Source organism: Sinorhizobium sp. NG07B (assembly GCF_002532005.1).
Lineage (GTDB): Bacteria > Pseudomonadota > Alphaproteobacteria > Rhizobiales > Rhizobiaceae > Sinorhizobium > Sinorhizobium fredii_C.
Genome location: NZ_NWTD01000017.1, coordinates 1 through 57,671 on the forward strand (window position 1 = coordinate 1; position 57,671 = coordinate 57,671).

General features: G+C 58.7%; 46 protein-coding genes and 8 pseudogenes. 36 read left to right on the forward strand and 18 right to left on the reverse strand.

The features are described from left to right. The 6 genes and pseudogenes from CO664_RS27375 to CO664_RS27400 all read left to right on the forward strand — a co-directional run. Nucleotides 1–785, forward strand: a pseudogene (locus CO664_RS27375) (malate synthase G); the annotation flags it as partial. A gap of 64 nt (nucleotides 786–849) precedes the next feature. After that, nucleotides 850–1,281, forward strand: a complete 432-nt coding sequence (locus CO664_RS27380; RefSeq protein WP_097528069.1) for a heme-binding protein — start codon at nucleotides 850–852, stop codon at nucleotides 1,279–1,281. 157 nt (nucleotides 1,282–1,438) lie between these two features. After that, nucleotides 1,439–1,844: pseudogene (locus CO664_RS27385) on the forward strand (MFS transporter); the annotation flags it as partial. Beyond that, on the forward strand, nucleotides 1,844–2,152 hold the full coding sequence (locus CO664_RS31760; protein WP_097528068.1) for a UPF0262 family protein: 309 nt from the start codon (nucleotides 1,844–1,846) through the stop codon (nucleotides 2,150–2,152). The pseudogene CO664_RS27385 and the gene CO664_RS31760, both read left to right, overlap by 1 nt. 5 nt (nucleotides 2,153–2,157) lie before the next feature. Beyond that, nucleotides 2,158–3,798 (forward strand): MFS transporter, encoded by a 1,641-nt coding sequence (locus CO664_RS27395; RefSeq protein ID WP_097528067.1) that lies wholly within the window; start codon nucleotides 2,158–2,160, stop codon nucleotides 3,796–3,798. Between the two features lie 801 nt (nucleotides 3,799–4,599). Next, nucleotides 4,600–5,781 carry an aminotransferase class III-fold pyridoxal phosphate-dependent enzyme gene (locus CO664_RS27400; RefSeq protein ID WP_234819718.1) on the forward strand — a complete coding sequence of 394 codons (1,182 nt, stop codon included), beginning with the start codon at nucleotides 4,600–4,602 and terminating at the stop codon, nucleotides 5,779–5,781. A 160-nt stretch (nucleotides 5,782–5,941) separates the two neighbouring features. On the opposite strand, the gene CO664_RS27405 is transcribed toward CO664_RS27400, so the two are convergent. Beyond that, nucleotides 5,942–6,532: a GNAT family N-acetyltransferase gene (locus CO664_RS27405; RefSeq protein WP_097528065.1), complete on the reverse strand. Its 591-nt coding sequence runs from the start codon at nucleotides 6,530–6,532 to the stop codon at nucleotides 5,942–5,944. 821 nt (nucleotides 6,533–7,353) lie between these two features. Between CO664_RS27405 and CO664_RS31765 the strand changes: the two are divergent. The 7 genes and pseudogenes from CO664_RS31765 to CO664_RS27440 form a co-directional block, all read left to right on the forward strand. Further along, nucleotides 7,354–7,595: pseudogene (locus CO664_RS31765) on the forward strand (hypothetical protein); the annotation flags it as partial. Between the two features lie 464 nt (nucleotides 7,596–8,059). Further along, nucleotides 8,060–9,697: an MFS transporter gene (locus tag CO664_RS27415; RefSeq protein ID WP_097528064.1), complete on the forward strand. Its 1,638-nt coding sequence runs from the start codon at nucleotides 8,060–8,062 to the stop codon at nucleotides 9,695–9,697. Between the two features lie 476 nt (nucleotides 9,698–10,173). After that, entirely contained in the window at nucleotides 10,174–10,683 is a 510-nt protein-coding gene (locus CO664_RS27420; protein ID WP_028004303.1) for a UPF0262 family protein, read from the forward strand. Nucleotides 10,684–11,056: 373 nt separating this feature from the next. Further along, nucleotides 11,057–11,495, forward strand: a pseudogene (locus CO664_RS27425) (IS30 family transposase); the annotation flags it as partial. A gap of 404 nt (nucleotides 11,496–11,899) precedes the next feature. Beyond that, nucleotides 11,900–12,166 (forward strand): hypothetical protein, encoded by a 267-nt coding sequence (locus CO664_RS27430; protein WP_097528063.1) that lies wholly within the window; start codon nucleotides 11,900–11,902, stop codon nucleotides 12,164–12,166. 251 nt (nucleotides 12,167–12,417) lie between these two features. Continuing rightward, entirely contained in the window at nucleotides 12,418–13,350 is a 933-nt protein-coding gene (locus CO664_RS27435; RefSeq protein WP_097528062.1) for a hypothetical protein, read from the forward strand. Next, entirely contained in the window at nucleotides 13,350–13,853 is a 504-nt protein-coding gene (locus CO664_RS27440) for a hypothetical protein (protein ID WP_097528061.1), read from the forward strand. The genes CO664_RS27435 and CO664_RS27440 overlap by 1 nt, the downstream gene beginning before the upstream one ends. 116 nt (nucleotides 13,854–13,969) lie before the next feature. Here CO664_RS27440 and CO664_RS31460 read toward each other — a convergent pair. Further along, a pseudogene (locus CO664_RS31460) lies at nucleotides 13,970–14,162 on the reverse strand (D-amino acid dehydrogenase); the annotation flags it as partial. A gap of 145 nt (nucleotides 14,163–14,307) precedes the next feature. Further along, nucleotides 14,308–14,631, reverse strand: a complete 324-nt coding sequence (locus CO664_RS27445) for an EAL domain-containing protein (RefSeq protein ID WP_097528060.1) — start codon at nucleotides 14,629–14,631, stop codon at nucleotides 14,308–14,310. 873 nt (nucleotides 14,632–15,504) lie between these two features. Here CO664_RS27445 and CO664_RS27450 point away from each other — a divergent pair. Next, a pseudogene (locus CO664_RS27450) lies at nucleotides 15,505–16,161 on the forward strand (MFS transporter); the annotation flags it as partial. Between the two features lie 149 nt (nucleotides 16,162–16,310). On the opposite strand, the gene CO664_RS27455 reads toward CO664_RS27450, so the two are convergent. Next, nucleotides 16,311–16,559 carry a hypothetical protein gene (locus CO664_RS27455; RefSeq protein WP_097527843.1) on the reverse strand — a complete coding sequence of 83 codons (249 nt, stop codon included), beginning with the start codon at nucleotides 16,557–16,559 and terminating at the stop codon, nucleotides 16,311–16,313. Nucleotides 16,560–16,746: 187 nt separating this feature from the next. Here CO664_RS27455 and istA point away from each other — a divergent pair. Both istA and istB read left to right on the forward strand, forming a co-directional pair. Further along, nucleotides 16,747–18,266: pseudogene (istA, locus tag CO664_RS27460) on the forward strand (IS21 family transposase). A gap of 11 nt (nucleotides 18,267–18,277) precedes the next feature. Then, nucleotides 18,278–19,054, forward strand: coding sequence for an IS21-like element ISRsp2 family helper ATPase IstB (istB, locus tag CO664_RS27465; RefSeq protein ID WP_176536693.1), 777 nt, complete (start codon nucleotides 18,278–18,280; stop codon nucleotides 19,052–19,054). A gap of 105 nt (nucleotides 19,055–19,159) precedes the next feature. On the opposite strand, the pseudogene CO664_RS31770 reads toward istB, so the two are convergent. From CO664_RS31770 to CO664_RS30900, 6 genes and pseudogenes are all read right to left on the reverse strand, one after another. Then, nucleotides 19,160–19,914, reverse strand: a pseudogene (locus CO664_RS31770) (ATP-grasp domain-containing protein); the annotation flags it as partial. A gap of 610 nt (nucleotides 19,915–20,524) precedes the next feature. Beyond that, on the reverse strand, nucleotides 20,525–21,406 hold the full coding sequence (locus CO664_RS27475; protein ID WP_097527845.1) for a 50S ribosomal protein L11 methyltransferase: 882 nt from the start codon (nucleotides 21,404–21,406) through the stop codon (nucleotides 20,525–20,527). A gap of 214 nt (nucleotides 21,407–21,620) precedes the next feature. Beyond that, nucleotides 21,621–22,625 (reverse strand): cysteine synthase family protein, encoded by a 1,005-nt coding sequence (locus CO664_RS27480; protein WP_097527846.1) that lies wholly within the window; start codon nucleotides 22,623–22,625, stop codon nucleotides 21,621–21,623. Continuing rightward, nucleotides 22,612–23,982 (reverse strand): hypothetical protein, encoded by a 1,371-nt coding sequence (locus CO664_RS27485; protein ID WP_097527847.1) that lies wholly within the window; start codon nucleotides 23,980–23,982, stop codon nucleotides 22,612–22,614. Before CO664_RS27485 ends, CO664_RS27480 begins: the two co-directional genes overlap by 14 nt. A 10-nt stretch (nucleotides 23,983–23,992) precedes the next feature. Next, on the reverse strand, nucleotides 23,993–24,406 hold the full coding sequence (locus CO664_RS30455; RefSeq protein WP_158254902.1) for a ParB N-terminal domain-containing protein: 414 nt from the start codon (nucleotides 24,404–24,406) through the stop codon (nucleotides 23,993–23,995). Between the two features lie 91 nt (nucleotides 24,407–24,497). Next, the gene (locus CO664_RS30900; RefSeq protein WP_158254903.1) at nucleotides 24,498–24,881 is read right to left on the reverse strand and encodes a hypothetical protein; all 384 of its coding nucleotides are present in this window, start codon (nucleotides 24,879–24,881) and stop codon (nucleotides 24,498–24,500) included. Between the two features lie 805 nt (nucleotides 24,882–25,686). Here CO664_RS30900 and CO664_RS27495 point away from each other — a divergent pair. The 4 genes from CO664_RS27495 to CO664_RS27510 all read left to right on the forward strand — a co-directional run bounded on the left by CO664_RS27495 (nucleotide 25,687) and on the right by CO664_RS27510 (nucleotide 31,042). Then, a complete protein-coding gene (locus CO664_RS27495; protein ID WP_097527870.1) occupies nucleotides 25,687–26,700 on the forward strand; it encodes an ATP-grasp domain-containing protein in 1,014 nt (337 codons plus the stop codon). A 260-nt stretch (nucleotides 26,701–26,960) separates the two neighbouring features. After that, nucleotides 26,961–27,923, forward strand: a complete 963-nt coding sequence (locus CO664_RS27500; RefSeq protein WP_097527849.1) for a nitrate ABC transporter substrate-binding protein — start codon at nucleotides 26,961–26,963, stop codon at nucleotides 27,921–27,923. Between the two features lie 107 nt (nucleotides 27,924–28,030). Next, nucleotides 28,031–29,452 carry a CapA family protein gene (locus CO664_RS27505; protein ID WP_097527850.1) on the forward strand — a complete coding sequence of 474 codons (1,422 nt, stop codon included), beginning with the start codon at nucleotides 28,031–28,033 and terminating at the stop codon, nucleotides 29,450–29,452. A gap of 102 nt (nucleotides 29,453–29,554) precedes the next feature. Beyond that, nucleotides 29,555–31,042: an aldehyde dehydrogenase family protein gene (locus tag CO664_RS27510; protein WP_097527871.1), complete on the forward strand. Its 1,488-nt coding sequence runs from the start codon at nucleotides 29,555–29,557 to the stop codon at nucleotides 31,040–31,042. Nucleotides 31,043–31,202: 160 nt separating this feature from the next. Here the strand turns inward: CO664_RS27510 and CO664_RS27515 are convergent, their stop codons facing one another. Further along, on the reverse strand, nucleotides 31,203–32,528 hold the full coding sequence (locus CO664_RS27515) for a PLP-dependent aminotransferase family protein (protein WP_097527851.1): 1,326 nt from the start codon (nucleotides 32,526–32,528) through the stop codon (nucleotides 31,203–31,205). Between the two features lie 153 nt (nucleotides 32,529–32,681). Here CO664_RS27515 and CO664_RS27520 point away from each other — a divergent pair, with 153 nt between their 5' ends. From CO664_RS27520 to CO664_RS27575, 12 genes are all read left to right on the forward strand, one after another. Further along, the gene (locus CO664_RS27520; protein WP_097527852.1) at nucleotides 32,682–33,506 is read left to right on the forward strand and encodes a carbon-nitrogen hydrolase family protein; all 825 of its coding nucleotides are present in this window, start codon (nucleotides 32,682–32,684) and stop codon (nucleotides 33,504–33,506) included. A gap of 15 nt (nucleotides 33,507–33,521) precedes the next feature. Beyond that, nucleotides 33,522–34,193 (forward strand): 4-hydroxy-4-methyl-2-oxoglutarate aldolase, encoded by a 672-nt coding sequence (locus tag CO664_RS27525; RefSeq protein ID WP_097527853.1) that lies wholly within the window; start codon nucleotides 33,522–33,524, stop codon nucleotides 34,191–34,193. Next, nucleotides 34,193–35,494, forward strand: coding sequence for an FAD-binding oxidoreductase (locus tag CO664_RS27530; RefSeq protein WP_097527854.1), 1,302 nt, complete (start codon nucleotides 34,193–34,195; stop codon nucleotides 35,492–35,494). Before CO664_RS27525 ends, CO664_RS27530 begins: the two co-directional genes overlap by 1 nt. Before the next feature lies 1 nt (nucleotide 35,495). Further along, a complete protein-coding gene (locus CO664_RS27535; RefSeq protein WP_097527872.1) occupies nucleotides 35,496–36,305 on the forward strand; it encodes an ABC transporter ATP-binding protein in 810 nt (269 codons plus the stop codon). A 43-nt stretch (nucleotides 36,306–36,348) separates the two neighbouring features. After that, nucleotides 36,349–37,140, forward strand: coding sequence for a transporter substrate-binding domain-containing protein (locus CO664_RS27540; RefSeq protein WP_097527855.1), 792 nt, complete (start codon nucleotides 36,349–36,351; stop codon nucleotides 37,138–37,140). A gap of 9 nt (nucleotides 37,141–37,149) precedes the next feature. Continuing rightward, nucleotides 37,150–37,908, forward strand: coding sequence for an ABC transporter permease subunit (locus tag CO664_RS27545; protein WP_097527856.1), 759 nt, complete (start codon nucleotides 37,150–37,152; stop codon nucleotides 37,906–37,908). Continuing rightward, entirely contained in the window at nucleotides 37,908–38,693 is a 786-nt protein-coding gene (locus CO664_RS27550; RefSeq protein WP_097527857.1) for an ABC transporter permease subunit, read from the forward strand. Before CO664_RS27545 ends, CO664_RS27550 begins: the two co-directional genes overlap by 1 nt. Before the next feature lie 198 nt (nucleotides 38,694–38,891). Continuing rightward, on the forward strand, nucleotides 38,892–39,944 hold the full coding sequence (locus CO664_RS27555) for a succinylglutamate desuccinylase/aspartoacylase family protein (RefSeq protein WP_097527858.1): 1,053 nt from the start codon (nucleotides 38,892–38,894) through the stop codon (nucleotides 39,942–39,944). A 71-nt stretch (nucleotides 39,945–40,015) separates the two neighbouring features. Continuing rightward, the gene (locus CO664_RS27560) at nucleotides 40,016–41,089 is read left to right on the forward strand and encodes an ornithine cyclodeaminase (protein ID WP_097527859.1); all 1,074 of its coding nucleotides are present in this window, start codon (nucleotides 40,016–40,018) and stop codon (nucleotides 41,087–41,089) included. Continuing rightward, nucleotides 41,089–42,051 (forward strand): arginine deiminase-related protein, encoded by a 963-nt coding sequence (locus CO664_RS27565; protein WP_097527860.1) that lies wholly within the window; start codon nucleotides 41,089–41,091, stop codon nucleotides 42,049–42,051. Before CO664_RS27560 ends, CO664_RS27565 begins: the two co-directional genes overlap by 1 nt. A gap of 41 nt (nucleotides 42,052–42,092) precedes the next feature. Further along, nucleotides 42,093–42,896: an arginine deiminase family protein gene (locus CO664_RS27570; RefSeq protein ID WP_097527861.1), complete on the forward strand. Its 804-nt coding sequence runs from the start codon at nucleotides 42,093–42,095 to the stop codon at nucleotides 42,894–42,896. A gap of 522 nt (nucleotides 42,897–43,418) precedes the next feature. Next, on the forward strand, nucleotides 43,419–44,663 hold the full coding sequence (locus CO664_RS27575; RefSeq protein WP_097527862.1) for an acetyl-CoA carboxylase biotin carboxylase subunit family protein: 1,245 nt from the start codon (nucleotides 43,419–43,421) through the stop codon (nucleotides 44,661–44,663). 651 nt (nucleotides 44,664–45,314) lie between these two features. On the opposite strand, the gene CO664_RS27580 is transcribed toward CO664_RS27575, so the two are convergent. The 3 genes from CO664_RS27580 to CO664_RS30905 form a co-directional block, all read right to left on the reverse strand. Next, a complete protein-coding gene (locus CO664_RS27580; RefSeq protein ID WP_202859967.1) occupies nucleotides 45,315–46,457 on the reverse strand; it encodes a hypothetical protein in 1,143 nt (380 codons plus the stop codon). After that, nucleotides 46,454–47,725: a hypothetical protein gene (locus CO664_RS27585; protein ID WP_234819655.1), complete on the reverse strand. Its 1,272-nt coding sequence runs from the start codon at nucleotides 47,723–47,725 to the stop codon at nucleotides 46,454–46,456. Before CO664_RS27585 ends, CO664_RS27580 begins: the two co-directional genes overlap by 4 nt. Before the next feature lie 165 nt (nucleotides 47,726–47,890). Continuing rightward, on the reverse strand, nucleotides 47,891–48,076 hold the full coding sequence (locus CO664_RS30905) for a hypothetical protein (protein ID WP_158254904.1): 186 nt from the start codon (nucleotides 48,074–48,076) through the stop codon (nucleotides 47,891–47,893). Nucleotides 48,077–48,922: 846 nt separating this feature from the next. On the opposite strand from CO664_RS30905, the gene CO664_RS27595 reads away from it, so the two are divergent. Next, entirely contained in the window at nucleotides 48,923–49,219 is a 297-nt protein-coding gene (locus CO664_RS27595; RefSeq protein ID WP_097527864.1) for a hypothetical protein, read from the forward strand. 500 nt (nucleotides 49,220–49,719) lie between these two features. On the opposite strand, the gene CO664_RS27600 is transcribed toward CO664_RS27595, so the two are convergent. The 4 genes from CO664_RS27600 to CO664_RS27615 all read right to left on the reverse strand — a co-directional run bounded on the left by CO664_RS27600 (nucleotide 49,720) and on the right by CO664_RS27615 (nucleotide 51,762). Next, nucleotides 49,720–49,953 (reverse strand): flavodoxin domain-containing protein, encoded by a 234-nt coding sequence (locus CO664_RS27600; protein ID WP_097527865.1) that lies wholly within the window; start codon nucleotides 49,951–49,953, stop codon nucleotides 49,720–49,722. Between the two features lie 147 nt (nucleotides 49,954–50,100). Further along, complete coding sequence (locus CO664_RS27605; RefSeq protein WP_097527866.1) at nucleotides 50,101–50,541, reverse strand: cytochrome P450; 441 nt, start codon at nucleotides 50,539–50,541, stop codon at nucleotides 50,101–50,103. Between the two features lie 272 nt (nucleotides 50,542–50,813). After that, nucleotides 50,814–51,173, reverse strand: coding sequence for a hypothetical protein (locus tag CO664_RS27610; RefSeq protein WP_097527867.1), 360 nt, complete (start codon nucleotides 51,171–51,173; stop codon nucleotides 50,814–50,816). Between the two features lie 46 nt (nucleotides 51,174–51,219). Then, on the reverse strand, nucleotides 51,220–51,762 hold the full coding sequence (locus CO664_RS27615) for a hypothetical protein (RefSeq protein ID WP_097527868.1): 543 nt from the start codon (nucleotides 51,760–51,762) through the stop codon (nucleotides 51,220–51,222). 568 nt (nucleotides 51,763–52,330) lie between these two features. On the opposite strand from CO664_RS27615, the gene CO664_RS27620 reads away from it, so the two are divergent. The 3 genes from CO664_RS27620 to CO664_RS27635 all read left to right on the forward strand — a co-directional run bounded on the left by CO664_RS27620 (nucleotide 52,331) and on the right by CO664_RS27635 (nucleotide 57,620). Further along, nucleotides 52,331–53,440: an FAD-dependent monooxygenase gene (locus CO664_RS27620; protein WP_097527869.1), complete on the forward strand. Its 1,110-nt coding sequence runs from the start codon at nucleotides 52,331–52,333 to the stop codon at nucleotides 53,438–53,440. Between the two features lie 1,109 nt (nucleotides 53,441–54,549). Continuing rightward, nucleotides 54,550–55,749 (forward strand): MFS transporter, encoded by a 1,200-nt coding sequence (locus CO664_RS27625; protein WP_097540538.1) that lies wholly within the window; start codon nucleotides 54,550–54,552, stop codon nucleotides 55,747–55,749. A gap of 1,133 nt (nucleotides 55,750–56,882) precedes the next feature. Then, complete coding sequence (locus CO664_RS27635; protein ID WP_176536694.1) at nucleotides 56,883–57,620, forward strand: SDR family oxidoreductase; 738 nt, start codon at nucleotides 56,883–56,885, stop codon at nucleotides 57,618–57,620. Nucleotides 57,621–57,671: the final 51 nt, after the last annotated feature.

The window sequence follows — 57,671 nt, forward strand, 5'->3', positions numbered from 1 at the left end:
CGGGATTTCCGACATCATCCTCGAATCGGCGATCACCACGATCATGGATTGCGAGGATTCGGTCGCCGCCGTCGACGGCGATGACAAGGTCGTCGTCTATCGCAACTGGCTCGGGCTGATGAAGGGCGACCTTGCGGAAGAGGTCGCCAAGGGCGGCCGGACCTTCACCCGCAGGCTGAACCCCGACCGCGTCTTCACCAGGCCGGACGGCGCTACGCTGACGCTGCCCGGCCGCTCGCTGATGCTGGTGCGCAATGTCGGGCATCTGATGACCAACCCGGCGATCCTCGACCGGGAAGGCCGCGAGGTGCCCGAAGGTCTGATGGACGCCATGGTCACGGCGCTGATTTCGCTCCACGATATCGGCCCGAACGGTCGCAGGGCAAACTCGCGCTCGGGCTCGATGTATGTGGTCAAGCCGAAGATGCATGGGCCCGAGGAAGTGGCCTTTGCCTGCGAGATTTTTGCGCGCGTCGAGGCCGCACTTGGGCTTTCGGAAAACACCCTCAAGATGGGCATCATGGACGAGGAACGGCGCACGACCGTCAACCTCAAGGAATGCATTTTCATCAACACCGGCTTCCTCGACCGCACCGGCGACGAGATCCATACCTCGATGGAAGCCGGCCCGATGATCCGCAAGGGCGACATGAAGCAGGCCGCCTGGATCGGTGCCTACGAGAACTGGAACGTCGATATCGGCCTCGACTGCGGGCTTTCCGGGCATGCCCCAGATCGGCAAGGACATGTGGGCCATGCCCGACCTGATGGCGGCGATGCTCGAGCATGGCTACACCGAGCCGGTCCTAAACCGTCGTCGGCTCCAAGCGAAAACAAGAGGAGAGTGATATGAACAAACTCAATTTATCTTGCGCCAATGCGATAATCGAGAGGGCCCTCTCGGTAGCGCTGGAAAGAGGACTTAAACCGCTTAGCATTGCCGTACTCGATGGCGGCGGCCATCTGCTTGCGTTCCAGAAGCAGGATGGAGCATCAATGCTTCGGTTTGAGATCGCCTTCGGCAAAGCTTATGGCGCGCTCGCCGTGGGGGTTGGGTCGCGATGGCTTGATAATACCTCACGAGAGCGCCCGCATTTTGTCTCGGCGCTGACAGCAGTCTCCGGCGGGAAAATGATCCCCGTGCCTGGCGGTGTCCTAATACGCAATCATACCGGTGAAGTGATTGGCGCAGTCGGAATCACAGGAGACACGTCTGACAACGATGAAGCTGGAGCTGTTGTGGCAATCGAAGCGAATGGTCTGACAGCGCAAACTTGCTAAAGCATTAGGTTTGAGCGTCGCCCTCAGGGCCTGGGTCGCGAGCGATTAGTGCCGGTCTCCTGCGCCCGGAGGCTGCATAACGCCGAAAACTGTCGTGCGGTACCGGATACCCTGTTGCGTCGGAACAAGGGTTTGGGAGGCTTGAGAGTCACAGAACATGCTACGCGAAAATGCAGACCAGATCGCACCAACGACCCTCGCACCGCTGCGAAACGCAGCATTTCGTTCGATCTGGGCCGCCCAAGTAGCCAATCTTGGATGGCTCGCGCAGACGGTCGCGATCAGCTGGCTCATGGCCACGATTTCCGCTTCCGATCTGATGGTCGCGCTCGTGATTGCACTCGCTTCCATTGTGTTGGCGATTTCTGCCGCCTTTGGCTTTGTCAGTCCTTGGCTCATCCTCGGGCTGGTTTTCATTGCGGGTTGCGGTTTTGCGCTTAATGATCCTGCCTGGCACGCCGGTCGGCGACATTCTCGACAAGCGGCATATTCCAGCTGCGGTGACGCTCATGTCTGTCGGCTACAACATGACGCGCCGCATAGGGCCGGCGTTGGCCGGAGGGTGCGCGAGAGCTACACGAGGGCGGAAGCGCGTTTGACGCCCGAGCGGCTGGAAGCCATTAACATGGGACGTGGGGCGATTCACGACGAGGCTTCAGCGTTGTTGAGGGAGCGTCTCAGATCCAAGCTCGAGATCGATCAAGACACAGTGCGCCGGCTGTTCACACTGATCTCTCTGCTGGTCAACCGGAAATTTTCGATCGAGGCCCAGCACGTGAGGAACCATCCATCTGACGAATCCCTGCTTTGTCCTTATGGGCTGATGATGTCCGCGACAGCGGGCGGAAGTTGCACGTCCCCAAGAGATTGACCGCCATGCCTTGCAACGAAGAAAACGCATCTACAGGCTTGCTGGCGCCGTTGAAGAACCGGACCTTCCGTTCGATCTTCCTAGCATCCCAGCTTTCGAGTCTCGGCTGGCTGATGCAGACGGTGGCGCTCAGTTGGCTGATGGCCACCGTTTCCACATCGGACGTGATGGTTGCTCTGGTCCAGGCCTCATCGACCTTGCCGGCCTTCTTTCTGGCGGTCTTCGTTGGGGCGATTGCCGACAACTACGGCCGCCGCATGGTGATGATCGTTGGTCGAAGCCTCATGATGGCCGCGGCCGCGATGCTGACGATCCTCATCGCCTTCGGTATAACCGATCCGTGGATGATACTCGCGTTCAGCTTTCTCGACGGATGCGGCATCGCACTCAGCGATCCTGCCTGGCGTGCCTCGCTCGGCGACATGTTGGAGCGCCGCCACCTGCCGGCGGCCGTGACCCTGCTGAATGTTGGGTTCAATACGGTACGCAGTGTCGGTCCGGCCCTTGGTGGCCTAATCGTTGCCGCTTTCGGGCCCCTTGTCGCATTCGCACTCACCACGCTTGGGTTTGTCGCCCCTCTCACCGCTCTGTGTCGCAACAAATGGAAGGTTCAAACGTCGCCGCTTCCGCGCGAAGCACTCATGACTGCCATCTACGATGGTCTGCGCTTCACGGCGATTTCTTCAGAGATCAAGTCAACAATCGTGCGCGGGACGCTGTTCGGTTTTGCAGCCATCTCTACCCTGGCACTGCTACCGCTGATTGCTCGCGACATTTTGAAGGGCGGCCCGATCAGCTACGGCATTATGATGGGCGGCTTTGGCGCTGGTGCACTTCTCGCCGGACTCATGAATCCGACGCTCAGGCGAATGTTCACCCAGGAATGTGTGGTGGTACTTGCCTGCATCGCCTGTGCGATATGTCAGATCTCCCTTGCTCTTACCTCCCCCCTCGCCATCGCAACGTTCAGCCTAGCCGCCGGCGGCGCCGGCTGGGTTACGGCATGGTCGGGACTTGGCGTGAACGTACAATTGGCGAGCCCGCGCTGGATCGTTGGACGCACGATCTCGATTTACAGCGCCTTCACCTATGGCGGCATTGCCGCGGGCAGCTGGTTTTGGGGTGTCATCGTCCAAAATTACTCGCTTCCCATTGCGCTGGGCTGGTCCGGCACGGCAACGTTGGTCGTTGCCGCTCTCGGGTTCAAACTGCCGATTAGCAACCGTTCCGAATCTGAACTCGAACCCTCGGGTTTCTTCAGCGCGCCCGCGGTTGCACTCGATCTGAAGCCGAGAAGCGGTCCCATCCTCGTGATGACGGAATATACAATCCCTGAGGAAAACGCGGATCTTTTTCTGGATGTCATGCAAAAGCGCCGATACGCTCAAAGCCGCGTTGGTGCAAGGCAATGGACGCTCACGCGCGATGTTCAGGAACCTTCACGCTGGTTGGAAACATTCCGCACACCGACCTGGACAGACTTTCACCGGCTTCATCATCGCCTCACGGAGGCGGATGAGGAGCTAAATCAAGAACTTATTAGACTGAGTGATGGCACGAACCCTCCGCGAACGACCATTCTAGTCGAGCGCCCTACTGGCGCAGCGCGCAAGTCTTACCCGGTTCCTTATGTTTCGCAGAAGTAAGCCGCATCGGCAGCGCAGTTGGTCAAGCCAGGATGGCTGCCAGTTCGCATTGGTGGATCAGGAAGAGCCCGACCGTTTGACGTACATCCGTATTCCTGGGTTGTCCTACTCTCTTAGGAGCGACCCTTGGGGTTCACGGGTCTGTGGGGACACTACCCGGCGAGGGCACTGAGACGGCCAATTTGAGCGCAATTGTTATGCTTCGAACCACGAACATGACATGCAACGAAACAACGCAGGAACGTCAAACGATTGATTGCGAGCGAGCAGCTGGGACGCACACTCGCCTGCAGGCGGGCTTGGTACATTGCCCTGCAACTTGGGGGGTCGTTTTGATGTGCGTGGGGTCCGGCACTGGACCCGCTGCAACGAGGGCTTCGGTGCATGTGGAACGCCCCCGGTCCCCCCGACACCTCATTGCGCGCGGACTTCAAGCGCTTACCCTGATCCTAGCATCAGGTAAAGCCAAAAACCTTGATTATGAGCAGAATTATCAATAAGCGCGCAGGGATGAAATGGAAGGCGCATAAAGTGGGCCAGATTGAAGACATCTTGGTACCTGCCGATCATAGACTTCTCTGGTGCGATACAGTGGGCCGCGCGGCCACATCGCCTTCCCCTATGTGCGTTGATTGCGACGCGTAGAGTAGAGATCTTGAGATGTTGGCAGCCCAAGAATCGAACAGCAAACTTGAATCGAGCCTCATAGACGCGAGGAACCGCTTCGTCGCTAGAAATCCTAGAAGCGGCGAACTTCACGCCCAAGCCCGCGCAGTGATGCCAGGTGGGAACACTCGCTCCGTGCTATATTATAAGCCTTTTCCAATCGCGATGGACAAGGGCGAGGGAAGTACGCTTTGGGATATTGATGGCCATGAGTTTGTGAATCTTTGCGGTGAATATACCGCGGGCCTATTTGGCCACTCGGAGACTCGAATCCACACCGCGGTTCACCAAGCTATGACGCGGGGTCTAAACCTCGCCGCAGTGGGCAGGGCCGAATACGAGTTTGCAAATCTCATCTGTGCGCGGTTTCCGTCAATAGAACTTGTACGCTTCACCAACAGCGGCACGGAAGCCAGTCTAATGGCGCTGACGGCGGCCCGCGTGCATACCGGCCGAGACATGATCCTTGCATTTCGCGGCGGCTACCATGGCGGTGTTCTATTGTTTACCCCCCAGGGACCATCCCCGGTCACGGTTCCGTTCCCATTCCTTTTGGTCGACTACAACGATACGGACTCTGCCACCGCGATGATTGAGCAGTATCGAGATCGGCTCGCTGCGGTGATGGTCGAACCCATGCTCGGTAGTGGCGGCTGTATCCCTGCGGAGATCAGCTTCCTCAAAACATTGCGGGAGGCTACGCGGGAGGTGGGCGCACTGCTTATCTTCGATGAGGTCATGACATCGCGGATGTCGGATGGTGGGCTCCAAAAGCGCTTAGGTATTACTCCTGATCTGACGACTCTCGGCAAGTACATGGCCGGCGGGATGAGCTTTGGGGCGTTCGGCGGCCGGGCCGACGTGATGTCGCTCTTCGACGGGCGTCTGCCGCACGCAGGTACCTTCAATAACAACGTCCTGTCGATGGCCGCAGGACGAGTCGCGCTTGGAGAAATTTTCACAAAGGAAGTCGCGGAGGAGTTGTACCTACGCGGCGAGCGGCTACGTACTGCACTGAACGACCGGCTTATGAAGCTCGGCGGGGCGATGCACTTTTCTGGGGTGGGTTCGCTTGCCACCGCGCACTACCGCCCCCCCTTGATACGTTGCGCCTACACGCCGACGGCTCGAGAAGATGGTCTGCGGGAACTGTTCTTTCTCGACATGCTAAACGCGGGTTTTTATATCGCCCGACGTGGAATGATTGCGCTGAGCCTTCCGGTTCTGCAATCGGATATCGACCGATTCGTAGATGCGGTTGAGGAGTTCGCGCGCACACGGCAGGGACTGCTTGGATCAGCCGGCGCTGCGGCGTGAGGAATGCTTCAGATGTCGACGTGTAGAACTTGGAAACCATCGCGAATCTGATTGTTCGATGGCCGACCAATCACCTCGATGACGGATCGACCCCGCGACAGTCGTGCGGATCCGCTCCAAGAGCGGCGAACCTAGCGTGTGCTTAAACGCGGGTAATACCCTACCTTCCGCGAATCGTTGTTGGTAGCGGCATCGGCGCAAAGCGTGGATTTGCCGCGATGGCCCCTTCCAAGTCTTGCTGTGTTACCTCGAAGCAGCGCCACAGCCGGTCGCCAAAAGATCGATCTTCGATCTGCCGAAACCCCATCTTCCCCACGGAACGCAAGGAACGCTGGTTTTCAGGCCGAACAATGCACAGGACTCGGGGTGCTCCCACGGTCGTGAAGGCAAAATCAAGGATGGCGCAGCCCGCCTCTGGGGCATATTCATTGCCGGAAGCCGCTTGGTGAAAGAGTGCGCTGAGCTCCAGATCGTCGCTATCCGGCAGAAAACTCAGACCGCGTTGTCCAAGAAAACGACCTTTCCGGCCGGTGCCGTCGCGCGCGAACACGACGAAGGAACCGAAGCCATATATATCCCAATCGGCAAGTGACTTCTTGAACCGGGCACATGTGTCTGCAGAGGATGGTGGCTTTCCGTCATAGACGGCATTCACCACGAAAGGGTCATTGTGAAGTGCTTGATACCGCCGCAGGTCCGCTGGGGCTAGTGAGCGCAAGGATAGCCGCGCGGTTTCCAGAATTACCGGCATGGTCCGTACCCTCCCGCGCGGAACAAACTGCCAGCGCGCTGGTGTGCGTCTTTGATCAGAACCACCCACAGCAGAAAGACGGCCTCTTCGGTGAGAGTGAACATCGAGCGACTTCTCCTCGACCGGTGACGAAGACGCAATTGCGGATAACCTTGCATTCACCATGCCAATGCGAAATACGTTTAAGAGGGCTCTCCCCCCCCCCCCGATGCCGACGTCTCGTACTCCTCGAGTAACGCTGAACGCGACTGAACAACGGGTGGATTCCGCTCCCCCGCAGTTGAACCCAGCCCCGCATTCCTGTGAAAACGTCAAGCCTTTGTCGAGTTTGTAGGGTTCGCGACGGTAATGCTCCGTATACCCCCGCCGAACTCGCGACGGAAGATCAAGAGCTCGCCCTCCCATGTGTGGATACCCCTGACGATGCAAGGGTTACGCGCGAACTTCAACTCATAGTCAAGCTGTTAGCTCTTCCTAAAGTCGTCATCCGAGCAGCAGAACCATCAAAAAGCCGAAGGGATGAAATGGAAGCCGCACAAAGTGGGGCAGATTGAAGACATCTTGGTCCCTGCTAGTCTTAGAGTTCTCTGGTGCAAGACAGTAGGCCGCACGGCCACGTAGCCTTCCCCTGTGTGCGTGTGCGTCAATGGCGCGCTCAGAATAGAGATCTTGAGATGTTGGCAGCCCAGAACCGAACAGCACGCTTGAATCCAGCCTGGAACCGCTTCATCGCTAAGCATCCTAAAGAGCGGCGGACTTCACACCCAGTCCCGCACCGTGTTGCCCAGTGGGAACACCCGCTCCGTCCGGGCGACGACATAAAGATGGTCGAAAGTGTGGCGGCGGTCTTGCAAGAGGGCGGTCACGAGACGCTGCTGTGCGAAGGCGATAAGGGACTGCTCGCTACGCTCGAGCGGTTCATGCCACCCGATCCGCAAGCCGTCCCTCCGGAATCGTCTTAAATATGGCAAACGGAATTCAGGGCGAGTGCCGTCTCACCCACGTTCCGGCCATGCTCGAGATGGCGGGTATCTCGTACACCGGATCGAACCCGCTCGTGCATGGGGCTGGCGCTCGACAAGGGTGAAACTAGGAGCTGTTGAAACCGCCATTGCGCGTCCAGCATCAGATTGAGCTTCTTCGACCGGAGAAACATGCAGCCTATGGGGCGTCGTCTTTGTCTGAAGTCCCAGCCGACCAGGACGCCTTTTTAGATTGTTCAACTTCATTCTACGACCCCATGATGGGAGGGGCAAATGCCCGATCCCGAAGAGAAGCAAGGCTCCATGAACGACGTCAACCAACGGTGAAATCGGAAGGCTCGATAGCGCTTGACCTCAAGACACCGAATGGAGAAGTTCCATAAGCTATCTTATGCGATATGTTATAACATAACGCTCCGGATAACTCGCCTAACGCGCATCATCCGGCATCGGCTTAGGTGCATAACGGCGAATCCGTCCTTGGGTACCAGATATTCTGCTGCGTCGCAGCAACGCGTTAGGAGCTTGAGAAAGACAGGAAGAAATGCAGTGTGAAGATCAGCATTCTGCCGTATCGACCACCCTGGCTCCGCTCCGGAACCGGGCGTTTCGTTCGATCTGGACGGCGACGCAGATCTCCAGCCTCGGATGGCTCGTCCAGACGACGGCAATCAGTTGGCTGATGGCGATGACTTCGGCCTCCGACCTTATGGTTGCGCTCGTGCAGGCCTCCTCCACGCTGCCTGCATTCTTTCTATCCATTCTGGCAGGTGCTATTGCCGACAGTTTCAGCCGGCGCGGCGTGATGCTCGCCGGACACTTCCTGATCGCTCTGGCCTCGCTGACGCTGGCGATCTCCGTTGCACTCGGCCTCGTCAGTCCATGGCTGATCCTGGGATTGGGTTTTCTGGCCGGATGTGGTTTTGCCTTGAACGACCCGGCCTGGCACGCCTCTGTCGGGGATATTCTCGAAAAGCGTGATATCCCGGCGGCCGTCACGCTGATGTCAGTCGGGTACAACATCGTTCGAAGCACTGGTCCTGCGATTGGCGGCGCCATTCTGGCCTTCTTCGGTCCCCTTGCCGCTTTCGTCCTGGCGGCGCTGAGCGATCTGGCGCCGCTTGCCGCGATCTCGCGCTCGAAGTGGCACGTGCGCACGTCCTCGCTGCCACGCGAGCGCGTCACGACAGCCATTCAGGATGGGCTGCGCTTTACCGCGATGTCCTCGGAAATCAAGGCGGCAATCGTGCGCGGGACCTTCTTCGGCGTCGCGAGCATTTCGATCCTCGCGCTGCTGCCGCTGATCGTCCGGGATCATCTGGCGGGCGGGCCGATCGTCTACGGCGCGCTTCTGGCAGCTTTCGGCGCCGGTGCGTTTTCCGCCGGTCTCAGCAGCAGCTATCTGAGACGGATCGTCCCTCAGGACCGGCTGATCGCACTCGCCTCGGTCGCCTGTGGCGCATGCTGCTTTCTGCTTCCGCTGACGACGTCGATCCCCGTAGCGGCGCTTGCGCTGGCAATCGGGGGCGCCGGATGGCTGCTCACCTGGACCAGCGTTGACGTGGCGATCCAGCTGTCGAGCCCAAGGTGGGTCGTCGGCCGGACGCTATCGATCTACTACGCCCTCTCCTACGGCGGCATGGCTGCCGGTAGCTGGATCTGGGGCGCTGTCGCGCAGAGCCACTCCCTGACCATGGCCTTCGAGGGGGCCGCCGTGGTCCTGCTCCTCGTGGCCGCCGCAGCATTCGTGCTGCCGATAGAGCTATGGGAAGAATCCGAGAAAGAAGCTTCGGAGTTCGTTCCGCCGTCGCTCGCACTCGACTTGACGCCGAGAAGCGGACCTATCGTCGTCAAAGTCGAATACGCCATTGGCGAGCAGGACCTCGAGGATTTCCTCGAGTGCATGCGCGAGCGGCGGCGTATCCAAAGCCGGGCGGGGGCACGGAACTGGACGCTCCAGCGCAACCTGCTGGTCCCCTATCTGTGGACGGAGACGTTCCGAACGCCGACTTGGACGGACTATCTTCGCCTGAACCATCGGCTATCGCCCAGCGATAAAGAGCTCGGCGAGCGGCTTGCCGCCTTCCACGATGGAGCGCCTCAGACCGTGCTGGCGATCGAGCGAGGGACAACCCCGGCCCGCGCCCGGAGCCAGCCAATAACCCGCGTCTCTCGTCCCTGAGGAGCGTTTGAGATGCGGCAGAACAGCAAACATCGCCAGTATCTGCACCCAGCGCGCGCAAGCGGCGAGTTTGCTGAAACCTCGACGTTTGACCGGCGTCAGCGGCGATCTGAAGAAGTTCCCGACCTGCGAGCGCCATTTTCCCCGGCCTCGCAGGGTCACTTGGCTGCCGTCGAACAGGTCCCGACGGCAGCCGCTTCTTCTTCGGTTTGTGGTGCCATCGGCCTGCCGCCTGGCACGCTTGTGGCGCTTCGCCAAGATATTCCCCGCGACAGCGATGACCTTGGGAAGCGACTGCGCAGCAACAGAGACCGCCTCCGGTTTCCGCGCCGAATTCGCGGGACGAGTTTTTCTTTTTGCCCAGCCTCCCAGGGCAAAGTGGCTGTCGCTGGACCCGTTCCGGCGGCAGCCACGTCTTTTGACACTGCGAAGAAGCGCGATCGCGCGGTCGACACTCTTCGGGGAGGCCGCGCGCGATGACCTGCATGAGCACCACGCCATCCCGGTTTCGGCTTTCAGCGATCTCGCTGGAGCCGCCCTTCAACGGCCGGACGGATGCAGCACAGAAGCACGAGCAAGCCGTCGCCATTTTCGACCTCCTGGACAACAATCGGTTTGCGCCGGTCGCACATGGCGGTGGCCCCTATCGGCTGCATCTTGAACTGGTGGACAGGCGTCTGGTGCTTACCGTCACCACAGAGAGCGGCGCGCCCGTCCTGTGCCATCACCTCTCACTGACGTCATTCCGCCGACTGCTCAAGGACTACCGGCTTGTGTGCGAGAGCTTTGCCAACGGCGCGGCGCGGCTGCCGCCCGACCGACTCGAAGCCATCGACATGGGGCGCCGCGTGATCCACAATGAAGCCTCCGCCCTGCTCAGAGAGCGCCTCAAATCCAAGGTCGAGATCGATCAGGAGACGGCCCGCCGGCTGTTCACGCTGATCCATCTGCTTGTCTCGCAGGGGCTCCCTGCAGGAGTCAATTGACGTGAAGAAACAGCGCAGTGGAGGAGCAACCGGTATCGGTGTCCTTTGGGCTGCCGCAGGACACCGTCCGAACGGGCGCGACGATGAGCTCGGCATAATCAACTGGAAAGTTCTTCCGCAGAACACTCACGGGAGCACCATGCCGGAGCCGCCCATCATTCCCGGAGAAGCTAGAATGCAACACTGGCTACACAAGCTGACCGATCTCGCCACCATCCCTGGCGATGAAGGCGCTCGAGCAGGTCCCGACGGCAGCCACTTTCTATGAACTCTGGACGGACTAAAGCCACGGGGACCGCATCAACAACGTCTGTACGACGGCGAAATTACCGAGTTTCAATCTTCTGGATCATTGCCGATCGCTCACAGTTCGGGGCACTGGGAAGGCGACCTCCTGATCCTCGAGCGCGCTCTGGAGAACGCCAATGTCACCTCGCTGGTCGAGCGCAAGAGCGGCTACACGGTGTTGATTAAGAATGGCAACCGCCACTCGCAGCCGATTATCGGCAAGATCGGCGATACCTTCGCACCGCTGCCCGTCTTTGCCGACAGAGTTTCACCTTCGACCGCAGTATCTGGTTGCGCGGCTTCAGGGCTTTGGAAGACGGGATCGGTGCCAGGAGCTGGTTTTGCGATCCGAATTCACCGTGGCAAGAATGTCAACAAACGCATCGGCCGCTTCATGCGTGTCGACACCGATCTGTCTGGCGTCAGCCAGCCGCAAATGGATCGCCCTCGCCCACCATCTGAATGTGCGCTGCCGCGCAAGTGCCTCGGCTATTCGAACGCCGGCCGAAGGGTTTATAGTGCATTTTCGCGAATGCGGTAATCCTTCCTTCACTTGTGTTGCACTTGCATTAGATTCTTCAAGAAGGAAGGCATGCGACTAATGTTTCCAATGTAGAGACGGCCCCCAGCAATGCGTACGTTGTGCCGGCAGATGACTTGCCGCGTGGGTCATGCACGCGAAAATACCAGAAGATGCTAGCTTGTGCGGTGTTCATTTCAGGGAACACCGCATTTTGGAGCGGACATGAGGCTCCTGAATGGTACGTATCTAATATGTCGTAGCAACCAGAGATCGTTCGCACGTAAGTGCATCCGATGACTGTAGTCGACTACCGCGCGCGAATAAACTGCACGATAAAAGAGGGGGCCGTCATGGCAATGGAGGGGGCCGGGATGCATCGTCGCAAGCACGTCGGTCGCGGCGGAGATGATCGCCGGCATCCGCGTAAAGCTGGATCTGCAAGTTCCGATGCCGGTTCTGCTTCTGCAGCGCATGCTCGACCTATCGAGGCGCTTCGTCGCCGCGCGTCATGCGACACCGGAAGGCGGGCCGCCAACCAGTCCGCAAGCGCGGCGCTGCGAACATCGCGTCGAATGGACTTGCAATTCTCGTCCTCACGAGCCTTCAGCCGCTCGCCACCGGCCGGTCACCGCCGTCATATTCGAGCGCTACTTTTGGACCTCGCATCGCTGACACCGAATCTGCAGCACAGGTCAGCGGCGACAACCCGGCCCTAGTACTCCTTCAGACGTCAATAAACCGCTGGCGCTGAAACTGGATGGTTTCACGTTTGAGCCGGCCCAAAGTGTGCCGTGATGCCGCCTCGGCCAGAAGACTGTGGGACGAGTCCGGCAAGAAATTGATTATCGCAGTGAATGTGCGGGTGACCTATTGCAATATTCGCGCTGCAATTACCCCGTGCAAATCCGAACAGAGGCAAGGGGATGCAAAAGACAGCGCAATATAGACGGGCAATTTGGGGCGCAGACAATAGAGGTGTGGAACATTTTCTGAGGCAGGCACTGGGGCGGGCGCCCGAGGTGGCCGACACGAAGTTCTCCTATCGTGCGGGTGTCGATGCGCAGATAGTGCGGCGCTCGACCCAAGGGCGCGGACTTGGTGTCGTATTTGCGATGTTCTCCGAAGGATCGAGTGCAAGCGTTGTTGAGAACGGGGGCCCGCAGATTACCCGAACTCCCGCACCACGCGGCAGGGAATTTCTTAAGACCGAGGTGCATCTTGTAATCGAAGGCGACCATATGGCCTATCTTGCGAACGGCCAAACAAATGATGGCCAGATCACAAATTTGGTCTCCAAGTTTCTTGAGGAGCAAGGCGTAAACCGAGCGAACACCCAGTTTGCGTTTATGCCTCGTTCTAATCGGCGGGAGATCGAAAGACTGTTGCGTGTTGGCGTGAAGTCGATCGATCTGGGAATTTCATCTTTTCTGACGACAGTGGAGGACGTGAATAACCATCAGCGCGCGCATGCCCCACCGAGGGGGATGGATGGAATTAGGCAAATTGGAGATGGCCTGTCGCAAGTTATGCGCAACGCGTTCGGACGTCATCGCACGCCGGAGGAAATCCAGGCCGCCAGCGAAATTCAGGCAAGGATCCATCTGGGTTACGATGGTCGAGGAGCGGACGCAATTTTGCCGCAGCTCATGACTGATGTCGCGGAAAGAGTGGCCAATAGCGGCGAAGAGTTCTCAATAGTAACCAAGCACGACGTGGTCATCACCCGCGAAAAACTCGTAGTAAAACAGGATGTAAATATCGAGGGAGATGACATAACCTTGAATGCGGATAGCACCTTTGCCACTCTGCGTGACTGCCTTCGGCAATGGAGAAACGACGGTGTCCTGGACGAATAATGGCTGGTAGAGGCTACTACATTATTGTTTCACTGGCGGTCGCGATTCTTGTGGCTTACGCTGCAAGTGATGCACTCCGTGCGAGTGATTCGGCGCGCGGAGCAATGATTGACATCTTTTCAATACTGGCTGGCGTCTTAGTCGCTGTCATCTCCATCGTGGGCGACCCATCTATGCTATTGCCAGGGAATTGGAGGGTTGGCGCAGAGCACGCGCAGGAAATGCAGCGAAAAATATCAAATTTTTCGCATCTGTTCTTCTCATATATGGTGTCACTTATCTTAATAGTCATTGCAAACACCATGGTCGACAATAAAGTCAGTGGATTTAATTTCGTATTTTATGCGCTTACATTTTTTTCCACCTTCTCGTTTATGCTTTCGGTACCATTGCCATACAGCTTGATGGCCATCCAATCCGAGCGCATGAAGGAGGAGGTCAAATCGAGGAAGAGGCGCGCCACCCCAGATTCTGCCGATGACAGCGGCAGCCAGCGGCATTGATCCGCTCGGCCCCAAAATCATCCGGTTCGCGCACCAAGATTGGTCCCGAACGTGAGCCTACCCCTGTCCACCTCTGCACGTAACGGGCGATTCCGGCGTATCCGACCTGCGTGCGGAAGCATGCGGCTCTTGTTGATGCCATGCCGCCCCACGGTCCAGTTCGAGAGCATCTTTAGTGGCCACGGCAGCATGGCGGCATGGTCATCGACGTTTAGACGCGGAATCAGGGTCGCATGCTCCGCCAGGAATGCCTAGCGCCGCCCAGGTCGAGCAATTTCCGATGGAGATTCCGCCCGCAGCGCTCGCGAAGTGCCGCAGTTCGGCCACGGGGAAGGTGGACTGCTTATCTGCGGCGCAACCCACTCGCTGGTCAAGCGCACGAGTTGCTGCACTTTCATGATTAAGAACGGAAGCCGGTACCCACGGAACTTGTTGTCGTTCTCCACTGCACCTCTCAGCCGCCCTCGCCCATCATCTTCAACGTCGAAATGTTGCATCCGAGCGGCCCTGACGCCTTGTTGGACAACAGTTCGACTGCTAAGTTCAACATATGCCGATCCAAGTTAGGTGCATACCGCGATGCCTCCAGGGCAGGCATGAATTCGCTGGCCGTGACCACGGTGCCGTCGACCTTCACAAGTCTGGCCAGACATTCGGAATATAGAACTTCATGGTGTGCCTTGACGGAATTTACTTGCTGTACCGAAAAGCCAATCCGCCTCTGTTGCCCCGCCTGAAGGACGGTGCGAACGATATCGTCGAGTTCATCGCAGATCATCTCTTCATCCTTGTTTTACTCCGCTTTCCTAAACTTTGTATCCAGCAGATTGCGGCCCCCAGACCAACAGAACTACTTGCAGACATAGAAGCTCACATCAGCTCACAACGCTCACCGGTGAGAACCAGTCCCGCTTTGGCGAGACGGGGTCCTCCTGCCGCGGATCGTCGCCGGTCTTACCTGCAATGAAGACAGCAGCAACTCGTCACGTTTGGCGGCCATAATTGGATCGTTTGTCTGAAAATTCGATTTTTAGCCTTCACACTTTCTACAGGATCCGTTCAGCGCCCCCTTTTTGTGGTATTCTCTTGATCGATTTGCTGCAAAATGAAGGTGCGATACCGCGGAACGCTCCATTTATTGCCACTCAGACACGGCAATTCGAGCATCTTGGCATCACCGACGCAGCTCCCACCTCCGGAGATCTGCTGATCTTCCAGGCGACCGCCAAGAGAATGTGGCGTTGCCGCCACCGATGCCTGGCAGCCGTATGTCCCGGCTGCAGTAGCCCCCGAGATGGCGTGCCGGCGTTGTCCGCGCGTCTGGTGGCATATCAAGGAGGCTGCGGCGGCTGAGAGGATGGATCACCGACGTGTTATTGGCCACAACTTGTCAGTCTTTACATGCGCATCCGCGAGCGCCTTGACCTGCAGCGGATTGGCAATCACCACTCTTTGCACAAACGGTGAGAGCGCGCGGGACACCTAAGCATAGACTAGATACCGTTTAGAAGCGCTAGTCGCCGTTGGGGGCCTCGACTATCGGATCAGCCCAGCATCTGCGCCACGAAAACCCTGCCTTTCCGGATACTCCCATACTCCCCGGCAATGAAGGGCAGGACGCCTCGCCGTCACATTCTCGAGGCAAAGAACCATGTTGGTGCAACTCTCTCCTCAAAGCAGCGTAGTCGAGGAGCGGCCCGCCGCATGGGGCGCGGTATTCGCGATGTCGTTCTGCGTTTTCGCGCTCATCGCGGCGGAAATCATGCCCCTCAGCCTGCTGACCCCAATCGCCTCGGATTTGGCTATAACCGAAGGCCAGGCCGGTCAGGCGATATCCGTATCCGGCGCCTTTGCGGTTATGACAAGCCTCTTCATCTCGTCCGTGGTCGGCAGACTCGACCGCAAGATCCTGCTACTGGCGCTGACCGCCGTGATGATCGTCTCGGAGATGATGGTAGCGGTTGCTCCGAATTATATGACGTTCATGGTTGGGCGCGCGCTCATCGGGCTCGTTATCGGCGGATTTTGGTCGATCTCCGCCGCGACCGCCATGCGGCTTGTTCCGGACGATCAGGTGCCGCGGGCGCTGGCGATCTTCAACGGCGGGAATGCGCTGGCGACGGTCATTGCCGCCCCGCTGGGGAGCTTCCTCGGCAGCCTCATCGGCTGGCGCGGGGCGTTCTTCTGTGTCGTCCCGGTCGCAGTGATTGTTTTCGTGTGGCAGCTCCTCAGTCTTCTGTTCACCTATCTTCGGCCGTTCCTCGAAACGGCTATCCATGCCGATGTTTCAACGCTGTCGCTCTTGCTGCAGCGTCGCCAATCGAGAGCAGCAAGCAAACGTCGCACTGCATTTCGCCTGTGCCGACCTCGCCGTCATGCCTGCCGAATCCATTTAATCGGCAGAGTGACAGTCAGCAGTCCGCCAGGGACGGAAAAATCTGTGCGATCCTGGGCGAGTTAGACCTTGGGGAGGCCTGTTCCGAAATGCCGCAAGTGGGCGACATCGAGGATGCGATTGACCAAGCTCGAGAAGTTGTGTCCGGCGGTCGTCGCGGCCAGGCCATAAGAGGTGCGCACACCGATTCCCGGATCGGCGTTGATTTCCAAGACAAAGGGCTGGCCATTGCGATCGACCCGGACGTCGACGCGGGCGTAATCCCGGCACTCGCAGGTACGGAAGGCCACAACCGAAATATCTCTCAGCATGGTCGAAAGTGCGGGTTTCGGAAAAGTCCGGACAGGATTTCCGGTAATCTCCGGACAGAGTTTTCAGTAATTCCCGGACAGTGATTCCGCTAAATCCCGGACAGTTTCCGGCGGCGGTGTGACAGGTTGGTTCGCGGCTGCGCCGTCTTGGTTGTTAGGCCTCTCACGACAACGTTGAGAGGGGCCGATGCCGAGACGGAAGCAAGCAAGACGAACGACAGTGAGGGATATCCGGACGATTCTGCGCCTGACCCATGAAGAGGGTCTTTCGGTGCGCGAGATTGCCGAGCGGCTGAAGATCGGCAAGAGCTCGGTATCGACCTATTTGCTACGTGCTCGGGAAGCCGGGCTATCATGGCCCTTGCCGATTGGCCCGGACGAGGACGCAAAACTGGAGCGGCAACTGTTCGGCCGTGCCGGTCGTCCGCCGCGCGATCTCAGCGAGCCGGACTGGGGGCTGGTGGTTCGGGAGCTGAAGCGCAAAGGCGTGACGCTGACGCTTTTGTGGCAGGAATACCGTGCCAACCATCCCGATGGTTACGGCTTCACGTGGTTCTGCGAACAGGTTGCCGCCTTTCGGCAGCGTACGAGTGTAGCGTTTCGCAATCGGCACGCGGCAGGCGCCGTGATGCAGACCGACTATGCCGGGCCGACGGTGCCGGTGATCGATCCGGCGACCGGTGTCATCCATCCGGCCCAAATCTTTGTCGCGGTGCTGGGCGCCTCCAACCTGACCTTCGCCCATGCCAGCTTTAGCCAGCAGTTGACGGACTGGATCGACGGCCAGGTGCGTGCTCTGACCTTCTATGGTGGGGTCACCAAGGCAATCGTGTGCGACAACCTCAAATCAGGGGTGGCCAAGGCCCTTTGGTTCGAGCCGACGTTGACTGCGACGTTCGCCGCCATGGCGGAGCATTACGACACCACGATCCTGCCGACACGCAGCAGGAAACCGCGCGACAAAGGCCGGGTCGAAGGCGCGGTACTGATCGTGGAACGCTGGATTCTGGCCCGGCTGAGGAACCGCACCTTCTTCTCGCTTGCCGCCCTCAACACGGCGATTGCCGAATTGCTCGAGGAGCTGAACAATCGAACGATGCGCCACGTCGGCAAAAGCCGCCGCGAACTGTTCGAGGAGATCGAACGGGCAGCCTTGAAGCCCTTGCCGGCGGTGCCGTTCGAATTGACTATCATGTCGAGGTCGACAAGACCTTCTACTCGGTGCCGCATCGGCTGATCGGATGCACCCTCCAGGTGCGGCTCACCCACCGGGTGGTCGAGATCTTCCACGATCACCAGCGTGTCGCCAGCCATGTCCGCCGCTCCCAGCGTTCCGGCCACGTCACCATCAATGACCATATGCCCAAGGCGCATCAGCGCTATGCCAACACCACGCCGGCCAATCTAATCGGCCGTGCGACCCAGATCGGCCCCAATGCCGCTATCCTGGTCGAACGCATGATGCGCGACAGGCCGCATCCGGAACAGGGATATCGCTCGGCCATGGGCATTCTGTCGCTGGCGCCGCGCTATGGATCGCAGCGCCTCGATGCGGCCTGTGAACGGGCGCTCACCATCAATGCCGTCACCTATTCCTCCGTCGCCTCCATCCTCAAATCCGGCCTCGACCGGGAACGACCGCAGGCTGAACATGCGGCCCCCACGCCTGCGCATACCAATATCCGTGGCCGATCCTACTATCAGTGAAGGAGGCAACAATGCTGACAAACCCCACCCTTGACCAGATGCAGGCCCTCGGGCTGACGGGCATGGCCGCCGTCTGGCGCGAATTGACCGAGCAGTCCGGCACCAATGAGCTCAGCCGCGATGAGTGGCTCGGCCTGATGCTCGACCGCGAAGTCACCCTGCGTGCCGACAAGCGCATCCGTAACCGGCTCGCCTCCGCCAAGCTACGCTTCGCCCAGGCCTGTATCGAAGATATCGACTTCGCCGCCGCCCGCGGTCTCGACCGGCGCAACACCATGGCGCTGGCCCAGGGGCAATGGCTCACCGCCCATGAGGGCCTGATCATCACCGGCCACACCGGCACCGGAAAGTCATGGCTGGCCTGCGCCTTCGGCAGGCAAGCGGCAAGGCTCGGTCACTCCGTGCTCTACGTGCGCGTGCCGCGCATGTTCGAGGATCTCGCGCTTGCCCGCCTCGATGGCTCTTTCCCTCGCCTCATCGACAAGCTCACCCGCGTCCAGCTCCTCATCCTCGATGACTTTGGAACACATGCGCTCTCCGATCAGCAGCGCTTCCACCTCTTCGAAATCGTCGAGGAGCGCTATCAGAGAAAATCCACCCTGATCACCGCCCAGGTCCCCGTGGCTAGCTGGCACGACCTTATTGCCGACAGCACCGTCGCCGATGCCATACTCGACCGCATCGTGCACAATGCCCATCGCATCACTCTCCGCGGCGAGAGCATGCGAAAGCAAAAAAGCGCAACCCTCTTGACGGCTGCCGAAAACGGCGAAATCAATCAGCCCTGATGGTAACCAGGCCGCCGAGGACCAACCTCGTCAAACTGTCCGGACTTTAGTGAAACTGCTGTCCGGGAATTAGCGGATTCAATGTCCGGCTTTTGCGAAGCGCGCAGTCGAAAGTTCCCTCCCGATGTGCGCCGGGCAAATCTTCTGCGGCTCCGTGACTGCCATGTGCAGCTTGTCCTCCCAAGTGATCATACGGGTTTCGCGGTCGCCGAAGTCATGCTCCACCAGAGGCAACACATCGAGCTCTCGGTTACCCAGCAGCGCGACACAGAGTTCCCGACCCTCGATATATTCTTCTACGAGCGCATCCTGCGCATACTGCGTGACGATCACTTCCACGGCCTGTCTTAGCTGAGCAGGCTCGTGTACGAGCTGCAATCCCAAGCTGGTGCATTCGTAGCGCGGCTTCACTACCACTGGGAATCGCATGTCCCCGGCACTCTCGGTGCCGCGACGCATCTCGCGAAAGTTCGGCGTCGGCACGCCGCGATCGCGATGAGCCTTTTGGTGATAACCTTGTCGGACGACAGCCCATGCCCGAGCGGGCTCGGTCCGGTGTACGGAACGCCTGCCATCTCGAGCATGGCCGGAACGTGGATGTCACGGCACTCGCCCTGAATTCCGGTCGCCATGTTGAACACCATTCCGGAGGGGCGGGCTTGCGGATCAGGGGGCATGAACCGCTCAAGCGTAGCCAGCAGTCCTTTATCGCCTTCACACAGCAGCGTCTCATGGCCGCCCTCTTGCAGTGCCGCCACCACGCCGTCGACCGTCTCACGGTCGTATTCCCCCGGACTAGGCTGACCGAACCGGTTAATCACGCCCGTATGATCATGGTTCCAAACGACGGCTACCCGCATGAGGCTACTCCCTAAATGTTTGCGCGCTGTCACGATCATTCGCTCGCATTTGAATTTTGGAGAGGAATAGCTACTGGACCTCGCTATTCACCGTATAACCATGCAACCCGCGTGCCACCGAAGAAGTCGTGGGCATGTGTTACGCGCCACGCAGGCGGAATACTTGCACTCAGTGTATCTGGCTCTGAACATAGACGTCTTCAATCGGAGGGAGCTTTGAATGACGAGCGTCGCCTCCCCTGCCAAGCTCGAACGTCCGCTCGACAATGATTTCGCGTAGCGATTTCACCTAAGATGTACTCGGCATCGGAAAATCACCGTGTCACCTAGGCTCACGACTTATTGATCCAAGAGAGAAGATGACGGTAGTCGATGCAGATTCCTAGAAGAGTGTCTCGGCGCATCGATTGTAGCGTTGCGATGCGCGCTGCGGTCATGGGTTAGCCAACTTGCAGCCCAAAGGCATCGCAGCCGGTCGAAAGGCAAATTTCCGCTTGGAAGCTTTACGCCCTGTGTTCAGGCCACAATCCAAACGTCGCTTGTCGCCCGTGTGCTTGGGGGCAGTTGAGCAGAAATCTACACGATGCAAGAGTTTGGTCCGGAGATCCGCTCATATCGAAACCAATTCGATTAAACCAGTTTTCTCCCCTCTCAAACAGTAATGCCGCCCAGACTCGACCGGGATAGGTTCTTGTAAAGGGTGAAAAGCAGTGGCCCAATGGCTTTTCAGGTCTCTGGACGTGACGACGAATTTTCCAAAATAGGCGTTGAAGTATGACGTCATTCCGTGGCAGAGGCCCGAACTGTGGGCTATTATTCGGTGCTCTACGGCATCCAAGGCGTTAGGATCGAGATAGTCGTATTCCCTGAAAAGAACAGTGGCGGAGATAGATTCGGGATTGTGTAGCATTTTGTTGACCGCTAAATATGGACGCCGGCCGATTGAGTTTAAGCCCGATAGGTCGAGACCACATTGGGTCGACACGGAAGTCTTTTCGAAAGCTTGTGTGTCACTACAGAGAACACCGAATTGGTGAACCCGCTCCGGCATCACAACTGAATTAGAACCAGCAAGGTGGCGGATATCTTCAGCAATTGCCTCGTATCCCTCACCAACGATTCCGCAGTCCAATGTTTCTGTGAATATAACGTCAGGTGCCGACGGCAGGTCGCCGTCGAGAATCGCTTGCCTCGACGATTTTGCAATCACCGCAATTCGATCCTGCAAATTGTTTGACCGGATAACCTCGCGCGCAACGTCAGCGAGTCTTTCATCCTTCTCACATGAGAACACTTTCTTAGCACCGTATTTAGCGAAGAGCATCGCTGGAAGGCCCGCTCCGGTGCCGATTTCAACGACAGTCTTGCCTACGATATTACAAGACGCGATCGCGGCCTCTATTGCTGCATTTCGCCCCGCATCGCGCAGCATTGTGAAATGCCAACTTGGAATTTCAGAACCGGTGTTAGTGCGTAAAGCTTTTTCGTTCATTTTCGTGTCTCAGAAGGAGTGAACCGCGGCGATAATAATCTCACAACTCGAGCAACACCCTAAGTGCGACGCGGGCGTAGACGCGTTCCTCTGCCTAATTGCTGAACCGGCCTGCTTCCTGGTTCGACAGTTCTTATGTCATGCGGCGCTTCCTTCGGAGCCGAGCGCCGCAAAGACTTCGACGAACTCTGTCGCTTAACAGTCACAAAAACGTTTAGCTGCTGCTGTGACGCGGTTCGTCCGCGAAGAGCTCGGCAAATTCCGCCTCAACGTCAGTTATGTGTATGTCGTGAGTGGACAGCCAGTCCTGATTGAAGATTGTGTCCAGGTACTTTGTGCCGCTGTCGCAGGCTAGGCTGACGATGCGTGCTCCAGCCGGCGCTTCACGGGCCACGCTGAGCGCCTCATAGATGGCACCGCCAGTTGAGCCCCCGACAAGCAATCCGTGCCGCCGCGCCAAGTAGTGGCAAATCGAGAAGGCATTGTCATCGCCCACCTTGCGCCCCCAATCGATTGCGTCATAATCGATCACCATACCCACATTCGCCCCTTCGGGCGTACCAGTCCCCGATTGACGGTAGCACCCCCCCTGACCGCCAAAGATGATACTTCCGACGGGTTCGACGCCGATAACTTGGATCTCAGGGATATGCAGCCGCAGTTGACGCGCGGTCCCGCAAAGCGATCCACCGGTACCGATGGCCGATACAAAATGCGTGATGCTCGGACCAAGATCCTCCAACAATTCGGCCGCTAGTCCCATGTAGCCGGCGGCGTTGGCGGGGTTGTTGTGCTGTTCGGTCCAGTTGGCACCCTCTTCGATGGCAACCCGCCTGGCCTCCTCGTCACGCTGGTCGGTGGCTAGCGCGCCATCGCCACCACCAACGACTCGGACGTTGCTGCCGAATGCACGCACAGTGCAGATCTTATCGAGACTTGCATGGGAGTCCATGAGGGCAGTGAATTCGAGTCCGCGCACGGCGGAGATCATAGCCAACGCACTTGCCGTATTCCCTGATGAGGATTCGACAATAGTGGCAGCAGCCTCTTTTGGAGTGTTAGGCAGGCTGTCGACCATGCTCAATGCCATCCGGTCCTTCATCGAGCCAGTAGGATTGAACATTTCTAACTTGATATACAGGCTGACTTCACCGCGCCGCAAAGGAACGTGCAGCGTGGGCGTGCGTCCAATAGTTTCAAGAATGCTATTGACGATCATTGGAGGACAACCCCTTTGTGCTAAGGGTTTCGTCGGATAAAATCTTCCACCCGTACGGACGCCGGACCACGGCTAACTTTTTAGGCAAGGGAATTTGGTGGAACGAGCTCTCATTCGAATCCATTTGGTAACCGGCAGTATTAGTGAAGACGACGAGATCACCCGGGGCAATGCCACCCTCGACTGCCAGGCCGCGCCAGCGGATGACATCGGATTCAAGGCAACTGCGCCCGACCAGAAAATAGCGCGTGTTCTGTCGCGGCACCGCGCGTTTTTCTCGCCGGACAACCGCCGGAGCAGGCACGAAATCGGCGCCAAACCAAGTTTCGGAGAGTGAAAACGACATACCGTCAAGTACTACCCCGAATCGACAGTTTCCAAAGTCCTTGATGTCGATCACATCGAAGACGCTGATCCCGCACTGGTCCAGAAGCGAGCGACCAGGCTGCAGTAAGATCGGCAGCCGGTGACGGTGGAGGAAGTCACGGTCTGCCGGGTCGGATAGAGCGGTCTGGATCACTGCAGCTGCGTGATAGGAACCAGCAAGTTCTGAAGCGTAAGGATAGTTGCCGAGCTTTGCTACGCTGCCCCAGTGGACGCCACTACCGTATGCAACCGGATCGAACCTCTGAAGGTAGCGCATGGGATACCCACCACCGATGTCGATGCCGCCGGGCGTCAGGCACTTAGCGCAGAGACGCCGAAGGATGGCGATGCAGAAGCGCAATTGTTCTGCGCGCGTCTGAACCTGGTAGTCGTTGATATGAAATGACACTCCAATCCGCTCTACCTTGGTCTTCTCGAGCAGCGTTAGACACGCCATCAGTTGATCCTCGGTCATTCCAAAGCGAGAATCTGGCTCGTTTATGGGACGAGCCCGAAGGAACAGACGGCTAATACCTCCCACGCTGTCCGCCAGCGCGAGAACGCGTCTCAGTTCTTCGATGGAGTCGATGTGGATGGCCACGTGATGGCGAATGCAAAGATTGATTTCGTAATCGGACTTCGCCGGACCCGTCATCGACATGCGCTCCGATGGAACGAGGTTCATGAAGGCCGAACTCATCTCGTGGGCAGAAGAAACATCCGCGCCAGCGCCAGCCAGCGCGAATGCGCGTAGGAGCGAAGCAGACTTACAGGCCTTCAACGCGAACTGGACCTGACAATTGTCATAGACGGTCCGCAATTCGTCCAGCCATTGGAGGTAGTTTCTGTTGGCTTGGTCTGGACACACCACATGCAACGGCGACCCAAAACCGTCAACCCAAGCGGCCAGCTCGGATCGACTATTGAGCAAATCGAGCGTCCAATCGCTGAGTAGCGGCTCCGGTTCGTCAGAGTCATATTTCTGGAACACTGATCGATCCTCATCTCAGGTCGTCAAGATCGATCGAGCAGCATGGCAGTGCAGTCTGTAATCTGTGTTTTGTCGTCTTAAAGCTCATCAGTTCGCCGGATAGGCCGGCCCGGATGATACGGTCTACATCAACAGGCCCCGGCTGGGACCAGTAGCTCACATGTAAGCTTGGATCATCATAGGAGAGCAGGACGCACGGAACAGACGAGAGATCGAGCTCTCCGGCACAGAAATAGCGATGATGACCATCCATGATCACCGAATGGCGGTGTTCGACCAAGATGGGCCGCGTCCATCGCCCCTTGTCGATGATCATCTTAGCTAGTGTTCGTGCACGTAAAATGTTGATTTCCTCGGTCGGTCGAAGCTGGCTCACGGGCAGTCTAACGATGATGTAATTCGAGAAGCGTTTTGCCGGAGACAAAGGCTTCCTCCTTAGTCGGTGACACGTTTGCGGATGACCTCCGCATGTATTATGCCAAGGCAAACAAGCCCGCGAAAACAAGGGCTTATGGTCACGACTCTTTATGTCGCATGCCCGACATTGTCGAATAAAGGACATTGCGTAAAGCGGAAAGAACGTCGCTGACGCGTGAATTCCGCCCTCCCCCTTCGGAGCGCTCATGTTTCCACAGAAGACGAACGATGGTGATTGACGCAGCGTAGCTCGACACGAAGACTGAAAGCCGGTGCAATGCTTTCGGCTGCAGACGCTGCCGCCTGCTCGCGCGCGAATGGCTGATCGAGGGCAAGATTGCCGCCCCTGCTTCAGTCGCGGTCATTGTTGGTGCGGGCGTGTCCCAGTTGTGATAGGCAACTCGGACACCGTCATCGAGCAGATCTTGCCTATGGCGACCATCCAGCGGAACGATGACAGCCCATGCTTCGACTTCCAGCACGGAGGCCTCGGATCAAGCGGCTTACCATGGGGTCGTCTGCCGCATCTCGTATCACGCGGTTTGAAACTGCGGCGCATGGGATGTCGTCAATGGAAGTTCGCATTTGGCGCGACAAGCCGTCGTTCGAAGTTCCTTGTTGTTGTGTTCAACCGTGTTTGAATGAAGATGCCTACGTTCGCAATCCGACATTCCTGAGGCATAAGTATTCTGACGGCGCGGGTAAAACACACGGATTCAATGATTGTGCGCCTATACCCTCCTTCTTGGCACGCCGATTGCCGTGACACGTGAACGCTTAGACCATAGCGGTCTGGCTACTTTCGGTCGAAGGTTCATATGAAACGTGCTCGAACGATGCAAAGCAATGCGCTTGATGCCGCGCTGTTTAGCGTGGTCGCGTCAAGTGGAGCTTTGCCGAGTCCGTTGCGGAAGGCGCGGTCATTTTCCATCCAGCGGCTCTGGTTCCCATCGCATCTGGATGACCACGGGTGCGGAGGCGATGATCGCGGAACTGATGCAGCACAGGCGCACTGCTGGCCGCCATGCGCACCTGATCTCAGTCGACGGATAGCAGAGAGTACTCAAACGCCACTCCAACGACGCCGCCGCCTATTGCCAAGGCAGCACGCAGGGTACGCGGCCCTCTGGCGGCGCCATCGACCCGAATGTGCTCCACCAGGTGCAGTGGGTGACGCGGGTCGAAGCGCCTTCCCGACAGTGTCGGCGCTCTCATTTGCCGTGCCGTTGACGAGGACCAAATCCAAGCGAATGAACGTGACAGCGCACAAAAATGAAGGAGCAGCTCATGCGGGTAGCCGTCGTGTGGAACGATGATCATACGGGCGTGATCAACCGGTTCGGTCAGTCTTGTCGGGAGGCATACGATCGCGAGACGGTCGAAAGCGTGGTGGCGGCACTGCAGGAGGGCGGCCACGAGACGTTGGTGTGCGAAGGCGATAAAGGACTGCTCGCCACGCTTGAGCAGTTCATGCCCCCTGATCCGCGAGCCTGCCCCTCCGGGATGGTCTTCAACATGGCGTACGGAATTCAGGGCGAGTGCCGCCTTGCCCACGTTCCGGCCATGCTCGAGATGGCGGGCGTTCCGTACACCGGATCGGGCCCACTCGGGCATGGGCTGGCCCTCGACAAGGTCATCACGAAGAGGCTTATCCGCGATCACGGCGTACCCACACCAAACTTTCACGTCATGCGCAGCAGCAATGGCAGTATCGGCGATCTGCGGTTCCCAGTGGTAGTGAAGCCGCGTCACGAATCGAGCAGCTTCGGATTGCAGCTGGTGCATGAGGCCACTGGGTTGCGGGAGGCCGTAGACGTGATCGTCACGCAATATAAGCAGGACGCGCTTGTGGAAGAGTATGTCGAAGGCCGGGAAATCTGTGTCGCGATGTTGGGAAACGAAGAGCTTGAGGTCTTGCCTCTTCTTGAGCAGGACTTTGGCGACCGAGAAACGCGCCTTGTGACTTGGGAAGCGAAGTACAGCGCAGCCGAGGAGCTGCCGTTGATTTGCCCGGCGCAAATCGGGAGCGAGCTTGCGGCGATAGTGCGGGATATTTCGATTGAGACTTTCCGTGTCTGCAAGTGCCAGGATTACGCCCGTGTTGACCTTCGGATCGACCGCTCCGGCCAACCCTTTGTACTGGAGATCAACTCCATGCCGCGACTCGGTACCCACGGCACCTACGTCTTGGCCGCGACGACCGCTGGCTACAGCTACACGACTGTGGTCAATCGCATCCTCGACGTCGCCCACACGCGATATTTTGGAGTGGGCGTCCCCGACATAAACGCAAAGAGCTGATGCCAACCGGCAGCGGTTGATCACGGACGTCACCACTGGTCGAGGCGGTGAAAGGCTATTCCCGCCAACATCAGCAACTTAATGAGCCCTGCTTGCGCGACCGCGCACAGCGCGAAAGCAAGCCTCTTGTGCCATGGACCTGTCCAACTCGCGCAGGTCATACCAATTGCTCCCATAAATGTTCAATAACGTAATAACATTTGTGCTTAGCGATTTTAACTTTTACTCATTGAACCACTAGGCTTTTCCTGAGGTTTCCCATGCCTGTAACGCTTCGCATCGCTCTTCGTGACTGGGACTACATGACCCCTCTGGCACTCGGAGACGTCTCTTCTGCCCGCCTCGCCATCAAGGTCGATCGGGTCGGCACCCTCGTCAATGATCTCGCAACAGATGACGCGCACGATGCGGCGGAAATCTCCTTCAGCCGCTATTCGCAAATGCGCCACGACGGAAACGAGCGCGTTATCGGGGTGCCGAATTTCATCATGCGCGGCTTTCGCCATCGCTGCATCATCACCAGCAAAGCCAGCCTCATTCATTCTCTGGCTGATCTTGCCGGCAAAAGGATCGGTGTCACGGGCTGGCGCGATTCCGGCAACACCTGGACGCGCGCGGCTTTGCGCCGGGAGGGCGTCGGCATCGAGGATGCGATGTGGTATGCCGGCCGCCTGACCGAAGCCCATCCGATTACCGACCGCCTTGAGGGATTCGGGCGACCCGGCCGCATTGAGGCTGTGGCCGGTGAGCGCCCGATGGTCGACCTGCTGCTCGATGGCGGCTTGGACGCGGTTTTCACGCCGTTCATGCCGAAGGGATTCTTCGACCGGAACTCTTCATTGCGGCGTGTGCTCGATAATTGTCGAACGGCGGAAGTCGCATACTTCAACGAGGTCGGTTACGTGCCCGGAATGCACCTGATCGGGATAAAGGCCGCCTTTGTCAGGGAATATCCTTGGGTCATTGACGAACTCGGCGCGCTGATCGACGAGTCGCAGCGCCTCTGGCTCGAGAAGCGCGAGAAATACGCGGATACGACGCCCTGGATGATCGACGAGCTTGCGCGTTGCGCCGCTGATCTACCGCCGTCCTGGAATGCCAGCGGCTTCGAGCAGAACGAGACAATGATCGCTGATTTCGCCGTCGAACTCTACGAGCAAAAGATCCTGCCGCGCCTGCTGTCGCCGGCAGAGATATTTCCCTTGCATGCGACGGCTCGATGAGCGCCATCCCTGCGGTGGAACTCCAGATGAATGAAACCTGGCGCCGCGGCGGCCGAAGCGAACCGACACAATGCTCAGCCGCTGAGTGCGAAAAATGGGAGCGAAAAATGGCGAAACAAGCTGAGGACAACGGTTACCCGGTCCAGCAAGAGAGCAGGTACGATACCGTCGGTTCGACTGGTACAAACGTCGCCGACGGCTTCACGGTGGTCGCAGTTGGCGACCTCCTCACTTCCCGGCCGCTCACCAACGGAAGACATCCCGGCTTCGACGACGTGGTCAAAATTCTCCAGGACGCTGATGTCACATGCGGCAACGTTGAATCCAACATCTTCGATATACGCTCGTTTACGGGTAGTCCGCAGGTCAGCACTGACTACGTCCTCAGTGTACCGGAGCTGGGCGCCGATCTAAAAGCTATGGGCTTCAACGTCGTCAGTCGAGCGAACAACCATGTGTTCGATTGGGGCATTGAGGGTATGCGCGAGACAAGCCGCGTTCTCGATCAGAACGGCATTGTTCATGCCGGCGTGGGCGAGAACCTGGCCCAAGCGAGCGCGGCACGGTTTCTGGAGACTGGAGGCGGCCGCGTGGCACTGCTGTCGTTTGCCTCAACGTTCCAGTCCATGTCTCCCGCGTGTGATCCTGCCGGCGAGGCGCCGGGTAGGCCGGGGCTTAACGCGCTTCGCCTTTCGCAAAGCATCGTTGTCCTGCCAGAGATGATGGAGAGCGTCAGGCGGATCCGAGACGCGCTGCCGGGGTTTAAGGCGGGCGGCAACGATCCAAACCGGGTCGTGCTCGGTGGTGCGACATTCAGAGCGGGCGAAGAGGTTGGCTACAGCTTTGAACCGGACCAGGGCCACGTCGAAAATATTTTGCGCAATATTCGCCGGGGTAAGTTGTCGTCTGACTTCTGCATGGTTGCGCACCATGGTCACGGCGCCGGAAACTGGTGCCAGGAGCCGCCCGATTACGAACGGGAGTTTGCGCACAAGCTGATTGACGCCGGTGCTGACGCGTATATTGGGCACGGACCGCATCAGTTGCGAGGAATTGAGATCTACAAGGATCGGCCGATCTTTTACAGCTTGGGGAATTTCATGTTCGACAACCTCGGAACGCCGGTCGGAGCTGAGATGTTCGCCACCTACGGTAAGGACCCACACGTCCATACCGACGCGGAGTTGATCGTCGACGTCATGGTGAAGGGATTTGAGGGGGATGGCGGTTTCACCAACCCGGTGTACTACGAGAGCATCATCGCGATCAGCCGCTTCGAGCAAAACCGGCTGTCGGAATTGCGGCTAATTCCGGTTGAGCTGGGCTATTCGGGGCGGTTTGCCAACCGGGGCGTTCCACGTCCAGCGACGCCGCCGCAAGCACAAGCTATTCTGGGACGCTTGCAAAGGCTTTCGGAGCCGTTTGGAACCGAAATCGAAATAGAGAACGACGTCGGGATCATCAGGCTAAGGGGCAGGGATCATCGTAGGATGAGCGCTGCGATCGGCAGTCCGGGTAGGACAGGCTGAGTACCATCGACAATGGTCCCCGGCCTTGCCAGTTAGAACTGTGGAACTTGCGGCGGCCGCGGAAAAGCCTGTCTGCAAACGGCAACATACGAGGTGACACTGATGAATACAATAACGCCTGATCTTCCCGCATTTCTCCAAGCTCGCGACAAATCCCTGTTCATAGATGGTGGCTGGCGCGATGCGCGCTCCGACAAACGCATCGAGACACGAAACCCCGCCACAGGCGAGGTGATCGCAACGTTTGCCGATGCCGCCAAGGAAGACGTCGATCTCGCGGTGGCCTCCGCCCGGCGAGCTTTCGAGGGGGAGTGGTCGCGCTTTACGCCCAATGACCGTCACGCCCTGATCATGAAGGTCCTGAGCGTTCTCGAGAAGCACTTCGAAGAACTCGCCACTATCGAGACCGTTGACATGGGCGCGCCGTTGGCCCGCACCCGGTCGTTCTGGAACTACACCGACCGCTGCCTGCGCTTCTTCGCCACGCAGACGGCCAATATCGGAGGGCAGACCCTGCCCAGCTCCCTTCCAGGTGGCATGATGACCATGACGCTTCGCGCGCCGGTCGGCGTAGTGGGCGGCATCCTGCCCTGGAATGGACCGTTGATCGGGCAGCTCTGGGTCCTCGGTCCGGCGCTGGCCACGGGATGCACAGTTGTTCTCAAGCCGGCGCAAGAAGCCTCTCTCAGCGTGTTGAGAACGGCGGAACTGATGACCGAGGCCGGGGTTCCGCGCGGGGTCATCAATGTCGTCACTGGCCGCGGATCGACGGCTGGCGCAATGCTGGCCGAGCACCAGGATGTGGACCGGGTCGCATTTACCGGGTCGACGGAAACCGGCCGCTCGATCATCAGGGCGTCGGCCACGAACATCAAGAGACTGCAGTTGGAACTGGGCGGCAAGTCGCCTGACGTCGTATTCGCAGATGCCGATCTCGACCGGGCGGTTCCAGGCGCGGCGATGGCGGTGTTCTCGAACAGCGGTCAGGTCTGTTACGCCGGAAGCCGTCTTTTCGTGCAGCGCAGCATCCTTCCCGAATTCGAGGAGCGCATTGCCAATTTCGCAGGAACTCTCAGACTTGGAAACGGGCTGGAACCAGATGTGGCCCTCGGGCCTCTCATATCCGAAAATCAGTTGGCCAGCGTCATGGGCTATATTGATTCGGGTCGGCAGGAAGGGGCCCGTCTCCTTGCAGGCGGAACCAGGCCGGGCGGGGCCTTGGAAGCAGGCAGCTTCCTCAATCCGACCGTATTTTCAAGCGTGAACAACGGCATGCGTGTTGCGCGGGAGGAGATTTTCGGGCCCGTGGTTTCGATCATTCCCTTCGACGAGGAGGCTGAAGCGCTCAAGCTCGCCAATGACACCCCGTACGGTCTAGGCGGGGGCGTGTGGACGCAAGATATCGGCAAGGCGATGCGAATGGTCCAGGGGATCAGGGCCGGCACGATCTGGGTCAACAACTATGGCGCCATCGACCCGTCGGTTGGCTTCGGCGGCGTCAAGGCCAGCGGCTATGGTTGGAAAGGGGGCGCCCAGCACGTCGACGCATTCCTCTATCAGAAAAGCGTCTATATCGGCGGCCTTAACTGAGCTGGTCCGACGTGCAAGGCGATCACGATCATTTGCATCGGGACTTCCGATATAGTGGCAGTGGGGTTCATGACCACGCTCCCTCGGAGCAGGCGCTTCTTAGCGTGGGTAGGTCTCGCTTCTTGTTCGCGGCGCAGTCCTGGGCGTCACCGTAGGTTTTCTAGAGTGCGTGGGCGAGAGCGATTGCATCGGCGACTTCATCGTAGCGTTCGGCAAGTGTCGACGTGGCAACGCGGATGTGGTTACTCGGTAGAACCGAGAATTTCTCCCCCGGATTGACGGCGATATTGCGCGCCGCAAGGGTCACCATAGCGAACGGCTCGGAATCGACTGGGACCCAGAGGCAAAGCCCATTGCCGCCAAGGGTTTCAACTCCCCGCTCCCGCAGCGCGACAGCGAGGGCTTCGCGGCGAGCACTATAGGTGTCGCGCGCTCTCGCAATCGTCGCATGGGTCGAGGGCTGGTCCAGAAGCCAGGCCACGGCTCCCTGCAGGAGGCGGCTCGTCCACCCGGCGCTGAAAGCTCGGTAGGATTGAATCTGTTCGATTATCGAGGAAGAACTGGAAAGCACCGCCAGCCTGAGATCGGGACCAAGTGTCTTGGAATAGGAGAGGATATGAACGGTGCGATCCGGAAAGCGGCTGCCGAGCGACGTCGGCTCGACATCCGAGATATCGCCGATGCCGTCATCCTCGATGATCAGCGCATCGCTCTTCTCCAGAATGTCGCCAAGCTGATGCAGCCGTTCGGCGCTGACCGTTCGCCCCGTCACCGAATGCAAGCGGGGCTGAAAAAGGAATGCGGCGGGACGCTCTTCCATCGCCTCGCTGAGAGAACTTGGAAGTGGTCCCTCATCGTCGCACAGCACGGGCACGATTTTCACGCCGAGATCTTCGAGAATGTCCAGAAGCCGCATCGCGGTCGGGTGTTCGATCGCGACGGTGGAGCCGGGAAGAACGAGCGCGCGCACTGCCGTATAAACGGCGTTGTAGCCCCCATTCGTTGCGAGCATCGCCTCCGGCTCATAGGGCCAGTGCTTCATGGCGGCGTGGCGCAGTTCCGGAATAATGCGGCTCCGTTCATAGCTGTTGAGCTGTTCTGCTGACGCGCCATGGACCATCGCTTCCGCGAGCGGAGGGAGGAGGGAAACGTCCGGCACGGCGCCGGTCAGGTCCAAGGCTCCTGGCGCGTAGTTTCCTGAACTCGCCAGCCGCTCGGGCTTCGCCACGAAGCGGTCACCGCTCACCCATGTGCCGTTTCGGCCCCTGCCGGCAATGATCTTCTGGCGGCGGAGTTCGCTCCAGGCTTCCGCAATTGTCGCCGGACTGACCTTGAGCTCGTAGGCGATGTCGCGGATCGCCGGTAGCCTGGTTCCCACTGGCAGGATCCCGGCCCTGATCAGGGCGCTAGTCTCTAATGCGATTCCGCGAATGGTGCGGTCACACAGTCTTCCGGCAAGCCAAGCCGCGTCGAGTTTGTCGCTCATTTCCCCATCGCTTTTAAATGTCCAATAACGTAATAACGTTTGTATCTTATGATATCAACATTTAATCTGAGTCTCGTCAAAGGGAAATTTGGAATGAGCGCGGCCTGCGAAACTTAGCGGGCCTCACGACAGTGATACGCGCGGGAGAACAGCGTGAAAGTAAGCCTAATTCAGACAAATCCGCAGCAAAATCGCCAAGATAATCTGCGCGTCACTCGCGAGTTGATGCTGGCAGCTGTAAAGGCTGACAAGCCTGATCTCATCGTATTGCCGGAGTACTTCGCGTGGTACGGCAAGAACATTGAAGCGAAGCTGGCAATGGCCGAGCCGACCACCGGCGGCCCCGCGTACCGAATGGCCAGCGATTTCGCCAGAGAGCATGGTGTCTATGTCCACGCCGGCACGATCCTCGAAAAGGTCGACGGGGAAAACCGGGTCTTCAACACGAGCTTCGTGTTCGATCGCAATGGCAAGGAGGTCGCGGCTTACCGGAAAATTCACCTGTTCGACATCGTTGCGCCTGATGGGACCGAACACAAGGAGTCCGCTACGGTCAAACCCGGCGAAGATGTCGTGACCTATGAAATCGACGGCCTCAAGATCGGCTGCGCCATCTGCTTTGACATCCGCTTCTTCGAACTCTTCCTCCAGCTGGAAAAGGCCGGTTGCGACATCATCGTTCTGCCTGCGGCCTTCACCCTGCAAACAGGAAAGGACCATTGGGAGGTCCTCGCCCGTGCACGCTCCATCGAAACTCAAACCTATTTCGTCGCCTGCGGCCAGACCGGCGCAGTGATCGAGGGGAGCGAGAAGCACTTTTTCTATGGTCATTCGCTCGTCTGCGATCCTTGGGGTCACACGATCGCCAGGGCGTCCGATGGCGTCGGCTTCGTAACGGCGCGGATCGACGCGGCACAAATCAAACGGGTGCGCGGGCTCATTCCGATGACGCAGCATCGCCGCCTGGCTTGCGCATAGCAGGGGGCCGGGCGCATGTACACCATCAAGGATATGCCCGATCCAGTGTCGCAAGAGGATCTCGATTTGTTGAGAGGCGTCGAAACGGCAACTGTCGGGCACTGGCGTCTGTTTGGTTTCGTGGACCGCAGGATTCAACCGGTTTTACCGAGGCGGCGGGTTGTGGGAACGGCGGTGACTGTCGCGATAGCCGGCCCGGATTCCACCCTGCTGCACCATGCCGCCGGGATGCTGCGGCCGGGCGACATTGTCGTCCTCGATCGTCTCGGCGACGACAAATATGCCTGCTGGGGTGGCGGCGTTACCGCTGCCGCAAAGTCTGCCGGCGCAGTGGCCGGTATCATAGACGGGCCGTGCACGGACATCAGCGAAATCGAGGGCGCGGATTTCCCGGTTTGGTCGCGTGGGTGCTCGTCAATAACCACGCGCCTCTATGATCTCGGCGGTGGCATGAACATACCGATTTCCTGTGGTGGTGCAGTGGTCATGCCTGGGGATGCGATCCTCGCCGATGAAAGTGGCGTACTCGTCATCCCGCGGGAAGAGGTGCGCTCGGTCGCGCTGAAAGCTCTCGCAATGCAGGAAGCCGAAAGGAACAACGTGAACGTGCTTAAAGGACAAAAGCTCGGCGACATTTCAGGGGCGAGCGCCAAGGTAATGGCGAGACTTGCCGGAGCGGGGCTGTGATGACGACGAGCCCTATGGCAACGCGCTCACGTGAGCGCTCCTACGATGTGGCGATCGTCGGTGGGGGAATTATGGGGACCGCCACGGCCTATTACCTTTCAAAAGCCGGCGTGAGCGTTGGGCTATTTGAAAAGGGTCGGGTCGGAGGCGAGCAGTCCAGCCGGAATTGGGGGGCCGTTCGGCAGCAGCAACGTGATCCGGCAGAACTGCCGCTGATGATTGAGTCGGTCCGACTGTGGGCGGGGCTTGAAGAGGAGCTTGGCACCGGCCTCGACTGGAACCAGCAGGGTCATCTTGCTTTGGTGTACGACAAAAAAACAGGAGCGGAATTCGAGAAATGGATCCCCGTTGGTCGAGAGCACGGGCTCGACACGAGAATGCTGACCGCTAAAGAAGTGCACCATTTGATGCCGCACTACCGGGACACTGATTGCCGTGGTGGGCTCTTTACCCCTTCCGATGGTTGCGCAGAACCGGAGAAGGTCGCTGTTGCGTTCGCGCGCGCAGCTAGCGCTAAAGGGGCTGAAATCTTCGAACTCACGAGTGTTTCCTCGATAGAGACCCAGAACGCCAGCGCCAGCGCGCTCTGGACTGAGCAGGGGCGGATCAAAGCCAACACCATTGTTGTCACCACGGGAGCTTGGACCAGTAGGCTTCTAAAGCCATTTGGGACCCGGCATCCCTCACTCTGGATCCGCGGCAATGTCGCCCGCACCAACGTCCTGCCCATCGAGATGCGCAAGCTCCTGGTCTGGGGCAAGTGCGCCTACCGACAGCGTTCAGATGGCCGTGTGAATATCGCAGCGGCGCGAATTGCTTTCCACGATCTCATGACAGACAGCTTCGTGTACGGCACGAAATTTCTGCCGGTCGCCAAGGATCATTGGGGTAGCTTTCGGCTCAGTGTGGGCGGTCATTCGGTCCGTAGCCTGATGGGTGAATTCGATGACTTCACCACCCACCGGACCCTTGATCCGCGCCCCGAGTGGAAAGTGTTGCAGGAAGCTGGCAGGTTGTTTGCAAAGGAATACCCTGAGGCTGGTCCGATCACGTTTGAACGAGCCTGGGGCGGCTTCATCGACTACATGCCGGACGAGTTGCCCGTAATTGGCGAAGTTCCAGGATATGGCGGGCTTTTCATGGCGGCTGGTTTCTCGGGTCACGGGTTTGGAATGGGCCCGGTGATCGGGCGCGTCATGGCGGATCTCGTCCAGGGCAAGCCTCTCGGTCAAGACCTGCGCCCCTTTTCTCCGAAGAGATTCTCCAAGGGATTTCGCTCCAGGAAGCCCGACCATGTATGAGATGAATCCGGCATTGCACAGCATCAGACACACGGTGGCGGATGGCGCTGCTGAAGCCCTGCATATCGAGAACCTGCATAAGAAGTTTGGAGCGCTAGAGGTCTTGAGAGGCGTGTCGCTCTCGGCGCGCGACGGCGATGTGGTCGCCGTGATTGGCGGTAGCGGCTCGGGTAAATCGACGATGCTTCGCTGTATCAACTGCCTGGAGAACCCGACCAGCGGAATCATTCGGGTCAACGGCGAGGAAATCCGCCTCAAGCCGGACGGCCACGGCGGAAGCGTTCCGGCCGACCGCCGGCAGATCGAACGCATCCGCTCCAGGCTTGGGATGGTTTTCCAGAGCTTCAATCTCTGGAGTCACATGACCTTGCTAGAAAACGTCATCGAAGTGCCGATCCATGTGCTGGGGGTTCGACGAGATGAAGCGGTCGCCAATGCCGAGAGCCTGCTTTCGCGCGTTGGCCTTCTGGAAAAGAAGGATTGTTACCCGGCGTTTCTCTCCGGGGGGCAGCAGCAACGCGGCGCCATCGCCCGCGCTCTGGCGGTTCAGCCCCGCGTGATGCTGTTTGACGAACCCACCTCCGCGCTTGATCCCGAACTTGTCGGCGAGGTGCTGACGGTCATCAGAGATCTCGCGCGCGAGGGACGCACGATGGTGCTGGTCACGCATGAAATGAAGTTTGCCCGCGAAGTGGCAACGCACGTGATCTTTCTCCACGGCGGGCAGGTCGAGGAAGAAGGGCCACCGGACGCGCTCTTCGGCTCTCCAAAATCGGAGCGGCTCAAACAGTTCATCAGCAATGTGGGCTAGCGGTCGGAAATCAACTGTAACGCAAACCAAAAGGGGAACACCAATGAAAACAGTTCTTAAAACAGCCCGCATCGTGGCGATCGTCGTCTCGACCGTCATTGCATCGCTCGCCCTGGCTGGCGCTGTGAACGCTGAAACCGTCAAAATCGGCGTTGCCGCGGAGCCCTATCCGCCGTTCAGCACCCCCGACGCCTCGGGCAACTGGTCGGGCTGGGAGATCGACTTCATGAATGCGATCTGCGCGGATCAGAAGCTGGATTGCCAGATTGTGCCGGTCGCCTGGGATGGCCTTATTCCGGCACTGACGTCCGGACAGATCGACGCCATCATGTCTTCGATGAGCCACACGAAGGAGCGTGCGAAGACAATCGATTTCTCCGACAAGTATTATTTTGGACCGGTTGTCATCATCGGGCCCAAGGGTACTGATCTGAAGGCAACGGCCGATAGCCTGGCGGATAAGATTCTCGGGGTGCAGACCGCGACCAATTACCAGCGCTACGTCGAGAAGTATTTCCCGAAGTCGACTGTAAAGACCTATCAAACCCAGGATGAGGTCTATCAGGATCTGGTCGCCGGTCGCATCGATGCGACGATCGACGGTCAAATCGTCTCGGGCGCTTTCCTCAAATCATCGAACGGGGCATGCTGCGAGGTTAAGGATCAGGTCAAGATCGATCCCGAAATTTTCGGATACGGCTCCTCCGTCGGACTGCGCAAAGGCGACAGCGAGTTGAAAGAAAAATTCAACAAGGGGATCGCCAACGTCCGCGCCACCGGCACATACGATAAGATCACCAAGAAATACTTCGATTTCGACATCTACGGAAACTAAGGGCGCCTCATGCTGGAGATTTTCGGTCAGGTTTTTGAACCTGGCGAACCGCTCGGGATGTTTGCGTTGTCCCCTCCCGGTTGGGGGGGGAGCCTCTTGATTGGTCTATTGCGCTCGTTGGAGATAGCGGCGGGTGCCTATGTCGTGGGTTTGCTCATTGGTGTCTTTGGCGCCTATGGCAAGCTTTATGGCAATGAGGTCATTCGAGACATCCTCGGACTCTACACCACCATTGTGCGTGCGGTCCCAGAGCTTGTCCTTATCCTGATCCTCTATTACGCCGGACCCGCGGCCTTGAACGGGTTACTGGTGCAGTTTGGCTTCAGCCGTGTCACGCTGCCGCAGATGCCGGTGGGCATCGTGGTCCTTGGCGTGGTGCTCGGTGCCTACATGACCGAGGTGCTGCGTGGCGCCATTCTTGCCGTGCCGGTGGGACAGATCGAGGCTGCGCGGGCCTACGGCATGACGCCGCTGAAGATGGCTCTGCGTATCACCTTACCGTTGATGCTAGGCAATGCGATACCCGGCCTGTCCAATCTGTGGCTAGCCGCGACCAAGGATACGGCGTTGCTGGCGGTCATCGGCTTCAGCGAACTGACACTGATGACCAAACAGGCAGCCGGATCCACGAAATCCTATTTCCTGTTCTATGTCGCTGCCGGCATCCTCTATCTGATCGTCTCCTTTGCCTCAGGCCGTGTCTTCGGGTGGATCGAACGCTGGGCTCGCAAGGGTCAGCCGCCCGTTACCAGCGGAGGTACATTGTGATGAGTGTCGTCCGTCAAATGTTTCGGCCGCACCGCCTGATCATGTTTGCCATCGGGATTGCCCTGGTCATCTGGTGCGGCCTCTCAATGCGTTGGGACTGGCTCTCAACTTACTGGAACAACGGCCTGCTCGTTCAGGGTCTGAGGAATACGCTTTGGATTCTCGGCGTGTCGTGGCTGCTTGGCTTGTTCCTCGCGCTTTGGTTGGGTCTCGCCCAGGCCGCTGGTCCCTGGTATCTGGCAACTCCGGCCAAGGGATTCTGCTCGGTCATCCGAGGAACGCCACTCCTCCTGCAGCTCTGGATGTTGTACTACGGCCTCGGTTCTCTCTTCCCGACTTACCCATGGCTGCGGAGCTCCGCTCTCTGGCCCTACCTTCGCGAGGCCTGGCCCTATGCACTGCTATCGCTGACGCTCAGCGCCGCAGGCTATGGAGGCGAGGTGATGCGGGGAGCCTTTCGCGGCGTTGATCGCGGTCAACTCGAGGCCGCCCGCGCCTTTGGAATGCCGCGCTTGACCATCCTGCGCCGCATCTGGTTGCCACTCGCAGTACGGCGGGTGCTGCCGACGCTTGGTGGGGAAGCCGTGCTGCTGCTCAAGAGCACGCCGCTCGTCGCGACCGTGACGGTGATCGATATCTACGCCGTCTCCAGCCAGGTGCGACAGGACACGTACCTGACCTACGAACCGCTGCTGCTGTTGGCACTCGCCTATATGGCCATGGCCGGGATCATAGCGTTCCTGTTCAGTCGCTTGGAAAGGCGCATTCCTGCCCGGCTCGCGTGAACAGCAAGCGATGCGTTCGTTGTTTCACTGTGCATCCTGCGCCGTTGGTTGCTCGCAGGAAACTCCGCCGGTGTGCGGCGGGCATTTTTCAGACCGAAGTTCCCAGATGTGCGGGCGGCCGCCGGTCGCCGGTGCGTTGCGGAGAGAGTGCGTTGCGAGCTCACGGGAATTTCCAACCATTACTAGGGAGAACAACTAATGAAGAAATCGATCGAACGTATTGCGGGCGACACCGAAGGGGTCACCTACGAATTTCCCGTCTACCGCATCGAAGGCTCATCGCCCGATGCGCCGACGGCTTATCTTCAGGCTGCGCTCCACTCGTGCGAACTGCCAGGAACCGTCGCCATCCATGCCCTTATGAAGCGGCTGCGCAAAGCTGAGGTGGAGGGCCGCATCCGCGGCTCCATGACAATCGTCCCGTCGGCCAATCCCATCGGCAGCACGCAAATGCTTTTCGGCGAATTGCATGGCCGCTTTCATTTTGACACCCGCAGAAATTTCAATCGCGGTTTTCCGCTGCTGGACCAGCCGGATGCCTCGTCTCTTCGTAGAGACGCAGAGGTCGCTACGGCTGACCAGAACCTCAAGGCACGATTATTGCAGCTGTCGATGGGGCACGACATCGTGCTGGACCTTCATTGTGCTTATGAGGGCGTCCCCTATCTCTACGCTCCATCCATGCTTTGGCCCGCAATAGCAGATTGCGCATCGGCCTTGCGCCTGGAAGCGGTTTTGTTCGCGTCCGACCTGGGCGACGGCGAATTCGAGGTGGCCGCGATACACCCGTATCTGAAGGCCTCGCCCGAGGTGGCCAGGATCGACCGGCGCGTCGTTGCCACCGTGGAGTTCCGCGGCATGCGTGATGTCGACCCTCGCCTTGCTGAATCTGACGCCGAAGGCCTTTACCGACTTTTGGTCTGGCGTGGCGTGGTGTCCGATGAAGCAATCGGACCCAAAGAACCCTATGCGGGCATCGCGGCACCTCTCGAAAACTTAGAAATGATGCGCGCTCCGTGCTCCGGAGCCGTCCTCTACCATGTCGATCCAGGCGATCGCGTCGAGAAAGGGCACCTGCTCGCAACAATCGTCCATTCTCCGGGCGAGCTGGAGGGTGAGACTGCCATCCCTGCACCGCAGAGCGGCTACGTTCTCACGAGGCACATGCATCGATTCGCCCGCAGGGGCAGCGATCTGATGAAGATCATCGGGGACAAGCGCAGCGCTACCGAGGTGGTGGTCGAGGAGTGAAAAACATTCGCATGCACACGACTGGTTTCCCGGTTTAAACCGCGACCGCCCCGCAAGGAGCTACTAAAGCCATGCAAGAAAAACTGAATGTCGTCCCGTTCGTCAGCGTCGATCATATGATGAAGCTGGTGTTGGCGACGGGCGTCGAGCGTTTCCTCATTGAGCTTGTCGCCTATATCGAAGAGGACTTCCGGCGCTGGGAGTGCTTCGACAAGACGCCGCGTGTCGCCTCCCACAGCGCCGAAGGCGTCATTGAGTTGATGCCGACCAGCGACGGCGAGACCTACGGCTTCAAATACGTCAACGGTCATCCGAAGAACACGCGCTCCGGACGGCAGACGGTGACGGCTTTCGGGGTGCTCGCCGATGTCGGCAACGGTTATCCGATGCTGCTGACCGAGATGACCATCCTCACAGCACTCAGGACTGCCGCGATGTCGGCCGTCGCCGCGAAATACCTGGCGCCGAAGGGCGCGCGGACCATGGCGATGATCGGCAATGGGGCGCAATCGGAGTTCCAGGCGATCGCCTTCAAGGCGATCCTCGGCGTCGACAAGCTCCGTCTCTACGACATCGATCCATCCGCCACGGCCCGCTGCCAGAAGAACCTGGCCGGCATGGGCTTCGAGATCGTGGCCTGCTCCTCCTCGCAGGAAGCGGTCGAAGGGGCCGAGATCGTCACCACCGTCACCGCTGACAAGCAGAATGCGACGATCCTGACTGATAACATGGTCGGCCCCGGCATTCACATCAACGCCGTCGGCGGCGATTGCCCCGGCAAGACCGAGCTTCACGGCGACATCCTGCTGCGCTCCGACATCTTCGTCGAATACCCACCGCAGACGCGCATCGAAGGCGAGATCCAGCAGCTCGATCCGGACCACCCGGTTATCGAACTCTGGCAGGTGATCGCTGGAAACGTACCCGGCCGCTCCGACGAGCGTCAGATCACCCTGTTCGACTCCGTCGGCTTTGCCATCGAGGATTTCTCCGCACTGCGCTATGTTCGCGATCGACTCAAGGAGACCGGACTGTATGAGGAACTCGATCTGCTCGCCGATCCCGACGAACCGCGCGACCTTTTCGGCATGATCCTGCGCGCTGCAAAAGCGGCTCCCGTACCTCAGAAGATCGGAGCGCTCTGATGAACAAACAGTCCGTACAGGCGCCCAAGGGCGTCGTGATGATCCGGCCGCATCATTTCACGCCGAACCCGATGACCGCGGCCGACAACGCGTTTCAGTCCAATGACAAGAAGCGTGCCGCCGCGGCTATCGCCAGCGCGGCATTCGACGAGGTGACGCGCATGGCGGAAGGCCTCGGAGAGGCCGGTGTCACCGTGCATGTCTTCGAGGACAGGACGGTGACAACGCCCGACTCCGTCTTCCCCAACAACTGGTTCTCGACACACTCGGGCGGCCACGTTGCGATCTATCCGATGTACTCGCCCAACCGGCAAAGGGAGCGTCGCGGTGACGTGATCGAGATGCTGAAGGCTGAGTACCGGGTCCAGGACGTCATCGACTACTCGGGCCTTGAGAGAGACCATGTCTTTCTCGAGGGCACCGGCGCCATGGTCCTCGATCACATCGGCCGGGTTGCCTATGCGGTGCGCTCCAACCGCACCAACGAGGTGGCCCTCGAACGGTTCTGCACCCACTTCAACTTCGAGCCGATGGTCTTCGATGCAGTCGATCGCAGCGGCAAGCCTGTTTATCACACCAATGTGCTGATGTGCATCGGAACCGACTTCGCGCTGCTCGGGACGCAAATGATCCCCGATCTTCGACGCCAGCAGGAGGTCGTTGCGCGGCTCAAGGAAACCGGCCGCGAGGTCCTCGAGCTTTCAATCGACCAGATCGAGAACTTCGCCGGCAATGCCATCGAGCTGGAGGGGAGCGAAGGTCGCGTCCTTGCGCTTTCGGCGCGTGCCCACGCGGCCCTGGATCGTGAGCAGATCGCGGTGATTGAGCGCTCCGCAAAGCTGCTGCCATTCGACGTTTCGACGATCGAGCTCGCTGGCGGCTCGGTGCGCTGCATGCTCGCGGGCATTCACCTGTCGCGGCGCACTCCGCAGACCGAACATCTCCGATTCGCGGCCGAATGAGCGCGGCGCAGTCAAACATTGCAACTATGGGACAGCCAACAATGTCGCAGACCAGATCAGTCTATGAGTTCAACTCTGCAATCGTCCGTGAGCCTTCCACCTCAGTCGTCAATGGTCTACGCGCCGACGATCGCGGCGGCCCGACTTACGACGGCGTGAAGGCCGAGCACGACGCCTATATTGCGGCGCTGCGCAATGCCGGTGTCGAGGTTACCGTGCTTCCGCCGCTTGAGGGGTTCCCGGACTCCATTTTCGTCGAGGACCCGGCGCTTGTGTTCACCAACGGCGCCATCCTGCTCCGGCCGGGCACCCCAAGCCGCGTCAAGGAAACTGCCGAACTTGCGCCGGTCCTGCGCGAGATGTTCGAAACCGTGCTTGAACTTGCTTTTCCCGGCCAGGCGGATGGCGGTGACATTATGTTCACCCCGAAGGGATTGCTGATCGGCCTCTCCGACCGCACCGACAAGGCTGGTGCCGAGGCGCTGATTTCCTGTATCGACAAACTCGGCGGAAAGGCCGAGATCGCCGAAACGCCGAAAGGGGTACTGCATTTCAAGACGGCGTCCTCGCTGCTCGACAATGAGACGGTGATCGCGACGGCGGCACTTGCCGACGCGGCAGTGTTCGAGGGATTGCGTAAGATCGTCGTGCCGGAAGGCGAAGAGCCGGCGGCGAATGTGCTCCGCGTCAACGATGTCGTATTCGCTAGTGCCTATTACGTGCGCACTCTCGAGATGCTTGACACAGAAGGCTACAAGGTCGTGCCGCTGAAGACGGCCGAAATCGAGAAGATCGACGCGGGGCTCTCATGCATGTCACTGCGGTGGTATGGGGATGGCAAATAATTATCCGGGATGACCTCCGGCCAAGTAGGCTGCGCTCCTCCCCTGCTTATGTAGCGAGGAAAAGCCGCAGTTCGTCCATGCGCGATGGCAGACTGCAATCACTGATTGTGCTGCTCACTAAAGATGACAGTCTCGGCAGCGCCAGTTCCCTCGATCGGTTCAAGTCCTCCTCCCAGCAAGTGGTTCCGCGGTCGGTACGAAACATGCGCCACGCAATCCATATCGCCGTCCGAATGCGGCTGCCGAAAAGTGGAGCAGCAGTTGCGAAGTGCGGCCCAATTCTTGATTCGCGATTTATTCTTCGCGACACCTCGCTTTCGGCATGATCTCATTGTCGGACTTGACGCACGCGACTTGATCAACCCCGCAACAGATCCTTCAAATAAAACTCAAAGAATCTTTACAACCGCACATCGCTGGAAATGGTACGTTCATCACGAGGGTCTGAGGTCCGGCGCGGATGAAAAGCTGATGCCGATTTTACGCCTTGGACCGCACAGCCCGCAACGGAGGTCAACGCCAATGACGAGAAGAGCGCTCATCATGGTTGAAGGCCATAGGCGTAGTGGTCTGCTATACGTCCAAGCGGCCCGGCGTCTTGGTCTCCATCCAATTACCCTGTCGGCCGATCCAACTTGCTACGACTATCTTGCAGCGGAAGGGATTGAGGCAATCTGTGTCGATACGGACAATCTCGATGCGCTGATCCACGCATGTTGCCGGCTACGCCCGACCTATGACATTGTCGGCATTACTGGCTTTTCGGGGGTCGACGAGTCGGTCTCTGCTACAGTCGGAAAGCTCTGCCAGCATTTCGGTCTATCGGGACCGAACCCCACATCAATTGAACGATGCTGCGACAAATTCACTCAACGTCAGCTCCTGGCGGACGCCGGCGTTCCCATACCTTCTTATCGCTTGGCAACGAATGAAATGGAGGTAGAAAGCTGTGCGACGGAAGTCGGCCTGCCGGTGGTTCTTAAGCCAGCCCTAGGCATCCGCAGCATCGGTGTTCGATTGTGCCGCAGTATCGCCGAGGTAGCCGAGCATACAACCTATCTGTTGGGCGGGAAGCACATATGGCGGTCTTCGCCGAGAATCCTGGTCGAAGAATTCGCACAAGGCCCCGAGTATGCCGCTCACATAATGGGGAATGAGGTCATTGGGATTGAAGCTGGTGACTCAGGCCCTGGACCGCATTTCGCCTTTCGTGAATTCACCTTTCCGGCCCCGCTGACTGATGATGAGCATAAGCGTATTGCCGATGTCTCGCTGACTTGCTTGGGAGCTCTCGGCCTTGGCTGGGGGCCAGCGTGCATAGAATTCCGGTGGACGAAACGTGGCCCAATCGTCATTGAAGTTAATCCGCGTCTTGCCGGTGGGACCTGTCCTCAACTGGTTCACCTGGCTTACGGTGTCGATCTCATCACCGAGCACATCAAGCTTGTCATCGGTGACAAATGCGATTTGCGCAGAAGCCATTCGCACACTGCGGCCGCGCGGTTCCTTCTTCCTGATCGCGATGGCACCCTCGATTGGATCGAGGGCGACAGGCAAGCGGCTGCCGTATCAGGTGTCGCCGAGGTCAAGTTGTATGTTGAACCTAAGACACCGATCGTCAGGAAAGGCGATAATCGAGACTCTTTGGGAGAGGTCGTCGCGGTGTCACCCAGCCTTGTGCAGACCGAGGCGATACTTCAGCGTGCCGTCGACTTCATCGCTTGGTCGATCACGCCATTTCCGACATCTGGCGAACAGGATCAGTAGGGGACTATTTGCATCGCCACACTAGCGCGGTGCGAGGACGGGCCAAACGGTCCAGTCCCTTCTCATGGGGGCCCGGCGCCTCGAGGTCCTTCGCCCGTTCGCGAGGTATCTGGCCGGGCTCGATCCCGACACCGAGTTCCCGAGAACCGCGACCTTTGGTCGTTCACACCGCCGCCTCGCACCCCACATCTATTCAGAGCAAGAGATCTGCGACCTTGTGGCCGCCGCTCGCACCTCGCGCCCGAAGGCGGATTACGGCCGGCATCCTACGGGACGATCTTCGGGCTGATCGCCGCTACGAGTCTGCGCCGATCAGAAGCGCTCCACCTGCGCTGCAGCGATGTGGATCTGGACGGAGCATTCTTTCGGAACACCAAGTTCCCGCAAATCCAGGGATGTGCCCCTACACGCCACCGTCGTAGCCGAACTACGGCGTAAATTTTGACCGGGGACGCGGGACAGTTCCGTAACGCTACTTCTGTGTGCGCGGTCTGGAACGGATTCGATCGGATGAGCCCGTTTCTCGAGTCGCTTCGAAACTTAAAGAACTGAAATGGCACAGCTTAAAGGTTAGGGGCAAGAACCTTCATTTTGCGTGACTCGAACCCTCGTACGTAAGGCGCAGAGAACAGGGGAAACCATAATCATTGACTAGATGAGCTTCCCATCGCCATCGGTGTCACTTCCTTCCCCCTTCACTGCGGAGATTTGTCCTGCGGCGGTGCGGTGACCAGAACTCCAGCATCTGGCGAACACAATCCGGTCGACGGCAGTGAAATCTAGAAGAGCTCCCAGAAACGCTCGCGCATCAACTGACAGGTCATCGAAGGGCGGCAAAAGGATTGAATATGCTGCCTGTTCCAGGTCACGCGCGGCACGGAACAAGCGATCCGAGTTCGCCATTTTAACTACGATCTCCGCCAGGCTCTCGGCCGGAATAGACTGCAAGGCCAGATGGAAACGGTCACGAACGACGTCTGCGATCCCTGATCCGTTCGGCGCAAAGTCCCGAATGGCAGCTTGTGCCCACCGTAACTTGTCCTCGGTGCCTTTTATGTCCTCTCCAAACCGGATGGCGTTGGCAAGGCTCGTCTGCCGCTCGAGGGTAGGCCGGAGCGCAGTCTCACCGGAGGCAAAATCCAATGCAGCTGCTGCGATCGCTGCGCTAAAGTAGACCATGCGAGTGAGCACCTGGGCAGCCGTTGAACCCGGATGGGCTTCTGTAGCGAGCTTTGCGAAGAGTTGGGCGCCGTCTGTCGCAGTGTTGGCACAAGAAGGGCCGAACCGGTCAGCGACGGACGACTTCACCGATACGAATACGTCTCGCAAATTTCGCGATGCGCGTGAGTTGTCGACCTGGAATATGAGCCGCTCTAGCATCTCGTCGGTTATGCGCGTTGACGCCGCTAGCTTCTGGCTTGATTTCAGGCGCTGGAGATCTCCATTGTCAATCCAAAGGACGTTGTGCTTGCGCGCAAGTTCCCGTAACGCGGGCCGAGTATCGCTTGTTGCTACTCCGGTGGCTTCCACCTTAATGATTTCGGCGAGCCCTTTCACGAAAAACAGCCGTTCAGCCGCTCTCGGTTGCGCGTTATCCTTAATATCGATAATGATACGGCGTCGCGCCAAGGTCGCAGACCGCTCGTAGAGCCAAAGATCGATGTCCGTAAGATCATCACCGCTATTACGCAGCTTCACTCCGCGCACAACAAAGAAACCCGCGCCCAGAAAATACGACCGAACAATCTCCTCGGTCTCAAAACCCTTTTTCCCGGTCTTTTTTCCTCCGCTCATAGGCCACCCCCGCCGCGAACCGCGCTCAAAAGCGAGCGTGTTTGAGCCTTACTTGCACTGGATTGATTCTTGCGCAATCCGACACGCGCGACCTCCGGCGGTGTATAGCTGCGCATCCCGGCGCTCGGCAGCGTTTCGAGGGCAGAAGCTGCCGCATTACGCCCCTTTAATACCTCGAGCGCGATCACGCCCACTTCGCGCTTCAGAAGCCTCATGGTGAAGCCGTTGCCCGCCCGCTCAGTTTTAACCACTCGTTCCAGTTCGAGGGCGCGGTAGTCGTTTCCGATCGCTGGAGCCGGCCCGACCGTCCCGCCTCGGATGAGCTTTCCTAACAGCAAATCGATCCCCCAGATCCTGCCACGCGTTGCTGAGCTCTGTGACATACCGTAACTGAGAGCAGCAACAAGAGCCTTGGCGTGATCGAAAGCGTCCTCGGTCAGCGGGTTGCTGAACTTGTGGAACGCACCCGGAGATGTGATGAAGACGTGATCCCCAGCTTCGTTGGACACGATGTTCATGTCATAGAGCGCAGCGGCCCTCACTTTGGAGAACAAGGCCTCGCCCAGCAACAAACCTGCCTCGGAAGCAACAATCGCGCCAGTCGCCTGAAGCTTTGCATCGAACTCGTTGAGTTTGGCTTGCTCCGCCGAACTCAAGGAACCGAGAACCTTCATCACCTTTTTCGCCGTGTCGCGCCGGAAGAGGTTGCCATTGAAAAGCAGACGGTCAGCGCCCTCCCCTTCAACATCAACGAATCCTATCTGTGACGCCTGTTGAACGAAATCGGCAGAGTCGGCTTTGGTCATCTTGTGCGTGTCACTTATCAGCTCAATCGCTCCGGCCGCAGACACCGGGGCCTGCGACGAGAGTTCCGCAAGACTGATGGCAGCCCGTTCCGTTGCCTGTGGATCGTTGTCGTCAAAGAGGTCAGCGGCGTGCATCAATGCGGATGCGCCATTGACGCCCAGAACAGATACCCCTCCATTCGAGGCGCGATCGATAAGCTTGCGCTTCTGGAGATGATCAAGGCAGGCCCCTAGCTCCGTTTTTGGATTGAGATTGCCGATCTTGGCTGCTGCTGTCACCTGTTGGGCAGACAGGGTACTTTGATCGCTTTCTCCGAGTCTGGCCAACAGGCTGGCAGCTTTCGCAGCCAGGTCGATTGCACTGAACTCTGCAGCGCCACGAAGGTCGGCAGCAATCTTGCGCCCATGGTGTACGACCCATGCGCCGGTTGTTTGCTTATCCAAAACGATACCTCTTCCCATGTCGCGATTCCTGCAACATTCCTAATCTAGAAGTTGAATTATTTAAAGAGGTTCACGGTAACGGCCTGCATTTCCGGGGTGACACAAGCCAGATTCGCCGTTTTGGGTCTTCTAGCCGTGGTAGACGAATGTCGCCCGCTTGCGCCAGAAAATCCCGTCGCGGCGTCAGAGCCATTGGCGAAAATTCCGGCAGGTGATCACCATTCGGTCATTGCCGTCGCCCGCCGAGATTGAGTCTTTGCCTGAACGACCGTCGATCCAGTCATTGCCTCTTGGATCGATGATCACATCGTCACCATTGCTGTCGACGACACTATTGCTAGCCGGGCGGCATCGGAATTGCCTTTCCATCGCTACTACTCCCTATGAGACAGCCCCACGACGGCGTCTAATCTAAAGACATATTCGCTGTCGTATAACTAGCGCAATCGATCGTTCTAATGGAACCCATCAAAATGGTGGATGCGCGCTTCGGCGCCCGGCGGTGAGCCCCCTTAGAAATGGCGGCCACCGAAGTCCCACGAGACCAAGCTGCTCGCCCGCCGCCTCTTGCATTGTCGGGCAGATCGCGTCTTCTCCGATCTGCGCGCGTCATCGAAATGGTTCGCAATCCCGCGACAGGGTCGATATCGTGAGCAACCGTCTTCTCTGCGCTCCGCCGGGGTGGCGGCGCTCTTTCGACGCAAAGCTGCCGCTCGACGGTACCGCGACACCTGGCCGTATGTCACCGTCCCCACGAGACCGCGTACCGGCGTTGCCCCGCGCTTCTGGCGGCACATGAAAGAGGCTGCGTCCGCTGAGACGCCGGACCACCGAGATGCTTTCGCTTCAACAAGCTGAGCCGAAGGGTGTCGAAGATCTTAATAGAGGACATGGAAGCATGACGGCATCTGCTACAGCCATGGTTCAGGACGGTAACAGCCGAGCCAGCACTGACCTTCTGCAGGCCAGCATGCCTTGCGTTTCAACCGAGGGATGGGCCACAACATCAAGCGATTTGAGCATGCCAGCGGCGCTGGTCCTTATCCTTAGCCAGCCGGGAAGATTTGCGCCCTACTAGGATGTTGAACGTCGCTTCCGAATCAATGAACTTGTCCGCAGGGTACGTGACTCTCGTGCATCAAGTGTGCGGAAGCACCGATCCGGACGTAACGAAGCAGTATCAACGTTGGATTGACTGCACGGAAAGGATGCTACATGCGTGCGCCATCAGGTGCTGTTGCGGGACTTTGCTCGGCCTCCGCCACCATGTTCTCAGTGGGAATGGCGTTCCTTGGCTACTGGGGGCTGTATGAACCCGGCGGTTGGCGGAGCGCTGATCTTGCCATTGTGATTTTGGCGCTCGTCGGATTTGCAGCCCTTGGCTCGGTGCCCTGGATTGTGACGACCCCCGTTGCAGACGATGGCGAGGAGAGGGTTGTAGCCGCCAGACGAGCATTGGCGTTGGGAGTGGTCTTGATCTGGTTGTCCGTTTTTGTCTCGGTATTCACCTAGAGTATCTTTGTTGAATGCGAAATCGGAATGTGGACGGCTTCAACGGTGCCCCGATCGAAGGTGATGGAGCGTCGAGCGGCATGGTGTATCGCCGTTGAAATCCCAGTTCCTAATCGTGTAGCCGCCGATCGAGCTGGCATCCCACCTTCCGATGCAGCCAGAATAGCTGCTTTTTGTGTTGAGTAGTGAAGCCCGACGGCGGCCTGCGTAAGTCTGCCGCACGCCCCTCCCCCGAGCCTTCAGGATTTCCCGTCGAGCTTCCCTCCAAGGGTGGCCGCAAGAGCCTCCCACAACGCAGCGAACCAAGCGTCGAGACTGGCCAAAACGTTGCCCCCGGCGTCCGCCTCTCCACGTTTGGCGACAGGAACTGCCCCTGCCCTGGCAAAGGCGGCTTCGAGGCGCTTCAGAACCGCCTGCCAAGTTTGCCTCTAATGACGGTTGCCGCACCCGAACACCGCAAAAGGCCGTCCCGCAAGCGTGTCCGGCGGAAGGCTCTCAGCTCAGGAGAGGAACCGTCGGGCGTTGTTCGGCGGCAGCCCTTCGTAGGAAGCCGAAACAACGACGAAGGGGATGTCAACTGGAACTCCGGGGGAGTAGTCGTCCGCCGGCGCGACGCCCGGCACGTAACGCGTCGCAGCCTCGATTCCGATCCGTTTTGCGAACGATTCTGACATGCCTGTATTGCTGCCATAGAGTATGAGCAGAGGCCTTCGGTAGGCGATCGAAGGAGGCACCCTTCTCAATATTGGCTCTTTGCAGGCGGCTGGAGCGCGGCGACGCGGCCCCTGCAGCGCGACAAACAAGGTGATCTCATCCAGATTGTCGCCTCGCCGACCAGTATCGCCGTTCCGCCCTTATGCGAAGAACAACCGGCTTCATCGTCAGTGTCTCGCCGACAACGAGCTCATAGCTATCGTCGAGCAATGAGATGTATAAACGGAGATCATCGCCATGACCAGTACCGCCTCTTGCATGGCGAAGCCTCGGCCGAGGCAGGCTCGCTGACCGTTGCCAAGGGGCTTCCAGGCGTGTTGAAGCACGTCTTTGGCATGATCGAAGTTGAAGCGTGCCGGCCTGAATACGTCAGGCTCGTCCCAAACCTTGGAATCGCGGTGAAGCACAGGCAAAAGGATGAGCAGGATGTCATCCGGGGTCAGCCGGTATCTGCCTGCGAGGGTCGTATTCTCAATCGGATGTACCGCAAAACCTGGAGCCGTGGGCCAAAGCCGCAAGGTCTCCATCAGCACCTGTTCGACGATTTTATTCCGGATCTGATTTATGTCGCTTCGCATGGCAAGAAACTGCGGATCATTAGGCTCCATGTATGAGCCATCTTTTGGCCTCGTCGCTGTACCGGCCGAGTACGGCCTCGAAGCCGCAAAGATTTCGACCCCTCGAAACGGTTTTTGTTTAGTTTCAATATGCTTACGGGCGCAAGTGAATCTGCTATGTCAAGCATTGCTGGGAGCATATCAAGGATGCAAGCAACCCCACCCTTCCATAAGTCCTCGCCCCGGCCATACCGACGTCGAGTGAAGACTGAATCTCGAGGGCTTGCACTAGCCCAAAGTTCCCGTGCTGGCAGCAGATCACTCTAGCTGATCGACCAATGCGTGGCCACGCCCTGATCTTTGTTGTCCGACAGCGTGGGACGGACGTCGACGAAGTCGGTCTCGAACAATCGCGATCTCTCAGCGGTTTTATGAGCAAGGCTCTGCCATGCATTATGAATGGTGTGCGCAGCCGCGAGGAAGACCTGATCGACTCCGGCATTCTCCATTTCGGCAAGCAACGTCCCGAGCCTGTCGATGCAGTCATCGATATGGCCTCGAAGTCGCGAGATCTGGTCGAGAGTGACCCTTGGATGCGCTAGCATCCTCGGCACTATTACCGCCGCGCGCCTTGCGAGGTCCTCCTCGCGCAAGAGAGTGTCCTGCCACTCGTAAGTCATCATGGCTGCTCCTCGTCGGGATGGAACATCGCCGCTTCGTGCGTACTCGTCAAGAAGGATCCAGCATGGCCTGAGCATGGGAATGCCTATCGAAGTCCCGTGGTGTTGAATCGCTTGTTCCGGATTTCAATGCTTCCATGAGCCCTGCATCGGCCGCGTGTTGCGGGCACACTAGAGGGCGCTCAAACGCGGGCGCAGAGCGCATATCTCGAGCCGCTGTCGACCAATTGTGCTCTTGCCGCTTGTGATCAATGTCGCCACGGACCTTGTCGTTCTCGCCAAGGAGAAAACGTCCTGCGGGCTGCGGCTGAAGACCTGCGGACCGGTACAGTTCGCTACTGACGGCTACTGACAGATACAGACACGGCTTAACAAGGGTGAAATTGCCGATGAAGAAGGGCTCGAAACGGCTCTCATGCTTGCGAATCAGGTGTATGGCTTGGCAGACGCCTGAAGCGGCGTGCAGTCGAATTACAGGCCCCATTTTCATCGAAGTTACCGCCGGCAACACGGTCGAGACCACTCTCTTTTTTTGATGGAGCTGGCCGAATGCGCCGAATCGCGTCCTGCGGAACCGCACGGCGGAAGGCATGGGCGGCGGAACCGCGCGAGCCGGGTTCTCACCTGGAGAGGGCGACGAGATTGGGCGCACGCAGGCACGTCGACGGGTTCGCCAATTAGGCGGGCAATCCGCCGGGTTTGTCCGTGAGGCTTCCCCGCATAGATTGGCATCGCATTGACGGGGTGCAGCAGAGAGCATATGGGGCACGCCCCACTTGAGAACCATGCGCACTAGATTGCACGGAGAGTTTTGTGAAACTGCTCTGACGCCCTCGCCGAACTACTCCCGATGCATCCAGGCGCGCAACTGAATCAGGGATAGACAACTAAAGGGGAAAGAGCCTCAGGCGCGGCATGCTTCTTGAGCCGCTGCTGCCGCGTCTGCAACGCGAATCGGCAGGAATCGCCACTAACGCTAAAGTCTGACCAGCTCGAGAGTTGCTATAGCGGTTGTTTTGGAACCCGTTGTGGTCATTCGTCTTTCCCCGCCGTTCGCTCATCAGCCGGCCGGCTCGTGAACTCGACGCGAAGCTGTGTCATACCTGGCCTGCGAGTTGAAATCCAACGTCGACCTTAGGTCGCTGACACAGGAATGATCGATGAAAGTACTGATTGCCGGGGCGGGAATAGCCGGACTTTCTGCGGCACGAGCACTGAAAATGAAGGGCGTCGAGTGCGAGGTTGTCGAACGCCGGGAACGGCCACCGACCGAGGGAGCAGGTATCTTTCTCCTGGGAAACGCCGCAAGAGCGCTTGGCGACCTGGGACTGCTCGAACAAGTAAGGGCTGTTGCCTATCCGATTGCTAGACAGAGAATCCTCTCGCCTTCAGGCTTCGTTCTGAACGACGTGAGGACGGCAGACATCTGGAAGGATTGTGGGCCCTGTCTTGCCTTATCACGCCAAGCTCTAACGGACATCCTCCATGCTTCGCTGAAGCCAGGCACTGTGACCTATGGCCTGGAAGTGGTCTCGACGGCGTCGCGAGGTGACAAGAGCACGGCTCGCTTCTCCAATGGACAAGAAAAAGAGTACGATCTCGTCGTAGGCGCGGCAGGCGTCAATACGCCGCTGCGGACCGCAGTATTCGGTCCGAGCGCGGCTCGCCAGATCGACATCTCATGCTGGCGGCTGGTCGTCCGCAACAACGGAGAGATCGATGGCTGGACGGCAATGCTCGGGAACGGCCGCACCCTCCTCGGCATCCCCATCAGCGAAACGGAAACGTACATATACGCCGACTGCCGCTCGAACGAATTCGGCGACGGCTCCGTCAACGTTATGAAGCGGCTGTTCAACAGCTTCGCAGGTCCGCTCGGACCGATTGTCGCCGCACTGGATCCCGCCACCGCAGTCCATCGAGCCGTTTTGCAGGAAGTTCCTGCAAAACGATGGATAGCCGACCGGCATGTCCTGATCGGCGATGCCGCGCACGCCTCATCGCCCAGCATGGCGCAGGGCGCGGGCATGGCGATCGAGGACGCAGTCGTTCTTGCAGAGCTTGTCGCCAAGGACGATCCGATGGAAGGCATCCTCCAACAATTTCACGAGGCGCGCATCGGTCGGGTCGCGTGGGTACAGAAGAAGTTGCGTGCCCGCGACAAGCTGAGAACGGGTTCGAGTACGATACGGAACGCTGTCCTGCGGCTGTTCGGCGACGCCTTGTACCGGCGCACCTACGAGCCCCTGACACGCCCGCTCCTGCCTTGACGGTCGGAGGCCACCGCTGGCTGGCCTCCGACGCCTTCCCTACGCCTTGCGCTTTGGCACGGAAGCGAGATCGCCGTCAGCATGCTTTTGACGATTGAGGGGTGAAATTGAAATTCGAGAAAGTTGGGTTAGCGCTTTTGGACCACGGCAACGGGATGTGAGCACGCGCGAACAGGTTGCCGTGCGCCTCATCAATTTCAATCCAGCTCAAACGCCCGCTCGATCCCCCCGCTTGAGGTCATCGACCTATTTGGCCCGGCGGATTGTGGTGCTCGTGCTCCAAGTTAGCCATATTCGCAGCTCGCGATCGACACTTGCGTTTCGCAGAAGTGGATAATCCGCGTTTCCTGCCGATCGGGGACGTCGGTGTCATCGCGATTGAACGGCGGTCCATTTTGGGAACCCAAGAGCAACAGGTCAATGTCGCTTGGCATTGTTCGATGTAGGACAATGTTGGACATGCGACCCAGGCGGTTCGTTCTAGTGGCTCATGTCAGAAGGTTTCTGATGGCACGCACATTGCTATGAGGCGTCGGAAGGCGCGTCACGGACTAAAGATATCGTGCGGAGATGTCGAAATGCTAAGACTTTGCTTTGTGCCGCGGGAGACGCCCGGGTCATTCAGAACGTTCCAGATGCATAGGAAGGCTAGACAGGCGCGTTTGCCGCGGTTGTCTTTCGGCGGATGCCAGTTTGGCAACCGCATCGTGGGGGGAATCTTGGCTGCACCCGCGTGCGGGGGCCCTTCGGGAGAGACGTTCAACGCTGCTGCAACAAGGTCGGTGCTTTACCCCCGCTCTGTTCGTCACGCGAGATCGGGACCACGAACAGCCCAGGCATTGACGAACAAAGCATCCGTTCCCCGCACCACTCGACTTCTGCGGAGGCGCCTGCGGAGTTGCGCTTGTGGATGCGTTCGGTGCTCCGCGCCGATTACATTCAATTCATAAACGTCGATCATAGGAAGATACCGTTTAGCAGCGCTAGTCGCCGTCGGGAGTTCAGCTCTCGGATCAACCCCCAACGGCGCCAGGAAAACTCTGCCCTCCGATAGACCGGCAATGAGAGGCAGGACGCGCTCCGTCGGAACATTCTCGAGGCAAACAACCATGTTGGTGCAACTCTCTGCTCAAAGCAGCGTAGTCGAGGAGCGGCCCGCCGCATGGGGCGCGGTATTCGCGATGTCGTTCTGCGTTTTCGCGCTCATCGCGGCGGAAATCATGCCCCTCAGCCTGCTGACCCCAATCGCCTCGGATCTGGCTATAACCGAAGGCCAGGCCGGTCAGGCGATATCCGTATCCGGCGCCTTTGCGGTGATGACAAGCCTCTTCATCTCGTCCGTGGTCGGCAGACTCGACCGCAAGATCCTGCTACTGGCGCTGACCGCCGTGATGATCGTCTCGGGGACGATGGTAGCGGTCGCTCCGAATTATGTGGCGTTCATGGTTGGCCGCGCGCTCATCGGGCTCGTTATCGGCGGATTTTGGTCGATCTCCGCCGCGACCGCCATGCGGCTTGTTCCGGACGATCAGGTGCCGCGGGCGCTGGCGATCTTCAACGGCGGGAATGCGCTGGCGACGGTCATTGCCGCCCCGCTGGGGAGCTTCCTCGGCAGCCTCATCGGCTGGCGCTGGGCGTTCTTCTGTGTCGTCCCGGTCGCAGTGATTGTTTTCGTGTGGCAGCTCCTCAGTCTTCCTCCCATGAAGGTCGAGGAGCGGCCGCCATCCGGAAACGTTCTTAAACTGTTGAACCGGCGAGTGGTGGTTCTCGGCGTGGCAGCGGTCAGCGTGTTCTTCATGGGCCAGTTTACGCTGTTCACCTATCTTCGGCCGTTCCTCGAAACGGCTATCCATGCCGATGTTTCAACAATGTCGCTCCTGCTGCTGGTGATGGGTGCGACCGGGTTCATCGGCACCATGCTCATTGGCGCCTTTCTGAAGAATGGCCTCTATCGGACGCTGATTGCGATTCCGATGTTGATGGCGGCGATTGCCGTGGCCCTTGCGGCTGTCGGTGGCCGAGTTGCCGCAGCGGCACTGCTGCTGGGCATCTGGGGGTTGTTCGCCACGTCAGCGCCGGTGGGCTGGTGGACCTGGTTATCGAGGACGCTGCCGAAGGATGCCGAGGCTGGAGGCGGACTTATGGTCGCAGTCATTCACTTAGCTATCACCTCGGGCGCGATCGTTGGTGGCTTCTTTTTCGACATGAGTGGGTACCAGGTGACCTTCGGCGCCAGCGCGGCTTTGCTTATGATCGCGGCCGCGCTCGCTATTTTGACGTCGCGAGAGGCGCAAGCTTGGCTGACCTAACGAGTGGCCGCTTCACGCAGCAAATGATACGGCTGGTGCGTGAGGATACCGCGTCAGGGAGAAGTGGCCGCCCTGATCCCCGGAACGTGAGTTCGAGCGAGACGGAAAGGGTCTCCAGACCCAAAATTTTCCATTTCTTAGGAGACTTGTTCCATTATCTGCTTATCCGGCATGAGGCTGAGGGAATTGCGTGATGGGCTATGATTGGACCGGCAAACGAACGCGCCGGATGAAAGTGTTGCGCGGATGCGCAGTGGTTGTATTCGTCGGGTCTGCGACCGCCTTCCTGGCTGCCGCACTTCTACAGTGACCAACGAGCGGGGTAATCTCGCACAACGCTGCAGCCATCTTCAAGGCGCGACGCATGCACGACTCCTGAACATGCCTCGGGCGCTGATTCAACCCCACAAGAATCACCCGTTTTGCACTCAAAATGCAAAGGGCCGCTTCTCTCTCGACGAAAGAAGAGGCCCAGCGTCTGAGCGTTTGAATTCACAGACGGGCGATAAATGCGTGTATCGTCATTTTTTGCAAGTGCTTTTGCGAACCCTACTCACCAGACCGGTTCGTTGCTTTAGCGCCGGGAGTAGCGGTACAGGCCTGATGCTATTCGAACGCTGGCAAAATCAGGCCTTGTGGTTGGACATGAAGCCCGACGAACGTGAGGACCTCCTCCGACTGGATCTTCGCCAACTTTCGGGCGCTTTGTTGCTGACCGCTTTTACGGCCAGGCAAACTGGCGTGGTATCGGCGTTGAACTCGATCGAGACTGCCTTGTCCTGGAGGCGGCTGCGGGTCCGTCAGGAACGAACCTGAAGCAGTCAAGAGCAACGCAGGCTCTTGCTTGACGCGCTTGCGATCACCTGGTCTCGATCTCCTCGGGACGCTGCTCGCATAGGTCTCCCAGAGCTTCGTTGTCGACAGCTTGAATTTGCCTTACTCGGGATCAGGATCGACCAAGATACGACGCCTCGGCCCACAAGAAGCCGGCCGATGGTGGATTTGCAGTGATCGGCATGGGGGAGCACGCTCCGCCGCTCGCCGAGGGTAACCGTTCGCAGGTGCCCTTCCGCATTGTTGCAATACATCGACTTTAGCAGTTTTATGCGTCAACAATCTGAAGGGCCCTGATAATGGAAGAGCAACTCATTATGCTTTTGACAGGAGCGAGCCGAGGTATAGGGCACGCGACAGTGAAACTGTTTCAAGAGCGTGGATGGAGAATCCTTACAGTTTCCCGTCAGCCCTTTTCAAAGGACTGCGCATGGCCAGCCGCACGCGAGAGCCACATCCAGGCAGATTTAGCGCAAATCGATAAGATAGACGATCTTGCCGCAGAAGTACGAAGCCGACTTCCCGCCGGCAAGCTTCATGCGCTCGTCAACAATGCAGGTATCTCGCCGAAAGGTCCGAATCAGAGCCGGCCGGGCGTGCTTGGCACTGATTCGCGCACTTGGACACAAGTGCTGAACGTTAATCTCGTTTCGACAGCATTGCTCGCCCGTGGCCTTCTTCCCGAGCTCGAGTTGGGCAAGGGCTCCATCGTGAACGTAACTTCGATCGCCGGCGCTCGCGTTCATCCTTTCGCAGGCGCCGCATATGCAGCCTCTAAAGCAGGTCTCGCTGCACTCACCCGGGAACTTGCTCATGAGTTTGCTGGCCGGGGGGTTCGCGCCAATGCCATAGCGCCGGGCGAGATAGAGACCTCGATCCTGTCCCCCGGCACGGACAAGCTCGTTGCCAGCCAAGTACCAATGGGACGTCTTGGCGACCCGTCTGAGGTCGCCGAGACAATTTATTTCCTCTGCACGCCTGCCTCATCCTATATCAATGGTGCCGAAATCCACATCAATGGTGGCCAACACGTATGAGTGTCGAGGGGTTCGCACTGGTGTTGTCCAGTATGTCTTTCGCCACCATAG

Bases quoted from the DNA above. Each gene is read 5' to 3' on its own strand.
- CO664_RS27475 (WP_097527845.1), bottom strand. From the start codon at position 21,406: ATGAACGAAAAAGCTTTACGCACTAACACCGGTTCTGAAATTCCAAGT.
- CO664_RS27415 (WP_097528064.1), top strand. From the start codon at position 8,060: ATGCAGTGTGAAGATCAGCATTCTGCCGTATCGACCACCCTGGCTCCG.
- CO664_RS27585 (WP_234819655.1), bottom strand. From the start codon at position 47,725: ATGGGAAGAGGTATCGTTTTGGATAAGCAAACAACCGGCGCATGGGTC.
- CO664_RS27480 (WP_097527846.1), bottom strand. From the start codon at position 22,625: ATGATCGTCAATAGCATTCTTGAAACTATTGGACGCACGCCCACGCTG.
- CO664_RS27435 (WP_097528062.1), top strand. From the start codon at position 12,418: ATGCAAAAGACAGCGCAATATAGACGGGCAATTTGGGGCGCAGACAAT.
- CO664_RS27510 (WP_097527871.1), top strand. From the start codon at position 29,555: ATGAATACAATAACGCCTGATCTTCCCGCATTTCTCCAAGCTCGCGAC.
- CO664_RS27610 (WP_097527867.1), bottom strand. From the start codon at position 51,173: ATGATGACTTACGAGTGGCAGGACACTCTCTTGCGCGAGGAGGACCTC.
- CO664_RS27430 (WP_097528063.1), top strand. From the start codon at position 11,900: ATGATCGCCGGCATCCGCGTAAAGCTGGATCTGCAAGTTCCGATGCCG.
- CO664_RS30905 (WP_158254904.1), bottom strand. From the start codon at position 48,076: ATGGAAAGGCAATTCCGATGCCGCCCGGCTAGCAATAGTGTCGTCGAC.
- CO664_RS27380 (WP_097528069.1), top strand. From the start codon at position 850: ATGAACAAACTCAATTTATCTTGCGCCAATGCGATAATCGAGAGGGCC.
- CO664_RS27540 (WP_097527855.1), top strand. From the start codon at position 36,349: ATGAAAACAGTTCTTAAAACAGCCCGCATCGTGGCGATCGTCGTCTCG.
- CO664_RS27545 (WP_097527856.1), top strand. From the start codon at position 37,150: ATGCTGGAGATTTTCGGTCAGGTTTTTGAACCTGGCGAACCGCTCGGG.
- CO664_RS27575 (WP_097527862.1), top strand. From the start codon at position 43,419: ATGACGAGAAGAGCGCTCATCATGGTTGAAGGCCATAGGCGTAGTGGT.
- CO664_RS27580 (WP_202859967.1), bottom strand. From the start codon at position 46,457: ATGAGCGGAGGAAAAAAGACCGGGAAAAAGGGTTTTGAGACCGAGGAG.
- CO664_RS27505 (WP_097527850.1), top strand. From the start codon at position 28,031: ATGGCGAAACAAGCTGAGGACAACGGTTACCCGGTCCAGCAAGAGAGC.
- CO664_RS27455 (WP_097527843.1), bottom strand. From the start codon at position 16,559: ATGCTGAGAGATATTTCGGTTGTGGCCTTCCGTACCTGCGAGTGCCGG.
- istB (WP_176536693.1), top strand. From the start codon at position 18,278: ATGCTGACAAACCCCACCCTTGACCAGATGCAGGCCCTCGGGCTGACG.
- CO664_RS27625 (WP_097540538.1), top strand. From the start codon at position 54,550: ATGTTGGTGCAACTCTCTGCTCAAAGCAGCGTAGTCGAGGAGCGGCCC.
- CO664_RS27500 (WP_097527849.1), top strand. From the start codon at position 26,961: ATGCCTGTAACGCTTCGCATCGCTCTTCGTGACTGGGACTACATGACC.
- CO664_RS27615 (WP_097527868.1), bottom strand. From the start codon at position 51,762: ATGCCTTCCGCCGTGCGGTTCCGCAGGACGCGATTCGGCGCATTCGGC.
- CO664_RS27605 (WP_097527866.1), bottom strand. From the start codon at position 50,541: ATGGAGCCTAATGATCCGCAGTTTCTTGCCATGCGAAGCGACATAAAT.
- CO664_RS27535 (WP_097527872.1), top strand. From the start codon at position 35,496: ATGAATCCGGCATTGCACAGCATCAGACACACGGTGGCGGATGGCGCT.
- CO664_RS27620 (WP_097527869.1), top strand. From the start codon at position 52,331: ATGAAAGTACTGATTGCCGGGGCGGGAATAGCCGGACTTTCTGCGGCA.
- CO664_RS27635 (WP_176536694.1), top strand. From the start codon at position 56,883: ATGGAAGAGCAACTCATTATGCTTTTGACAGGAGCGAGCCGAGGTATA.
- CO664_RS27515 (WP_097527851.1), bottom strand. From the start codon at position 32,528: ATGAGCGACAAACTCGACGCGGCTTGGCTTGCCGGAAGACTGTGTGAC.
- CO664_RS27495 (WP_097527870.1), top strand. From the start codon at position 25,687: ATGCGGGTAGCCGTCGTGTGGAACGATGATCATACGGGCGTGATCAAC.
- CO664_RS27395 (WP_097528067.1), top strand. From the start codon at position 2,158: ATGCCTTGCAACGAAGAAAACGCATCTACAGGCTTGCTGGCGCCGTTG.
- CO664_RS27560 (WP_097527859.1), top strand. From the start codon at position 40,016: ATGCAAGAAAAACTGAATGTCGTCCCGTTCGTCAGCGTCGATCATATG.
- CO664_RS27525 (WP_097527853.1), top strand. From the start codon at position 33,522: ATGTACACCATCAAGGATATGCCCGATCCAGTGTCGCAAGAGGATCTC.
- CO664_RS27565 (WP_097527860.1), top strand. From the start codon at position 41,089: ATGAACAAACAGTCCGTACAGGCGCCCAAGGGCGTCGTGATGATCCGG.
- CO664_RS27420 (WP_028004303.1), top strand. From the start codon at position 10,174: ATGACCTGCATGAGCACCACGCCATCCCGGTTTCGGCTTTCAGCGATC.
- CO664_RS27530 (WP_097527854.1), top strand. From the start codon at position 34,193: ATGACGACGAGCCCTATGGCAACGCGCTCACGTGAGCGCTCCTACGAT.
- CO664_RS27445 (WP_097528060.1), bottom strand. From the start codon at position 14,631: ATGATCTGCGATGAACTCGACGATATCGTTCGCACCGTCCTTCAGGCG.
- CO664_RS27595 (WP_097527864.1), top strand. From the start codon at position 48,923: ATGCGTGCGCCATCAGGTGCTGTTGCGGGACTTTGCTCGGCCTCCGCC.
- CO664_RS27570 (WP_097527861.1), top strand. From the start codon at position 42,093: ATGTCGCAGACCAGATCAGTCTATGAGTTCAACTCTGCAATCGTCCGT.
- CO664_RS27405 (WP_097528065.1), bottom strand. From the start codon at position 6,532: ATGCCGGTAATTCTGGAAACCGCGCGGCTATCCTTGCGCTCACTAGCC.
- CO664_RS27550 (WP_097527857.1), top strand. From the start codon at position 37,908: ATGAGTGTCGTCCGTCAAATGTTTCGGCCGCACCGCCTGATCATGTTT.
- CO664_RS27440 (WP_097528061.1), top strand. From the start codon at position 13,350: ATGGCTGGTAGAGGCTACTACATTATTGTTTCACTGGCGGTCGCGATT.
- CO664_RS27555 (WP_097527858.1), top strand. From the start codon at position 38,892: ATGAAGAAATCGATCGAACGTATTGCGGGCGACACCGAAGGGGTCACC.